General features: G+C 69.2%; 46 protein-coding genes and 1 tRNA gene (1 of these 47 running past the window's edge). 38 read left to right on the top strand and 9 right to left on the bottom strand.

The annotated features are described in order from the left end of the window. Window positions 1–67: 67 nt before the first annotated feature. From otsA to ABE505_RS13825, 4 genes are read right to left on the bottom strand one after another with little or no spacing between them, the layout of a single operon-like run. On the bottom strand, window positions 68–1438 hold the full coding sequence (gene otsA / locus ABE505_RS13810) for an alpha,alpha-trehalose-phosphate synthase (UDP-forming) (RefSeq protein ID WP_346441610.1): 1371 nt from the start codon (window positions 1436–1438) through the stop codon (window positions 68–70). Then, window positions 1435–3225, bottom strand: coding sequence for a glycoside hydrolase family 15 protein (locus ABE505_RS13815; RefSeq protein WP_346441876.1), 1791 nt, complete (start codon window positions 3223–3225; stop codon window positions 1435–1437). Before ABE505_RS13815 ends, otsA begins: the two co-directional genes overlap by 4 nt. Beyond that, complete coding sequence (gene otsB, locus ABE505_RS13820) at window positions 3225–4031, bottom strand: trehalose-phosphatase (RefSeq protein WP_346441609.1); 807 nt, start codon at window positions 4029–4031, stop codon at window positions 3225–3227. Before otsB ends, ABE505_RS13815 begins: the two co-directional genes overlap by 1 nt. Window positions 4032–4083: 52 nt before the next feature. Further along, window positions 4084–4809, bottom strand: a complete 726-nt coding sequence (locus ABE505_RS13825) for a glutathione S-transferase (RefSeq protein WP_346441608.1) — start codon at window positions 4807–4809, stop codon at window positions 4084–4086. A 193-nt stretch (window positions 4810–5002) separates the two neighbouring features. Here ABE505_RS13825 and clpB point away from each other — a divergent pair, with 193 nt between their 5' ends. After that, the gene (gene clpB, locus ABE505_RS13830) at window positions 5003–7588 is read left to right on the top strand and encodes an ATP-dependent chaperone ClpB (protein WP_346441607.1); all 2586 of its coding nucleotides are present in this window, start codon (window positions 5003–5005) and stop codon (window positions 7586–7588) included. Window positions 7589–7818: 230 nt separating this feature from the next. Then, window positions 7819–8718, top strand: coding sequence for a TIGR01777 family oxidoreductase (locus ABE505_RS13835; RefSeq protein ID WP_346441606.1), 900 nt, complete (start codon window positions 7819–7821; stop codon window positions 8716–8718). A gap of 13 nt (window positions 8719–8731) precedes the next feature. Here ABE505_RS13835 and ybaL read toward each other — a convergent pair whose 3' ends face one another. Both ybaL and ABE505_RS13845 read right to left on the bottom strand, forming a co-directional pair. After that, window positions 8732–10456 carry a YbaL family putative K(+) efflux transporter gene (ybaL, locus tag ABE505_RS13840; protein WP_346441605.1) on the bottom strand — a complete coding sequence of 575 codons (1725 nt, stop codon included), beginning with the start codon at window positions 10454–10456 and terminating at the stop codon, window positions 8732–8734. A 187-nt stretch (window positions 10457–10643) separates the two neighbouring features. After that, window positions 10644–13040: a TonB-dependent receptor gene (locus tag ABE505_RS13845; RefSeq protein ID WP_346441604.1), complete on the bottom strand. Its 2397-nt coding sequence runs from the start codon at window positions 13038–13040 to the stop codon at window positions 10644–10646. A 157-nt stretch (window positions 13041–13197) separates the two neighbouring features. Between ABE505_RS13845 and ABE505_RS13850 the strand changes: the two genes are divergently transcribed. Further along, window positions 13198–15057 carry an ABC-F family ATP-binding cassette domain-containing protein gene (locus ABE505_RS13850; RefSeq protein WP_346441603.1) on the top strand — a complete coding sequence of 620 codons (1860 nt, stop codon included), beginning with the start codon at window positions 13198–13200 and terminating at the stop codon, window positions 15055–15057. Between the two features lie 59 nt (window positions 15058–15116). After that, window positions 15117–15809 (top strand): hypothetical protein, encoded by a 693-nt coding sequence (locus ABE505_RS13855; protein ID WP_346441602.1) that lies wholly within the window; start codon window positions 15117–15119, stop codon window positions 15807–15809. A 27-nt stretch (window positions 15810–15836) separates the two neighbouring features. Here the strand turns inward: ABE505_RS13855 and ABE505_RS13860 are convergent, their stop codons facing one another. Then, a complete protein-coding gene (locus tag ABE505_RS13860) occupies window positions 15837–16724 on the bottom strand; it encodes a LysR substrate-binding domain-containing protein (protein ID WP_346441601.1) in 888 nt (295 codons plus the stop codon). 169 nt (window positions 16725–16893) lie between these two features. Here ABE505_RS13860 and bla point away from each other — a divergent pair, with 169 nt between their 5' ends. The 10 genes from bla to ABE505_RS13910 all read left to right on the top strand — a co-directional run bounded on the left by bla (window position 16894) and on the right by ABE505_RS13910 (window position 25595). Then, the gene (bla, locus tag ABE505_RS13865) at window positions 16894–17805 is read left to right on the top strand and encodes a class A beta-lactamase (protein WP_346441600.1); all 912 of its coding nucleotides are present in this window, start codon (window positions 16894–16896) and stop codon (window positions 17803–17805) included. Window positions 17806–17942: 137 nt separating this feature from the next. After that, window positions 17943–18272 (top strand): zinc ribbon domain-containing protein, encoded by a 330-nt coding sequence (locus tag ABE505_RS13870; RefSeq protein WP_346441599.1) that lies wholly within the window; start codon window positions 17943–17945, stop codon window positions 18270–18272. A 121-nt stretch (window positions 18273–18393) separates the two neighbouring features. After that, complete coding sequence (aspS, locus tag ABE505_RS13875) at window positions 18394–20154, top strand: aspartate--tRNA ligase (RefSeq protein ID WP_346441598.1); 1761 nt, start codon at window positions 18394–18396, stop codon at window positions 20152–20154. 127 nt (window positions 20155–20281) lie between these two features. Then, window positions 20282–20482 carry a periplasmic nitrate reductase, NapE protein gene (gene napE / locus ABE505_RS13880; RefSeq protein ID WP_346441597.1) on the top strand — a complete coding sequence of 67 codons (201 nt, stop codon included), beginning with the start codon at window positions 20282–20284 and terminating at the stop codon, window positions 20480–20482. A 12-nt stretch (window positions 20483–20494) separates the two neighbouring features. Further along, on the top strand, window positions 20495–21016 hold the full coding sequence (gene napF, locus ABE505_RS13885) for a ferredoxin-type protein NapF (protein ID WP_346441596.1): 522 nt from the start codon (window positions 20495–20497) through the stop codon (window positions 21014–21016). Then, the gene (locus tag ABE505_RS13890) at window positions 21009–21326 is read left to right on the top strand and encodes a chaperone NapD (protein ID WP_346441595.1); all 318 of its coding nucleotides are present in this window, start codon (window positions 21009–21011) and stop codon (window positions 21324–21326) included. The genes napF and ABE505_RS13890 overlap by 8 nt, the downstream gene beginning before the upstream one ends. Beyond that, on the top strand, window positions 21323–23821 hold the full coding sequence (napA, locus tag ABE505_RS13895) for a periplasmic nitrate reductase subunit alpha (protein ID WP_346441594.1): 2499 nt from the start codon (window positions 21323–21325) through the stop codon (window positions 23819–23821). The genes ABE505_RS13890 and napA overlap by 4 nt, the downstream gene beginning before the upstream one ends. Before the next feature lies 1 nt (window position 23822). Next, the gene (locus ABE505_RS13900) at window positions 23823–24338 is read left to right on the top strand and encodes a nitrate reductase cytochrome c-type subunit (RefSeq protein WP_346441593.1); all 516 of its coding nucleotides are present in this window, start codon (window positions 23823–23825) and stop codon (window positions 24336–24338) included. Then, window positions 24335–24973 (top strand): cytochrome c3 family protein, encoded by a 639-nt coding sequence (locus tag ABE505_RS13905; protein WP_346441592.1) that lies wholly within the window; start codon window positions 24335–24337, stop codon window positions 24971–24973. Before ABE505_RS13900 ends, ABE505_RS13905 begins: the two co-directional genes overlap by 4 nt. Before the next feature lie 64 nt (window positions 24974–25037). Then, window positions 25038–25595, top strand: a complete 558-nt coding sequence (locus ABE505_RS13910; protein WP_346441591.1) for a GNAT family N-acetyltransferase — start codon at window positions 25038–25040, stop codon at window positions 25593–25595. A 34-nt stretch (window positions 25596–25629) separates the two neighbouring features. Here the strand turns inward: ABE505_RS13910 and ABE505_RS13915 are convergent, their stop codons facing one another. After that, window positions 25630–26055, bottom strand: coding sequence for an organic hydroperoxide resistance protein (locus tag ABE505_RS13915; protein ID WP_346441590.1), 426 nt, complete (start codon window positions 26053–26055; stop codon window positions 25630–25632). Between the two features lie 115 nt (window positions 26056–26170). Here ABE505_RS13915 and ABE505_RS13920 point away from each other — a divergent pair, with 115 nt between their 5' ends. From ABE505_RS13920 to ABE505_RS14030, 23 genes are all read left to right on the top strand, one after another. Next, entirely contained in the window at window positions 26171–26983 is an 813-nt protein-coding gene (locus ABE505_RS13920; protein ID WP_346441589.1) for an AraC family transcriptional regulator, read from the top strand. Continuing rightward, window positions 26980–27603, top strand: coding sequence for an alpha/beta hydrolase (locus ABE505_RS13925; protein ID WP_346441588.1), 624 nt, complete (start codon window positions 26980–26982; stop codon window positions 27601–27603). The genes ABE505_RS13920 and ABE505_RS13925 overlap by 4 nt, the downstream gene beginning before the upstream one ends. 31 nt (window positions 27604–27634) lie before the next feature. Then, complete coding sequence (locus tag ABE505_RS13930) at window positions 27635–28366, top strand: YebC/PmpR family DNA-binding transcriptional regulator (RefSeq protein WP_346441587.1); 732 nt, start codon at window positions 27635–27637, stop codon at window positions 28364–28366. A gap of 22 nt (window positions 28367–28388) precedes the next feature. After that, window positions 28389–28910, top strand: coding sequence for a crossover junction endodeoxyribonuclease RuvC (ruvC, locus tag ABE505_RS13935; RefSeq protein ID WP_183426630.1), 522 nt, complete (start codon window positions 28389–28391; stop codon window positions 28908–28910). A 67-nt stretch (window positions 28911–28977) separates the two neighbouring features. Continuing rightward, a complete protein-coding gene (gene ruvA / locus ABE505_RS13940) occupies window positions 28978–29568 on the top strand; it encodes a Holliday junction branch migration protein RuvA (RefSeq protein ID WP_346441586.1) in 591 nt (196 codons plus the stop codon). A 100-nt stretch (window positions 29569–29668) separates the two neighbouring features. Next, complete coding sequence (locus tag ABE505_RS13945; protein ID WP_346441875.1) at window positions 29669–31531, top strand: potassium transporter Kup; 1863 nt, start codon at window positions 29669–29671, stop codon at window positions 31529–31531. Between the two features lie 103 nt (window positions 31532–31634). Beyond that, on the top strand, window positions 31635–32924 hold the full coding sequence (locus ABE505_RS13950; RefSeq protein ID WP_346441585.1) for a diguanylate cyclase: 1290 nt from the start codon (window positions 31635–31637) through the stop codon (window positions 32922–32924). A gap of 217 nt (window positions 32925–33141) precedes the next feature. Then, window positions 33142–34125, top strand: coding sequence for an LLM class flavin-dependent oxidoreductase (locus ABE505_RS13955; RefSeq protein WP_346441584.1), 984 nt, complete (start codon window positions 33142–33144; stop codon window positions 34123–34125). A gap of 41 nt (window positions 34126–34166) precedes the next feature. After that, entirely contained in the window at window positions 34167–35204 is a 1038-nt protein-coding gene (gene ruvB / locus ABE505_RS13960; protein ID WP_346441583.1) for a Holliday junction branch migration DNA helicase RuvB, read from the top strand. Window positions 35205–35249: 45 nt separating this feature from the next. Next, window positions 35250–35699, top strand: a complete 450-nt coding sequence (gene ybgC / locus ABE505_RS13965) for a tol-pal system-associated acyl-CoA thioesterase (protein ID WP_346441582.1) — start codon at window positions 35250–35252, stop codon at window positions 35697–35699. 6 nt (window positions 35700–35705) lie between these two features. Then, window positions 35706–36503, top strand: a complete 798-nt coding sequence (gene tolQ, locus ABE505_RS13970; RefSeq protein WP_346441581.1) for a protein TolQ — start codon at window positions 35706–35708, stop codon at window positions 36501–36503. Between the two features lie 51 nt (window positions 36504–36554). Continuing rightward, window positions 36555–36992, top strand: coding sequence for a protein TolR (gene tolR / locus ABE505_RS13975; RefSeq protein WP_241944079.1), 438 nt, complete (start codon window positions 36555–36557; stop codon window positions 36990–36992). After that, window positions 36993–37997 (top strand): cell envelope integrity protein TolA, encoded by a 1005-nt coding sequence (tolA, locus tag ABE505_RS13980; RefSeq protein ID WP_346441580.1) that lies wholly within the window; start codon window positions 36993–36995, stop codon window positions 37995–37997. Between the two features lie 2 nt (window positions 37998–37999). Then, the gene (locus ABE505_RS13985) at window positions 38000–38374 is read left to right on the top strand and encodes a cell envelope integrity protein TolA (protein WP_346441579.1); all 375 of its coding nucleotides are present in this window, start codon (window positions 38000–38002) and stop codon (window positions 38372–38374) included. An 82-nt stretch (window positions 38375–38456) separates the two neighbouring features. Next, window positions 38457–39779, top strand: coding sequence for a Tol-Pal system beta propeller repeat protein TolB (gene tolB / locus ABE505_RS13990; RefSeq protein WP_346441578.1), 1323 nt, complete (start codon window positions 38457–38459; stop codon window positions 39777–39779). Window positions 39780–39845: 66 nt separating this feature from the next. Beyond that, window positions 39846–40358 (top strand): peptidoglycan-associated lipoprotein Pal, encoded by a 513-nt coding sequence (pal, locus tag ABE505_RS13995; protein ID WP_346441577.1) that lies wholly within the window; start codon window positions 39846–39848, stop codon window positions 40356–40358. An 8-nt stretch (window positions 40359–40366) separates the two neighbouring features. Beyond that, entirely contained in the window at window positions 40367–41185 is an 819-nt protein-coding gene (gene ybgF, locus ABE505_RS14000; RefSeq protein ID WP_346441874.1) for a tol-pal system protein YbgF, read from the top strand. A 4-nt stretch (window positions 41186–41189) separates the two neighbouring features. After that, entirely contained in the window at window positions 41190–41870 is a 681-nt protein-coding gene (queE, locus tag ABE505_RS14005) for a 7-carboxy-7-deazaguanine synthase QueE (protein WP_346441576.1), read from the top strand. A gap of 131 nt (window positions 41871–42001) precedes the next feature. After that, window positions 42002–42682 carry a 7-cyano-7-deazaguanine synthase QueC gene (queC, locus tag ABE505_RS14010; protein ID WP_346441575.1) on the top strand — a complete coding sequence of 227 codons (681 nt, stop codon included), beginning with the start codon at window positions 42002–42004 and terminating at the stop codon, window positions 42680–42682. Window positions 42683–42894: 212 nt separating this feature from the next. Further along, window positions 42895–43068, top strand: coding sequence for a hypothetical protein (locus ABE505_RS14015; protein ID WP_346441574.1), 174 nt, complete (start codon window positions 42895–42897; stop codon window positions 43066–43068). 150 nt (window positions 43069–43218) lie between these two features. Then, window positions 43219–43294 (top strand) — tRNA-Lys (locus ABE505_RS14020). Between the two features lie 305 nt (window positions 43295–43599). Next, window positions 43600–48033, top strand: a complete 4434-nt coding sequence (locus ABE505_RS14025) for a DEAD/DEAH box helicase (protein ID WP_346441573.1) — start codon at window positions 43600–43602, stop codon at window positions 48031–48033. An 82-nt stretch (window positions 48034–48115) separates the two neighbouring features. Next, window positions 48116–48850 (top strand): response regulator transcription factor, encoded by a 735-nt coding sequence (locus tag ABE505_RS14030; protein WP_346441572.1) that lies wholly within the window; start codon window positions 48116–48118, stop codon window positions 48848–48850. A 736-nt stretch (window positions 48851–49586) separates the two neighbouring features. Here the strand turns inward: ABE505_RS14030 and ABE505_RS14035 are convergent. After that, entirely contained in the window at window positions 49587–49907 is a 321-nt protein-coding gene (locus ABE505_RS14035; RefSeq protein ID WP_346458286.1) for a hypothetical protein, read from the bottom strand. A 1-nt stretch (window position 49908) separates the two neighbouring features. On the opposite strand from ABE505_RS14035, the gene ABE505_RS14040 reads away from it, so the two are divergent. Continuing rightward, on the top strand, window positions 49909–57671 hold part of the coding region annotated (locus ABE505_RS14040) for an isopeptide-forming domain-containing fimbrial protein (RefSeq protein WP_346458287.1) (this coding region is incomplete at its 3' end). 742 nt of the annotated region lie beyond the right edge of the window; 7763 of 8505 annotated nt are visible.

Genomic DNA, 57671 nt, shown 5'->3' on the forward strand with positions numbered 1-57671 from the left:
CGGCAACGCCTGAGGGCGTCGACCAACTCGCAGGAAAAGCGACTCTGACCCCGGTTTTGGCCCCGGGTTAGCGGGTCTGTTGGAGGCGGTCGAGAAAGTCGCGGCGCCAGGCGTGGATGTCGTAGCTGGAGATGCGCTGCATCATCGATTGCCAGCGTTCGCGGCGTTCGTCCAGCGGCATCTTCAACGCGGCGGCGATCGCATCGGCGACGCCGTCGCTGTCGAAGGGGTTGATCAGCAGGGCCCCGTCGAGCTCGCGTGCGGCGCCGGCGAAGATCGACAGCACCAGCGCGCCGGGGTCCTGGGGATCCTGGGACGCGACGTATTCCTTGGCAACCAGGTTCATGCCGTCGCGCAGTGGGGTGACCAGGCCGATGCGCGCCAGGCGGTAGAAGCCGGCCAGCGTCGCATGCGGGTAGGTGCGATTGACGTAGCGCATCGGCGTCCAGTCGGGGTCGGCATGGGCGCCGTTGATGTGGCCGGCGTACTGCTCCAGTTCGCGGCGCAGGGCGCGGTAGCTGGCGACACCACCGCGCGAGACCGGGGCGATCTGCAGATAGGTCAGCTGTCCGCGCAGGTCGGTGTGCTTGTCGAGCACGCGCTCGAAGGCGCGGAAGCGCTCGGGCAGGCCCTTGGAATAGTCGAGGCGGTCCACGCCGATCGCCAGCGCGCGACCGGTGAGGCTGGCCTGCATCCGGCGCACGGCCGGGTTGCGCGAGGCGTTGGCCGCCAGCGCCGCGATCGCCGAGGCGTCGATGCCGATCGGGAAGGCGTCGGCCTGGAAGCTGCGCCCGTCATGGTCGCGCAGCGTCCCGCGCGCTGCCACGCTGCCGCCGCGGAACAGGCGGATGTAGTCCTGGAACCGCTCCAGGTCGCGTTCGGTCTGGAAGCCGACCAGGTCGTAGGCCGCCAGTGCACCGAACGTCTTCTCGTGGTGCGGCAGCCCGGCGACGATGTCGGCCGACGGAAACGGCACATGCAGGAAGAAACCGATGCGCGCGCGCACGCCGCGCCTGCGCAGTTCCTGCGCCAGCGGCAGTAGGTGATAGTCGTGGACCCAGACGATGTCCTCGTCGCGGATCTCCTTGGCCAGCTTCTCGGCGAACAGCGCATTGACGCCGCGGTAGGCGGCCTGGGTCATCGCGTTGTAGTCGACCAGGTCCAGCCGGAAATGCAGCAGCGGCCACAGCGTGCGGTTGGAGAAGCCGTTGTAGTAGCCCTCGTAGTCCTCGCGCGACAGATCGATCGTCAGGTAGTCGATGTTGTCGTGCGTGGCGCGGTGCGGTTCCCCCGAGTGTGCGCGCGCGACCTTGCCGCTCCAGCCGAACCACAGGCCGCCGGCCTCCTTGAGCGCGGCGTCGAGCGCGGTTGCCAGGCCGCCGTTCTGGTCCGAGTCCGGCAGCGCCACCCGGTTGGAGACGACGACCAGGCGGCTCATGCTGCCTCCTGCCAGGAACGCGACAGCCGCATCGCCGCCATGATCAGGCCCACATGCGAGTAGGTCTGCGGGAAGTTGCCCCAGGCCTCGCCATCCTCGAACGACATGTCCTCCGACAACAGGCCCAGGTGGTTGCGACGTGCGAGCATGGTCTCGAACAGGCTGCGCGCCTCGTGTTGGCGTCCGATCGAGGCGAGTGCGTCGATGTACCAGAACGTGCAGATCGTGAAACTGGTCTCCGGTTCACCGAAATCGTCGGGCACGACGTAGCGGAACAGGCCGTCGCCGTGGCGCAGCGTTCGCCCGATCGCATCGACGGTGGCGACAAAGCGCGGATCCTCGGGCGATACGAAGCCCAGGTCGGCGAGCAGCAGCAGCGAGGCGTCGAGGCGATCGCCGCCGAAGGCGTCGGCGAAGTGGCCGAGTTCTCCATTCCAGGCCTCGGCCAGGATGCGGGTGCGCATCGTGTCGGCGCGCTCGCGCCAGTGCGTGGCGCGCGCGTCCAGGCCGAGCTGCACCGCGATCCGCGCCAGCCGGTCGCAGGCCGCCCAGCACATCGCGCTGGAATAGGTGTGCACGTGGGCCTTGCCGCGGAATTCCCACAGGCCGGCATCGGGCTGGTCGTAGAGTTTCCAGGCCAGGTCGCCCAGCGGTTCGAGCTTGGCGAACGTCGCTGTATCGCCTGGATGCTCGAGGCGGCGGTCGAAGAACAATTGGGCCGAGGCCAGCACGACACTGCCGTAGGTATCGTGCTGGCGCTGCACATAGGCCAGGTTGCCGCGGCGCACCGGGCCCATGCCGCGGTAGCCGGCCAGCGCCGGCAATTCCTCTTCGGTCAGCTCGTGCGCGTAATCGATGCCGTAGACCGGTTGCATGTCGCCGTCGTCGCTGACCGCCAGGTTGAAGATGTAGCGGATGTACTCCTCCATCGTCCGGGTCGCGCCCAGGCGATTGAGCGTGCGTACCACGAAGGCGGCGTCGCGCAGCCAGCAGTAGCGGTAGTCCCAGTTGCGCGCAGTGCCCGGTGCCTCGGGGATCGAGGTGGTCATCGCGGCGATGATGCCGCCGCTGTCCTCGTACTGGCACAGCTTGAGGGTGATCGCGCTGCGGATCACCGCCTCCTGGAAGTCGAGCGGGATCGACAGGTAGCGCACCCACTCGCGCCAGTAGTCGGTGGTGCGATGCAGGGCGTCGCGCACGAACTCGGCGATCGGCTGAGTCAGTGTTTCGTCCGGGCCCATCACGAAGTGCAGGTCGCGATCGAGCACGAACGGCAGGCCTTCGCGCAGCAGTCGGATCGGCATGTCGGTGGTCGCGCGCAGCGCGAAGTCCCGAAGCAGGAACCGGATGTGGTTGCTGCCCCAGGTGCTCTCGGGCGTACGCGCACCCCAGTCGGCGAGCGGACGCAGCAGCACGCGGATGCGCGGGCTGCCCGAGAGCAGGCGGACCCGGCGCGTCAACATGACCGGGCGGTAGAACCGCCCGTGCTGGCGCCAGCGCGGCGCGAAGTCGAGGATCTCGATCGAAGCGCCATGGCGGTCGTAGAGCACGGTGCGCAGGATCGCGGTGTTCTCGATGTAGCGCTGCTCGCTGCGCGCGAAGTCGTCGAGCTCGATCGACCAATCGCCGTGGCCGGTTTTGGGCGAGAGCAGCGCACAGAACGCCGGATCGCCGTCGAAGGCCGGCAGGCACGACCAGACCAACCGGGCCTTCGCGTCGAACAGCGCGCCGAAGCTGCCGTTGCCGACGAGGCCCAGGTCGAGGGTGGCGGTGTCGGCTGGCGTCATCATGAGATCTCCGTAGGCAGGGCGGGAAGCGGGGCGGGCACGCCGAGCCAGCGGTGGACCTGGGCCGGGCCGGCCAGCGCGAACTGGGCGGCCGACGCGGTGCGGTCGCCGACCAGGACGCTGATGCCGCCGCGGGCGTTGACCGCGGCGAAGCCCGTCTCGTCGGTCAGGTCGTCGCCGGCGAACACCGGGCGGCGGCCGGCGAACGGCGGCTCTTCAAGGAAGGCAAGGATCGCACTGCCCTTGTCGGCGTGCTCGGGGCGCAGTTCGACGACGTGGTCGCCGGGTTGGAGCTGATAGCCGGGCAGCCGCGGCAGCATCGCCTCGGCGAAGCCGCGCAGCGCGATCTCCGCCTGCGGCGCGGCGCGCCAGTGCAGGCCGAGCGCCGCGCCTTTGTCTTCGACCACCGCGCCAGGATAGCTGCGAGCGACGACAACGGCCTCGTCGCGGATCGCCGCGAGCGCGGCGGGCGACGGCGCGCCGTGGGTGGTGCCGTCCGCGCACCGCCGCTCGACGCCGTGCAGGCCTGCGGCCGTGAACCGCTCGGGCGCGAACAAATGATCGAGCGTTGCCAGGCTGCGTCCGCTGACCAGGGCCAGCGCGCCGCCCAGCGCGGCGCGCAACGCACTCAGGCGCGCGAGCAGGGGCGGAGGTACCGAGACCGCGTCGGGTCGTTCTGCGAATGGCAACAGACAACCGTCGACGTCGAGAAACAGCGCCCAGTCGTCGGCCGGTGGCGGCGGTGGTCCGCGATGCGGGGCGGAAGATGAGGGCGAGGGGGTGGCGGCTTCCAGTGATTGGCGCATTGCAGCATGATCGCGTGTGCGGCGATAAACCGATGTGAATCCGTGTGGCGTGTCACGTGTCCAAAGGGGGAATTGCGCCGTCGAGTTCCGGGTAGTGGCGGAAGATCCCTTGCGTGTTGAACGGCACCCGGCGCTCGGAGGCCAGATAGGCGGCGATGTTCGGACGCTCGGCGATCCGGGCCTCGAGCGCGCGCAGCCGCGGCAGCGTTGGCGACAGCGACGCCATCGCCTCGGGAAAGGCGTAGTCGAGGCCGCGCAGCAGTTGGAACAGCGACAGGTCGACATAGCAATGGCGTCCAAGCACGTGCGCGCCGCCGGCCTGCCCGAGCACGGCTTCGAAGTAGCCGAGGAACTTCGGCAGGCGGTGCTGGCGCAGGTCGGCCGCCCGACGCGCAGCGGCGTCCTTCTGGTCCTCGTAGTACGCCGCGCTGGCGATCGGGTGGTGGCTGTCGTGGACCTCGGTCACCAGGTCGGCGATCGTGAGCTGCAGTTGCAGCGCCTGCAGCCGGCGCGCGGCGTCGTCGGGCACCAGGTCCAGCTGCGGCCCGAGGACATGCAGGATCGCGGCGACCTGGGCGATGACCTGGTCGTCAGCCTCCAGGAATGGGGGAGCGAACGGGCGCAGGCCGATCGCGCGGCCGGCCAGGAACGATGTCATCGCGGTGTCGCCCTGCTCACGCACCACGTCGATGTAGTCGGCGCCCGCGTCCTCCAGCGCCAGCCGTACGAACTCGCCGCGCCCCTGGATGCCGTTCCAGTAGTAGAGGCGGTACTGCATGCGGGCGGGCTCCGGGCGGGATCAGTCCGCATCCTGCCGGCCACCGCGCAAGTGCCGGGTGAGGACGCCCGATGGCTCGGCGTGCCTGCCGGGGCGCGCTCTGCGGGGGCGGGCGCTTGCAACCGCTCGCTTCGCCCGCATCTGGAGGACATCGCCGGCAGGCGCCGGCCTTCTCTCTTCGAGGACTCCCGTCATGCGGATGGACAAGCTCACGTCGCGTTTCCAGCAGGCGCTGGCCGATGCGCAGTCGCTGGCCGTGGGCCGCGACCACAACTTCATCGAGCCGGCGCACCTGCTGCTGGCGCTGCTCGATCAGCAGGGCGGCGGCACCCGGCCGCTGTTGGGCCAGGCCGGCGTCAACGTGCCGGTGCTGCGCGAGCGGCTGACCGAGGCGCTCGAGCGCATGCCCAAGGTGACCGGGCAGGCCGGCCAGTTGTCGGTCGGCAACGACCTCTCGCGCCTGCTCAACGTCACCGACAAGCTCGCCCAGCAGCGCGGGGATGCCTTCATCGCCTCCGAGCTGTTCGTGCTCGCCGCGCTCGACGATGGCGGCGACGCGGGGAAGGCGCTGAAGGCGGCCGGCGCGGACAAGGCCCGGCTCGAGGCCGCGATCGCGAAGGTCCGCGGCGGCGAGAGCGTTCAGGACGAGAACGCCGAGGACGCGCGCCAGGCGCTGGAGAAGTACACGATCGACCTGACCGCGCGCGCCGAGAGCGGCAAGCTCGACCCGGTGGTCGGTCGCGACGAGGAGATCCGGCGCACGGTGCAGGTGCTGCAGCGGCGCACGAAGAACAACCCGGTGCTGATCGGCGAGCCCGGTGTGGGCAAGACCGCGATCGTCGAAGGCCTGGCCCAGCGCATCGTCAACAATGAAGTGCCCGAAGGCCTGCGCGGCAAGCGCGTGCTTTCGCTCGACATGGGCGCACTGATCGCCGGGGCCAAGTACCGCGGCGAGTTCGAGGAGCGCCTGAAGGGCGTCCTCAGCGACCTGGCCAAGAACGAGGGCCAGATCATCCTGTTCATCGACGAACTGCACACGATGGTCGGTGCCGGCAAGGCCGACGGCGCGATGGACGCGGGCAACATGCTCAAGCCCGCGCTCGCCCGCGGCGAGCTGCACTGCATCGGCGCGACCACGCTCGACGAGTACCGCAAGTACGTCGAAAAGGACGCCGCGCTCGAGCGCCGCTTCCAGAAGGTGTTCGTCGGCGAGCCCAGCGTCGAGGACACGATCGCGATCCTGCGCGGCCTCAAGGAGCGCTACGCCGTGCATCACGGCGTGGAGATCACCGATCCGGCGATCGTGGCTGCGGCGACGCTGTCCAACCGCTACATCGCCGATCGCCAACTGCCCGACAAGGCCATCGACCTGATGGATGAGGCGGCCAGCCGCATCCGCATGGAGATCGATTCCAAGCCCGAGGAGCTCGACCGCAAGGAGCGCCGGCTGATCCAGCTCAAGATCCAGCGCGAGGCGCTGAAGAAGGAAAAGGACGCCGAGTCCCGGCAGCGCCTGTCCGACCTGGAGTCCGAGATCGGGACCCTGGAGCGCGAGTACAACGACCTGGAGGAGATCTGGAAGGCCGAGAAGGCCACCGTGCAGGGGGCGACCAAGATCAAGGAGCAGATCGAGGCCGCCAAGCTCGACCTCGAATCGGCCCAGCGCACGCAGGACTATGCGCGCATGAGTGAGATCCAGTACGGGCGCATCCCGGAGTTGGAGAAGCAGCTCAAGGCCGCCCAGGAGGCCGAAACGCACGGCTTCCAGTTGCTGCAGGACAAGGTCACCGCTGAGGAGATCGCGCAGGTCGTTGCGCGCTGGACCGGCATTCCGGTCAGCAAGATGCTCGAGGGCGAGCGCGAGAAGCTGCTGGCGATGGAGTCGCAGCTGCATGCGCGTGTGGTCGGCCAGGAAGAGGCGATCAAGGTCGTCTCCGATTCGGTGCGCCGTTCGCGGGCCGGCCTGTCCGATCCCGACCGGCCCACCGGCTCGTTCCTGTTCCTGGGCCCGACCGGCGTGGGCAAGACCGAATTGTGCAAGGCGCTGGCCGAGTTCCTGTTCGACAGCCAGGACGCGATGGTGCGCATCGACATGAGCGAGTTCATGGAGAAGCATTCGGTCGCCCGGCTGATCGGCGCGCCTCCGGGCTACGTCGGCTACGAGGAAGGCGGTTACCTGACCGAGGCGGTGCGCCGCCGGCCCTACAGCGTGATTCTGCTCGACGAGGTCGAGAAGGCACATCCCGACGTCTTCAACATCCTGCTGCAGGTGCTCGACGATGGCCGCCTGACCGATGGCCAGGGACGCACGGTGGATTTCCGCAACGCGGTGATCGTGATGACCTCCAACCTCGGCTCGCACCAGATCCAGGAACTCGCCGGCGACGACTCGGCCGAGGCCTATATGCAGATGAAGGCGGCGGTGATGGGCGTGGTGCAGGCGCATTTCCGGCCCGAATTCATCAACCGGCTCGACGACATCGTCGTGTTCCACCCGCTGCGCAAGGCGCAGATCCGCGAGATCGCGAAGATCCAGATGCGCGGGCTGGAAAAGCGCCTGGCCGAGCGCGGGCTGCGCATCGAGGTCTCGGATGCGGCCTTCGACCTGCTGGGCAACGTCGGTTTCGACCCGGTCTATGGCGCACGTCCGCTCAAGCGTGCGATCCAGCAGCAGCTCGAGAACCCGCTGGCCTCGCGCATCCTCGCCGGTGAGTTCGCCAGCGGCGACACGATCGCAGTCGACGTCGCTGGCGGCGAACTGGGCTTCGCAAAGGCCTGACCCCGCCGGAGCGCCCGCAGCCTGCACCTCTCCACCTGTCGCGTGGTCTCGGCGCGAGCGAGTACGGACACCTCCCCCGCCCGAGGGGGAGGTCGGCGCGTGCGAGCGCGCCGGGTGGGGGCACGGGCCTTCCCCGGACACCATCGTCCGATCCGTCCAAGCGCCCCTGCCTTGACGCCCGCTTCCCCGTTTCTGCGGCAGCATTCAGGCAACGCGGCAGGGGCCCTCGCATGCACATCCTGATCACCGGCGGCAGCGGTTTTCTCGGCAGCGCATTGACCCGCGCCCTGCAGCGCGACGGCGCGCGCGTGACCTGGCTCTCGCGCCGGGCGTCGACACCGGCCCCGGACGGTGTCGAGGTCCGCGATTACGCTGCATTGTGGTCGGACGACCGTTTCGATGCGGTCGTCAATCTGGCCGGCGCGGGCATCGCCGAGCGTCGCTGGAGCGCGGCGCGCAAGCAGGCGCTGCGCGACAGTCGCCTGATTCCCACGCGCGTGCTCGTCGACTGGATCGGCTCGGCGCATGTCCCGCCGAAGGTGCTGCTCAGCGGCTCGGCGGTGGGCTGGTACGGTGCCCAGGGCGATCTGCCGCTGGACGAGGACAGCGCGCCGCATGACGAGTTCCAGCATCGGCTGTGCGAGGACTGGGAAATCGCCGCCCGCGCCGCCGAGGATCGCGTGCCGGTGGTGCGGCTGCGGACCGGCGTGGTGTTGCATCCCGACGGCGGCATGTTGCAGCGGCTGCTGCCGCCGTTCCGGCTCGGCCTTGGGGCCCGGCTTGGAGACGGCCGCCAGATGCTGAGCTGGATCGCGCGGGAGGATTGGGTGTCGGCGGTTCGGGCGTTGCTGCAGGCGCATCTGCGTGGCGAGCCGCAGGCGCCGGTCGGCGTGTTCAATCTCACGGCGCCCGAGCCCGTGGACAACACCGGTTTCACGCGCGCACTGGCCGATGCCCTGCGGCGTCCGGTGCTGCTGGCGGTACCGGCCCGCGCGCTGGCGCTGGGCCTGGGCGAGATGGCCACGCTGCTGGTGGACGGGCAGCGTGTGCTGCCGGCGCGCTTGCTGGCGTCCGGCTTCGAATTCGCGTGGCCGCGCCTGGCGCCTTACCTCGACGCCGAACTGCGCTGATCCTGCGGCGCGCTCAGCCCGGCTGCGGCGCCGGCGGTGTGGCCGCGTCGCTGCCCGGGCGCACCGGGCGGAACGGCGGCGTCGACATGACCATCTCGGCCAGCGAATAGGCCAGTTCGCGCTCGGCCAGCACCGCGCCGTCTGCGCCGTGCTCGAGCAGATGGCGGACCTCGCCATCGCTGTGCGCGCGCGCCAGCACGGTGATGCCCGGATTGATGGCCTTCATGCGCTCGATCGCCTCACCGGCCTCCAGCGCCTGGGGAATCGCGAAGATCGCCAGCGCCGCGCGCTCGGGGGCGGCGTCGCGCATCACCGGTTCGGAGGCGACGTTGCCGCGCACCACCAGCAGGCCGCGGTCGCGCGCCTTGCGCACCAGGTCCGCGTCGTCTTCGATGATCACCAGCGGCACCTCGCGCTGCTGCAGCAGTTCGGCCAACTGCCGGCCGACACGCCCGTAGCCGACCAGGATCGCGTGGCCGCGCAAGTCGGCCGGAATCGCCTGGACCGGCTGCGCGGGCTCGGGCGCCGACGCCGCGGTGGCGGCTGCGCGACGCGCCTGCCAGCTGTCGAGCAGGCCGAAGATCAGCGGGTTGGCCATGATCGAGATCAGCGCGCCGGCGAGCACCAGCGAGCGGCCATCGGGCGGCAGGATGTCCAGCGCCACGCCCAACCCGGCGATGATGAAGGCGAACTCGCCGATCTGCGCCAGACTGGCGGAGATCGTCAGGGCCGTACTGGTCGGGTGCTTGAACGCGCGCACGATCAGGAACGCGGCCGCCGACTTGCCGAAGATGATGATCAGCGCCGTCGCCAGCACCTGCCAGGGGTGCACCAGCAGGATGCGCGGGTCGAACAGCATGCCGACCGAGACGAAGAACAGCACCGCAAACGCGTCGCGCAGCGGCAGGGAGTCGTTCGCGGCCTTGTGGCTGAGTTCCGACTCGTTGAGCAGCATGCCGGCGAAGAACGCGCCGAGCGCGAACGACACACTGAAGATCGCCGCCGAGCCGAAGGCCACGCCCAGCGCGATCGCGAGCACCGACAGCGTGAACAGCTCGCGCGAGCCGGTGCCGGCGATGCGCTCCAGGACCCATGGGATCACCCGACGTCCGACCAGCAGCATTACCGCGACGAACATCGCGACCTTGAGCAGCGTCCAACCCACGCTCAACAGCACCGAGCCGACCGTGGTCTCCTCGCCGCCGGTGCTGTGCATCACGTCGGCCAGCACCGGCATCAGCACCAGTGCGATCACGCAGGCCAGGTCCTCGACGATCAGCCAGCCGACCGCGATCTTGCCGCGCGTGGTGTCGAGCAGCCGGCGTTCCTCCATCGCCCGCAGCAGCACCACGGTGCTGGCGGTCGCCAGCGCGAAACCGAACACGATGCCCTGGACGGTCGGCCAGCCCATCAGCGCCGCCAGCCCCCAGCCCAGCAGGGTGGCCACGGTGATCTGGGTCAACGCGCCCGGGATCGCGATCGACTTCACGTCGAGCAGGTCCTTGAGCGAGAAGTGCAGGCCGACGCCGAACATCAGCAGCATCACGCCGATCTCGGCCAACTGGTCGGCCAGCGCCTGATCGGCGACGAAGCCGGGCGTGAACGGCCCGACGAGGATGCCTGCGACCAGATAGCCCACCAACGGCGAGAGCCGGAGCCGGTTGGCGAGCGCGCCGAACACGAAGGCCATGCCCAGGCCGACGGCGACGATGTTGATCAGGTCGGTGTTGTGCGGCATCGGCGAAGTGTGGGGGACAAGTATTGCAGTGTCGCCGACGCATCCGTATCCAGGCAACCCGCGCCCGCAGGCATGCGGGCGTGGCGAGGCGTGCCGTCACGGTCTCGACGGCAGACATCGGTGCGCCGTTGCCCACACGACGACGGCGCGCTGGAGGCCCGGCGCCACGCAGGCGCCGGGCGGGGCATCACCAGGTGTAGGCGATCTTGGCGTAGCCGAATGCGCCGCCGAAACCGAACGGCGACAGGTTGCTGTACGGGAACTGCCCGTTGGTCGAGTTGCCGAAGATGTTCTCGTCGGGGTACTCGTTGAGCACGTTGTCGGCGCCCAGCGTCAGGGCCCAGTTCTCGCCGGGCTTGTAGGTCGCCGACACGTCGACCAGCCACTTGGCCCCGTACTTCTGGTCCAGCGCCGGGTTGTTGGGCGTGGTGCGCACGCTGCCGTAGCGCGTGGTCGACAGCGAGAAGCCCCAGTCGGCGGCGTTCCAGGTCCCGGCCAGCAGCAGCTTGTTGCGCGGGAAGCCCTGCTCGATGCGGCCGGCCTCGACGCGGTCGATGCGCTCCAGGTCCACACCGATCGCCTCGAGCGCCGCCGGGTTGTCGGCGATCCGGGTGATCTCGGTCTTGGAATGGTTGTAGCCGGCGGTCAGGTCGAGGCTGCCGGCCGCCAGGTCCCAGCGGTAGGTCCCGACGACGTCAACGCCGCGGGTGCGGGTGTCGATGGCGTTGGTGAAGTAGCGGCCACCGTTGACGCCGAAGATGCCCTGCGATTCAAGCAGCGCCCGCACCGCATTGCCGGTCAGGTTCGACGACAGCGCGATGCGGTCGTCGACGTCGATCTGGTAGGCATCGACCGTGACATAGAGATTGTCGACCGGCTGCAGCACCAGGCCCAGGCTGTACGACAGCGATTCCTCGGGCTTGAGCGGCTCGGCGCCGAAGGCCTGCGCGACCGCGCTGCTGGCCGGGAATGTGCGGATCTCGAACGGCGTGGTGATGCCCGGCAGGAACACCGTGCTCACGGTCTGGAAGTACTGCTGGGCCAGCGACGGTGCGCGGAAGCCGCTCGACACCGTGCCGCGCAGCGCGACCGCATCAGTGAACGCGTAGCGCGCCGACAGCTTGCCAGACAACTGGCTGCCGAAATCGTCGTAGTCCTCCCAGCGCGCGGCCAAGCCGGCGGAGAATTTCTCGGTCAGATCGGCCTCCAGATTCGCGTAGACCGCGTGGCTGTCGCGGTCGTAGGCCCCGGCGATGCCGGGCGCGAAGCCGCCGAAGCCTTGCGCGCCGGCCGCCGCGCCGGGTACGCCCGCGCCCGCATCGATGTACGAGCCCGGCTCGCCCGGCGACTGGTTCCACTTCTCGTTGCGGCCCTCGGCACCGAAGGCCAGGGTCACCGGATAGGCCAGGCCCCAGTCGAACTGCCGGCTGATGTCGAAATTGACGATGTTCTGCGTGGTCTCCAGCGCGCCGTCGTAGAACGAGGTCGGCGAATCGGGCCCCAGGCTCGCGTTGAGCGTGTTGCGGGTATAGAACTCCAGCCGGTTGTAGCCGTAGTTGTAGCTCAGGTCCCAGTTCCATTCGTTGGCGGTGTGGCCCTTGAGGCCGGCGACGATCGAGCGGTCCTTGGAGATGTTGTTGATTTCCGGCAGGAAACCGTCGGGATGGATACTGCGGATGTTCTGGGTCGGGTTGGTCGGGGCGCGGAAGAACGCGAACGAGGTGACATCGCGGTTGCTGGCGGTCCCGAAGCCGTAGAGGCTGATCGCATCGGTCAGGGCGATGTCGGTGTTGAAGCCGACGGCGCCGAAGTCGACGTTGGGCTCGCCGATCACGAATGCCTTCTGCCCGAGCGCGGGCTGGGTCGGCCCGGGTGTGCCGGCGAATGGGCGGGCGCGATTGGTCGCCTCCTGCTGGCCGACCTGGGCCGACAGGTGCAGGAAACCGCGCTCGCCCAGCGCCAGGCCGGTGTCGCCGGCGATCTGGTGCTGGGTGCCGTCGCCGGCCGAGTACTGGCCCAGGTTCACCGCCAGGCTGCCGCCCTGCGAGGCGCCCTTGAGCACAATGTTGACCACACCGGCGATCGCGTCCGAGCCGTACTGGGCCGAGGCACCGTCGCGCAGCACCTCCACGCGCTCGATCGCAGAGACCGGGATCGTGTTGAGGTCGACCGGCGCCGAGCCACGGCCGATCGTGCCGTTGAGATTGAGCAGCGAGGAGGCGTGGCGGCGCTTGCCGTTGACCAGCACCAGCACCTGGTCGGGCGAGAGGCCGCGCAACTGCGCCGGGCGGATCGCCGAGGAGCCGTCCACCAGCGCCGGCCGCGGGAAGTTCAGCGACGGCAGCGCGCGTGCCAGTGCGGTCGCCAATTCGGTGGTGCCGGTGGCCTGCAGCGACTCGGCAGTGATGATGTCGATCGGCGACTGCGATTCGGCGACCGTGCGGTCGCTGACCCGGGTGCCGGTGACGATCAGCGTGTCGAGGGTGGAGGTGCGTGTCTGGGCGTCGACGTCCTGCGCGAGCGCGACGGGAGCGGCGGGCAGCAATGCGGCGAGCAGGGCAAGGGTGAGGCGATGGCGGGGCATGACGGACCTCGGGCGTGGGGGGGGGCGGTGTTAATGCCGATTTAACAGGCGCGTTTCACGGGCGTCAATGCGGCCAGGAATAGGTTTCGATTGTTCCCTTTTTGGGACGATCGCGGGCGTCGGCGGGCCGAGGCCCCGGCTCCTGTAAAATCGGCGGATGATCTCTTTCAAGAATTTCGCCCTGCGGCGCGGCGAACGCCTGCTGCTGTCCGACGTCGACCTCACTCTGCATTCGGGCTGGCGCGCCGGTGTGGTCGGCCGCAATGGCGCCGGCAAGTCGTCGCTGTTCGCGGCCGTGCGCGGCGAAGTGGAAGCCGACCGCGGCGACCTCGACCTGCCCAACCGGCTTCGCGTGGCGAGCATCGCCCAGGAACTGCCGTCGCTGCCCGACCCGGCGATCGAGTTCGTGCTGGGCGGCGATGCTGCGGTCGCCAGCGTGCTCAAGGCCGAGGCCGAGGCGATGGCCGCCGAGGACTGGGAGGCCGTGGCCGAGGCGCATGTGCGCATGGCCGAGCTCGGTGCCTACGACGCCTCGGCGCGCGCCGGCAAGCTGTTGCACGGCCTGGGCTTCCCGGCCGAGACCCACCAGCGTGCGGTCGCCACGTTCTCCGGCGGCTGGCGCGTGCGCCTGAACCTGGCGCGCGCGCTGATGACGCCCAGCGACCTGCTGCTGCTCGACGAGCCGACCAACCACCTCGACCTCGATGCGGTGCTGTGGCTGGAGCAGTGGTTGCTCAAGTACCCGGGCACACTGCTGCTGATCAGCCACGACCGCGAGTTTCTCGATAACGTCTGCACCCACACCCTGCACCTGCATGGCGGCGGCGCGAAGCTCTACACCGGCAACTTCACCGCGTTCGAGCGCCAGCGCGCCGAGCAGTTGCGCCTGCAGCAGATCACCCACGAAAAGACCCAGGCCGAGCGCGCGCACCTGCAGAAGTTCATCGATCGCTTCAAGGCCAGTGCCGCGAAGGCCAAGCAGGCGCAGTCGCGGGTCAAGCGCCTGGCCAAGCTCGCCGACACCGAAGCGGTGCGCGCCGAGCGCGAGGTGCGGATCGACTTCCCGCAGCCGCTGAAGCTGCCGCATGCGCTGCTGCGCATCAACGACGGCGTCTGCGGGTATCGGTCGGCCGACGGGCAGGTGGTGATTCTGGACAAGGTGGGGTTCGGCCTGGAGGCCGGCGACCGCATCGGCCTGCTGGGCCCCAACGGCGCCGGCAAATCCACCCTGGTCAAGTCGCTGGTCGGCGACCTGCCGCTGCTGGCCGGCGAGCGCTACGCGCATCCGGACCTGCGCATCGGCTACTTCGCCCAGCATACGGTCGAATCCTTGGTCGCCGGCACGTCGCCGATCGACCACCTGCGCGAACTCTCGCCCAATGTCGCCACCCAGGCCTTCCGCGACTTCCTGGGCAAATGGAGCTTTCCTGGCGACCGCGCGTTCGAGAGCATCGACGGCTTCTCGGGCGGCGAGCGCGCGCGACTGGCGCTGGCACTGATCGCCTGGCTGCAGCCCAACGTGCTGTTGCTCGACGAGCCGACCAACCATCTCGATCTGGAGATGCGCGAGGCGCTGGCCGAGGCGCTGAGCGACTTTCCCGGCGCGATCGTGCTGGTCTCGCACGATCGCCACCTCATCGGCCTGGTCAGCGACATCTATTGGCGCGTCGCCGATGGCAAGGTCGTGCCCTTCGATGGCGACCTCGACGAATACGCGGCGTGGCTGCGCGCGCGCGGCAATGCCGGCGAGCTGCGCACCCCGGCCGCCACGCCCGTCGCCGAGGCACCGCCGGCCTCGCCGGCGCCGCGTCCCAAGGTCAATCCGCATCGGCTGCAGAAGGTGGAGACGCGGGTCTCCGACCTTGCGGCAGAACTGGCCCGGATCGACGCGACGCTGGCCGACCCGGCCACCTATGCCGACGGCCCGCGCGTGGCCGAGCTGGGCCAGCGCCAGGCCGCGCTGCGCGACGAGCTGGAGACGGCCGAGGCCGAGCTGCTGGCCCTCTACGACGCTTGATCGGCAACCCGGGCAACCCCGGGTTGCCGTTGCGCGGCATGGGCGGGTAGGGTTGCGCGATGAACCGACTCCTGATTCCGACCGCCCTGGCCGCCGCCCTCGTGCTCGGCGCCTGCGGCAACACCGAACCGGCCGCCGACACCCGTCCGCCGCCGGCCAATCCGACCGCCGACGCCGCCGCTGCGGCCGCCGCCGAAGCTGCCGCGCGCGAGCACGTGCCCGCCGACGCGTTCCTGGCGGCGATCGCGCGCCACTGCGGCGAGGCCTTCGCTGGCCGTATCGTCGCCAACGAGCCGGCGCCGGCCGCCGACGCCGCGCCCGATCCGTTCGAGGGCAAAGAGCTGGTGATGCATGTGCGCGGCTGCAGCGACAAGACGCACGAACTGCGGATTCCTTTCCATGTCGGCGACGACCATTCGCGCACCTGGATCCTGACCCGCACCGAGCACGGCCTGCGGCTCAAGCACGACCATCGCAAGCCCGATGGCAGCGAGGACCCGGTGACGATGTACGGCGGCGAGACCCAGAATGCCGGCACCGACCAGCGCCAGGAATTCCCGGTCGATGCCGAGTCGATCGCGCTGTTCGAGAAGGAAGGCCTGAACGACTCGGTCACCAACACCTGGGCGATGGAAATCCATCCCGGCGAGCGTTTCGTCTACGAACTCACCCGCCCAGGCGGGCGCAAGTTCCAGGTCGAGTTCGACCTGACCAAGACCGTCGCGGCCCCGCCGACGCCCTGGGGTTACTGACCGCCGGCACACCGCGATAGCGGCGGGTCAGGGCGCAGGCGCTGGCGCGAGCGCCCGCTGTGCCTGCAGCCAGGCGCGGAACTGGCGCAGCGGCGCCGGTTCCGGCCGTGAGCGCAGCTGGGTCAGCCAATAGCGGCCCAGCGCGATACCGGTGTCGAAGGGCTGGACCAGCCGGCCTTCGCGCAGTTCGCGTTCGAACATCGCCAGCGGTAGCAGCGCCACACCGGCGCCGGCCGCTGCGGCACTGGCGAGCGCCAGCGACGAATCGAAGACCGGCCCGCGCGCGTCCAGCGTGCCGGCGCCGGCCGCCTGCAGCCAGCGCGGCCACTCGTCGCCGCGGTAGGAGCGCAGCAGCGTCATGCGATCCAGGTCGCGCGGGCTCGCCAGCCGGCGTGCCAATGCAGGCGCGCAGACCGGCGCAAACAGTGTGTCGACGATCGGCGTGCAGGCCTGGCCCTGCCAGTCGCCGTCGCCAAAGCGCACCGCGGCATCCAGGCCTTCGCTGGCCAGGTCGATGCGGTTGTTGTGGGTCTGCAGGCGCAGTTCGAGTTCCGGATGCGCGGCCTCGAACGCCGGCAACCGCGGCAGCAGCCAACCGGTGGCGAAAGTGCCGACGACCCCCAGGCTCAGAACCTGGCGCTCGGCGGTGCCGCCGGCACGCTGGACCGCGGTGGCGATGCGGTCGAAGGCGTCGTTGAGGACCGGGTACAGCGCGCTCGCCTCGTCGGTCAGCGCGACGCCGCGCGGCAGGCGATGGAACAGGCGCACCCCCAGGCGATCTTCCAGGCTGCGGATCTGGTGGCTGAGAGCGGCCTGGCTGACGCACAGCTCGAGCGCGGCGCGGGTGAAGTTCTGATGGCGCGCTGCGGCCTCGAAAGCGCGCAACGCGTTGAGTGGCAGCGGCGGACGCGACATGGCGGCAGGGGTGAGCGGGATCGATCGATGATCGCATTCCGGGCGCTGATTGGGGCAAATCGCCATTCCGCCATCGATATGGCTCATGGCTGCCCCCGATTCTTCGCGCTGGTGGCCGCCGCCGCGCGGGCACGAGAATCGGCGCTCACCCAATCTCGGAGGTTGCCCGATGGCATCGCGACGCGCGCTGTTGAAACTTGCTGGCCTGTCCGCCCTGTCGCTGCCGATGGCCGCATTGCCGGCCCAGGCGCGCGCCGCGGGGGCGGGCACGAGACCCGACGCGATCGCCGCGGCGCCGGACCTGGCCGCGCTCGAAGCGGCCAGCGGTGGCCGGCTCGGCGTGGCGCTGCTGCGCGACGGCGCCTGGGATGTGCAGTTCGGGCACCGGGTCGACGAGCGCTTTCCGATGGCCAGCACCTTCAAGGCCCTGCTGGCCTCGGCGGTGCTCGCACGGGCCGATCGCGGCACGCTGTCGCTGGACCAGCGGCTCACGGTGCGTGAGGCCGACATGCTTGAGCATGCGCCGGTGACCGGCCGGCATGTCGGGCGCGACCTCACCGTGCGCGACCTGTGCCAGGCCACGATGATCTGGAGCGACAACCCGGCGGCGAACTTGCTGCTGCCGCTGGTCGATGGCCCGGTCGGGCTCACCGCATTCCTGCGCGCCGCCGGCGATGCGGTGACGGTCTGCGCCCGCAACGAGCCGCTCGCCAACGTGTTCGCGGTCGGCGATCCGCGCGACACCACCAGCCCGCAGGCGATGGCCGGCAATCTGCAGCGGTTCGTGCTCGGCGACGTGCTGTCACCGGCTTCGCGTCTGCAGTTGACCGACTGGCTGATCGGCAACCGCACGGGCGATGCACGCATCCGCGCCGCCGCCCCCGCAGGTTGGCGGGTCGGCGACAAGACCGGAGGCGCGAGCGGCATCAGCAACGACATCGGCGTGCTGTGGCCCGCCGATGGCGGGCGGCCGTGGCTGCTGGCCTGCTATCTGCAGGGCTCGGCGCTCGACGGCGCGGCCCGCGATGCCGTGGTCCGTCGCGCCAGCGAGTTGGCTCTTGCCTACGCGCGCGGTGCGTAGCGTCGCGCGCGAACGAGGTAACCGACAGGCGCGGCGTCGGGCAGCGGCGCGAACGCGCCACGGTCGCATGCGGCGGACTTGATCCGGTCGCCGGCGCCCCCATGTCCACGCCCAGTCAAGGTTGCCTTCTTTCCATCATGCCGATCTACGCATTCCGCTGCGCCGACTGCGGCCACAGCTTCGACCGCCTGCAGAAGCTCTCCGATCCCGATCCCGAGACCTGTCCGGCCTGCGGCGCTGCGGCCGTCAAGCGTCAGCTCACCGCGCCTGCGTTCCGCCTGGCGGGCAGCGGGTGGTACGAGACCGACTTCAAGAAGGACGGCGACAAGAAGCGCAACCTGGCCGAAGGCGGCGAGTCGGCCAAGCCCGCGGGCGAGGCCGCCGCGAGCCCGGCGCCGGCGGCCAAGTCGGAAGCGCCCAAGGTAGAGGCCAAGCCGGCCGCCAAGCCCGCCGCCGCGGCCGACTGAGGCCGCGCGGCCGGCGCCGCTGCGAACGCAGGCGCGCGCGCACTGCCGCGCACGCCTTACACTATCGGGTTCCGCCCGCCGGGCGGCCCGTATCCCGTGTCTTTCCGCGTTCGGAGTGTCCATGCGTACCCATTTCTGCGGCCTCGTCGACGAGGCGCTGATCGACCAGACCGTCACCCTGTGCGGCTGGGCCGATGTCGCCCGCAACCTCGGCGGCGTCTGCTTCATCGATCTGCGCGATCACGAGGGGATCGTCCAGGTCGTCGCCGAGCCGTCGGACGAGCCGGGCAACGCGGACGTGCTGGCCCGGGCCGAGCAGGTGGGTTACGAGGACTGCCTGCGCATCACTGGTGTCGTCCGCCGCCGGCACTCGGTCAATCCGAAGATCCGGACCGGCCAGGTCGAGATCGTCGCGCAGACCATCGAGGTGTTGAACAAGGCCGAGCCGCTGCCGTTCCATCATCACGAGAACCCCGGCGAAGACACGCGACTCAAGTACCGCTACCTGGATCTGCGTCATCCGCAGATGCAGCGCCGCATGCGCACGCGCACCAAGCTGGTCAGCGCGCTGCGCCATTGGCTCGACGCGCGCGGCTTCCAGGACATCGAGACCCCGATCCTGACCAAGGCGACGCCCGAAGGCGCACGCGACTTCCTGGTGCCCGCACGCATGCATCCGGGCGAGTTCTATGCGCTGCCGCAGTCGCCGCAGTTGTTCAAGCAGATCCTGATGATGTCCGGCTTCGACCGCTACTATCAGGTGGCGCGCTGCTTCCGCGACGAGGCGCTGCGCGCCGATCGCCAACTGGAGTTCACCCAGCTCGACATGGAGTTCGCGTGGGTGTCCGAGCGCGACGTGCAGGACACGGTCGAGGCGATGATCCGCGATGTGTTCCGTGAGGTCGCCGGCGTCGAGCTCGACGCACAGTTCCCGCGCCTGACCTGGGCCGAGGCCATGCGCCGCTACGGCTCCGACAAGCCGGACCTGCGCATCGCACTGGAACTGGTCGACGTCGCCGACCTGGTCAAGGACTGCGGCTTTGCGGTGTTCGCCGGCCCGGCCAACGAGGCCAACGGCCGTGTCTGCGCGCTGCGCATCCCCGGCGGCGCGTCGCTGAGCCGCAAGCAGATCGACGAGTACGCCGCGCATGCGGGCAAGTACGGCGCCAAGGGCCTGGCGTACATCAAGATCGCCGAGTCCGGCGAAATCAGCTCGCCGATCCAGAAGTTCTTCGATGAGGCCGCGTTCGCCGGGCTGGTGTCGCATGTCGGTGCCGGCAACGGCGATCTGGTGTTCTTCGGCGCGGGCAAGTACACGACCGTCAGCGACTTCATGGGCGCGGTCCGGCTCAAGGCCGGCAAGGACTTCGACCTGGTGGCCGAGGGCTGGAAGCCGCTGTGGGTGACCGATTTCCCGATGTTCGAATGGGACGACGAGGCGCAGCGCTACGTCGCCTTGCATCATCCCTTCACCGCGCCTGCGGTCGATGATGAGGCCGACCTGCGGACCAATGCGGCGACCGCGGTCTCGCGCGGCTACGACATGGTGCTCAACGGCAACGAGGTCGGTGGCGGTTCGATCCGTATCCATCGCGCGTCGATGCAGTCGGCGGTGTTCGACCTGCTCGGCATCGGCGCCGAAGAGGCGCAGGCCAAGTTCGGCTTCCTGCTCGATGCCTTGAAGTACGGCGCACCGCCGCACGGCGGCATCGCGTTCGGCATCGATCGCCTCGCGGCGCTGATGGCCGGGACCGAGTCGATCCGCGATGTCATTGCGTTCCCCAAGACCACCGGCGCGCAGTGTCTGATGACCGATGCGCCCTCGCCGATCGCCGACGCGCAATTGGCCGAGGTCCATATCCAGGTCCGCGCGCCACGCTGAAAGACTGCGTGCGGTGCATCGCTGTGCGACGCAGGTCGCGCAGTGGCCCGGTATTGACCCAGATCAAGACCTCTGTCGCCAAGGTTGGGTAACCTTCGGGCGCGACTTCTTCTTCGACAGGACTGCCATGACGCCCGAATCGCAGGAGGCTGCCCGCTTGGCCACACCCGCACAGCCGGCCGATCCGCGCCGGGCCAAGCGCAAGGAGTTGCTGCTGTTCCTGTTCATCACCGTGGTGATGTTCCCGATACTGTCGGTGCTGATCGTTGCCAGCTACGGGTTCTCCGTGTGGTTCTGGCAGATGTTCACCGGCCCGCCGACGTACTAGTTCGCCGTCGTCATGGTAGCCGCCGCCACCAGACCGCCCGATCCGCGCCGACGCGCGCTGCTGCGCGGTCGTCTGCACGACCCAGATCCCTTGCGCCCGCCGTGGGCATTGGACGAGCGCGCGTTCGTCGATGCCTGCACGGGCTGCGGTGCCTGCGTCGCGGCCTGTCCCGAGCGCGTGCTGGTGATCGGCGAGGGGCGCCTGCCGGTGTTCGATCCGGGCCTGGGCGAATGCACGTTCTGCACCGAGTGCGCCTCCGCCTGCCAGGCCCACGCGTTCCGCCCGGTCGCAGACGTGGCCTGGACGCTGCAGGCGCGCATCGCCGACACCTGCCTCGCGCTGCACGGGATCGTGTGTTCGAGCTGCCGCGACGCCTGCGGCGAATCGGCGATCCGTTTTCCGGTGGCCTCGCGTGTGCCCACGCCGGTCGTGGCCACGGACCGCTGCACTGGCTGCGGCGCCTGCGTCGCCGGTTGCCCATCGGCTGCGATCTCGCTGCGGCCCGTCACCCCTGAGGAAGCCGCCCATGTCTGATCCCCGCCACGAGTGGCATGTCGCCAGCCTGGTCGTCCGCCACCGTCCCCAGGCGCGTGCTGCGCTGGCGGCCGCGGTCGCGACCACCGACGGCCTCGAACTCGCGATGCAGGAAGACACCTGCAGCGTGCTGCTGCAGGAAAGCGACGGCACCGCGGGCCTCATGGCGAGCATCGACGTGCTGCAGTCGGTGGCCGGCGTGGTGGCCGTCAACCTCGTCTATCACCACGCCGAGCCGACGTCTGCGATCGATCGCGACTTCGCGCCGGCCGACCACCGTACACAAGACACGACAGGAGCAACGGCATGACCAGCCGCCGCGAGTTCATCCGCAATACCGCCATCGCCAGCGCCGCAGCCGCGGCAGGCATGCCGGTGCCCGCCCATCTGGCCGAGGCGATGACCGAGGGCGACGGCCAGCTCAAGTGGAGCAAGGCGCCGTGCCGCTACTGCGGCACCGGGTGCGGCATCAACGTCGCGGTGCGCGATGGCCGGGTCGTCGCCACCCACGGCGACGTCCATGCCGAGGTCAACCGCGGCCTGAACTGCGTCAAGGGCTACTTCCTGTCGAAGGTGCTCTACGGCGCCGATCGCCTGACCACGCCGATGCTGCGCAAGCGCAATGGCGTGTTCGCCAAGGACGGCGATTTCACCCCGGTGAGCTGGGACGAGGCCTTCGACGTCATGGCCGAGAAGTTCCGCGCCGTGCTCAAGGCCAAGGGCGGCGACGGCATCGGTATGTTCGGTTCGGGCCAGTGGACGGTGTGGGAGGGCTACGCGGCCAACAAACTGATGAAGGCCGGTTTCCGCAGCAACCACATCGATCCGAACGCGCGCCACTGCATGGCCTCGGCGGTGACCGGCTTCATGCGCACCTTCGGCATGGACGAGCCGATGGGGTGCTACGACGACATCGAGGCCGCCGACGCGTTCGTGCTGTGGGGCTCGAACATGGCCGAGATGCACCCGATCCTGTGGACGCGCGTCACCGACCGCCGGCTCACGCATCCGCACGTCAAGGTCGCCGTGCTGTCGACCTACGAGCATCGCAGTTTCGAGCTGGCCGACATTCCGATGGTGTTCAAGCCGCAGACCGACCTGGTCATCCTGAACTTCATCGCCAACCACATCATCAAGACCGGTCGGGTCAACCGCGACTTCGTCGACAGGCACACGACCTTCAAGCGCGGCAACGACGACATCGGCTACGGCCTGCGGCCCGAGCACCCGCTGGAGGTCGCGGCCAAGAACGCGCAGGACCCCAACGGCGGCACGCCGATCGACTTCCAGGCCTTCGCCGACTTCGTCGCGCCGTACACGCTCGAGCGCACGATCGAAATGACCGGCGTGGAGCGCGCGTGGCTCGAGCAACTGGCCGAGCTGTACGCCGATCCGAAGATCAAGGTCATGTCGTTCTGGACCATGGGCTTCAACCAGCACACGCGCGGCACCTGGGCCAACAACATGGTCTACAACATCCACCTGCTGACCGGGAAGATCGCCACGCCGGGCAACAGCCCGTTCTCGCTGACCGGCCAACCGTCGGCCTGCGGCACCGCGCGCGAGGTCGGCACCTTCAGCCACCGCCTGCCGGCCGACATGGTGGTCACCAACCCTGAGCATCGTCACCACGCCGAGGCGATCTGGAAGATTCCGCACGGGATCATCAAGGACAAGGTCGGCTACCACGCGGTCGAGCAGAACCGCGCACTGCGCGACGGCAAGCTCAATGCGTATTGGGTGCAGGTCAACAACAACATGCAGGCCGGCGCGAACATGCTCGAAGAGGGCTACCCTGGCTACCGCAATCCCGACAATTTCATCGTCGTCTCCGACGCCTACCCGACGGTGACCTGTCAGGCGGCCGACCTGATCCTGCCCACCGCGATGTGGGTGGAGAAGGAGGGCGCCTACGGCAACGCCGAACGCCGCACGCACTTCTGGCATCAGTTGGTGCAAGCGCCGGGCGAAGCACGCTCGGACCTGTGGCAGCTGATGGAGTTCTCCAAACGCTTCACCACCGACGAGTGCTGGCCCGAGGAGATCCTGGCAGCGAACCCGCAGTTCCGCGGCAAGACGCTGTTCGACGTGCTCTACCGCAACGGCAAAGTGGACGCCTTCGGGGTCGAGGAGATCGAAGCGGGCTACGCCAATGCCGAGGCCGATGCGTTCGGCTTCTACGTGCAGAAGGGCCTGTTCGAGGAGTACGCCGAGTTCGGTCGCGGCCACGCGCACGACCTGGCGCCGTTCGACATGTATCACCGTGAGCGCGGCCTGCGCTGGCCGGTGGTCGACGGCAAGGAGACGCGCTGGCGCTACCGCGAGGGCGCTGATCCGTACGTCAAGCCGGGCACGGGCTTCCAGTTCTACGGCAACAAGGACGGCCGTGCGGTGATCTGGGCGCTGCCCTACGAGCCGCCGGCCGAGTCGCCCGACGACGAGTACGACCTGTGGTTGGTGACCGGGCGCGTGCTCGAGCACTGGCACTCGGGTTCGATGACCATGCGCATTCCCGAGCTGTACCGCGCTTTCCCGTCGGCAGTGGTGTTCATGCATCCCGACGACGCCCGCGCGCGCGGTCTCAAGCGCGGCGACGAAGTCTCGGTGTCGTCGCGGCGCGGTGCGATGCGCACGCGCGTGGAGACCCGCGGCCGCAACCGGATGCCGCGCGGGGTGATCTTCGTGCCGTGGTTCGATGCCGCCCAGCTGATCAACAAGGTCACGCTCGATGCGACCGATCCGATCTCCAAGCAGACCGATTTCAAGAAATGCGCGGCCAAGGTCGCCGCGGTGGGAGTGGCCTGACATGCGCAAGATCCTCGCCATCGTGTTGATGCTCGTGCTGGCCGCGTGCGGCGATCGCGCACCCAAGCCCGAGATCGTGCCGCCGGCGCCCGAGGTCGGCGCGCGCGGCAATCCGGTCCAGGACATCGATCCGTTGCGACGCAACGTGCCGATTACCGCTGAGATCACGCCGCTGCCGATGGCGCGGGTCGAGAACTTCGATCGTCGCCGCGGCCGCGCCTACCCGATGCAGCCGCCGACCGTGCCCCACAGCATCGAGGGCTACCAGGTCGACAAGAACGCCAACCGTTGCATGCTGTGCCACGCGCGCAGCAATGCCGCGCAGTTCCAGGCGCCGGAGATCAGCGTGACCCACTACATGGATCGCGACGACCAGTTCCTGGCGCAGGTGTCCTCGCGGCGCTACTTCTGCCTGCAGTGCCACGTCGTGCAGACCGACGCGCTGCCGCTGGTCGCCAACGGCTTCCGTGATATCGACAGCGTGCTGCGGTCCGAGCGCGAGGAGACCTTGCAATGAAGGCGTTCGGGCGGCTCCAGGCCACGGTCCGGTCGTTCTGGAAGACGCTGCGCTCGCCGGCAGTCCACCTGAGCCTGGGCTTTTTGACGCTGGGTGGGTTCATCGCCGGGGTGATCTTCTGGGGCGGCTTCAATACCGCGCTGGAGGTCACCAACACCGAAGCGTTCTGCACCGGCTGCCACGAGATGCGCGACAACGTCTTCGAGGAGCTCAAGACCACCATCCACTACAACAACCGCTCGGGCGTGCGGGCGACCTGTCCCGATTGTCACGTGCCGCACAACTGGACCCACAAGATCGGACGCAAGATGCAGGCCTCCAAGGAGGTCTGGGGCAAGATCTTCGGCACGATCAATACGCGCGAGAAGTTCCTGGACATGCGCCTGACGCTGGCCGAGCACGAGTGGGCGCGGCTGAAGGCCAACGATTCGCTCGAGTGCCGCAACTGTCATGACTACGACTCGATGGACCTCACCCGCCAGGCGAGCCGGGCGGCGCAGATCCATCGCACGTACCTTGCGACCGGGCAGGCGACCTGCATCGACTGCCACAAGGGCATCGCGCACCGGTTGCCCGACATGACCGGCGTGCAGCAGGGCGTGCGGGCGGTGCCGGCGGCCCACACCGCGCACTGAAGGCGCGCAACATCGCGCCGGCCACCGCTGGAGGCCGGCGCGGCGTTGCTGCGACAATGGCGCGATGACTGTCGAACCCACCGCCGAACCGCCGCTGCCGCCGGGCTTCGTACTGCGCCGCGGTGTCGAAGCCGATGCGGCGCGGCTGTCCGCCCTCGCTGCGCGGACGTTCACCGAGACCTTCGGGCATCTGTATCCGCGCCATGATTTGCAGGCCTTCCTCGACGAGGCCTACGCCGTCGAGCGCCAGCGCATCGTGCTGACCCATCCCGACTACGCAGTCTGGCTGCTCGAGCGCAACGGCGAGGCCGTCGGTCATGCCGCCGCCGGCCCCTGCGGCCTGCCGCACGCCGAGGTCGCACCGGGCGATGGCGAGCTCAAGCGGCTGTATCTCGTCCGTGGCCTGCAGGGGGCCGCGCTCGGCACCCGCATGATGCAGGTCGCGATGGACTGGCTGCTGCGCGAGGGCCCGCGCACGCTGTGGGTCGGCGTGTGGTCGGAGAACCTCGGCGCGCAGCGCTTCTATGGCCGCTATGGTTTCGGCAAGGTCGGCGAGTACCTGTTTCCGGTCGGCGCGACGCAGGATCTGGAGTTCATCCTGCGTCGGCCCGTGCAGCGCTGAGCCAGGCGCCTGGGATGGCGCCCGGCTGCTGCCCTCAGGCCACGACCAGGGTCACATCGATGTTGCCGCGGGTCGCGTTCGAGTAGGGGCAGACCGCATGCGCGGCCTCGACCAGCGGCTGCAACTGCTCGCGCGGCACGCCGGGGGCGCGGATCGTCAACGTGGCCTGGATGCCGAAGCCAGCCGGAATCGGGCCGATGCCGACTTCACCGGTGATCGTGGTATCGGCAGGCAGCGTGACCTTCTGCTTGCCGGCGACCAGCTTGAGTGCGCCCAGGAAGCAGGCGGCATAGCCGGCGGCGAACAGTTGTTCGGGATTGGTGCCCGGGCCGCCGGCGCCGCCCAGTTCGCGCGGCGTGGACAGGGCGATGTCGAGGGCGCCGTCGTTGGAGGCGGCGCGGCCTTCGCGTCCACCGGTGGCGGTGGCAGTCGCGGTGTAAAGCACGGTGTCGAGGGACATGCGAAAGGTCTCCGGGTGGCAGCCGGCGGAATGCCGCTGCGGTATCGACACTGTGCGCGGTTCGCTGATACGTTTGGGCATGCCAAGTCCAGGAAACTTGGCCTGGAGTCCTGCAATGGTGGATCGGCTGGCCGTGCTGCTGGATCGGTTCCGGATCACCGCCGATGTCGACGCCGGCCCTGGCGAGGTTGGCAGCCACGACGACGGCGCGCTGTGGCTCGTGGCGGCCGGTGCGTTGCGCTTGGCTGCGCAGTCGCAGCCGATGGCCGGCCCCGGCCTCCTGCTCGTCCCCCAGCGCATCCTGGCCGACGAGGTCATCACCGAACCCGGAGCGCGCGTGCTCGCCGCGCGGCTGCGCTTGGAGGGCGGCGCCGACAATCCGCTGGTGCGGGCCTTGCCCGCCGTGCTGTGGCTGCCCGCCGACGCGGTGCCGGGCTCGGCCGGGCTGTTCGCGCTGGTGTTCGAGGAGGCCTTCGACGGCCGCTGCGGGCGCACGGTGCTGCTCGATCGGCTGATCGAGGCGCTGCTGGTCCAGGTGCTGCGCCAGCAGTTGGAATCGGGCGGCCTGCGCGGCGGACTGCTGGCGGGCATGGCGCACCCGCGGCTACGGCGCGCACTGGTCGCGCTGCACCAGGCGCCGGCGCGCGGCTGGACGCTGGCATCGATGGCACAGGCTGCGGGGATGTCGCGCAGTGCCTTCGCGCAGAGCTTCCGAGAGGCGCTCGGGCAGACCCCGGGCCAGTACCTGCAGGATTGGCGGATCGCGCTTGCGCAGCGGGCGCTGCGGCGCGGCCGGCCGCTGAAGGTGATCGCCGACGAAGTCGGCTACGGCAGCGAGGCGGCGCTGTCGCGGGCGTTCAAGGCCCGCAGCGGGCTGTCGCCGCGGGCCTGGCGGCAGGCGACGGGTCTGCTGGACATGGCCGCATGAGCAACGGGCCTCAACGTGTCGTGCTGCTGCACGGCATCTGGATGGTCGGTCTGACGATGCGGCGCTTTGCACGCCGCCTGGCGGCGGCGGGGTTCGCGCCGGAGATCTTCGGTTACCCCAGCGTCACCGGTGGGCCGCAGGCCGCGGTCGATGGCCTGCTCGCGCAGGTGCGTCGCGGCGGGCCAGCGCATCTGGTCGGGCACAGCCTCGGCGGCCTGGTGGCGCTGCAGGCGCTGGCGCAGGCGCCGGACCTGCCGGTCGGGCGCGTGGTCTGCTTGGGCTCGCCGGTGTGCGGCAGCGGCGCCGCTGCCGCGCTGTCGCGGTGGCCGATCTCGCGGCTGTACTTCGGCCGCAGCGCCGACATCCTGCTCACCGGCTGCGCCCGGTGGCCGCCGCAGGTCGCGGTCGGGATGGTCGCCGGCCGGGTCCCGCGCGGGCTGGGGGCGTTGTTCGCGCGCTTCGATGGCCCACACGACGGCACCGTGGCGGTGGCCGAGACGCGCGCGCCGGGGTTGACCGACCACGTGGTCGTCCACGCCAGCCACAGCGGCCTGCTGTTCTCCTCCCCGGCGGTGTCCCAGACCGCTGCGTTCCTGCGCGTAGGCCGCTTCGCGCGCTAAAATCGCGCCTTCGACGCTGAAAAGAACGACCATGGGACGAGGACCTTCGATCGAGGCCCGCAAGAATGCGACCGACGCCAAGCGCGGCAAGATCTTCACCAAGATCATCCGCGAGATCGGCGTCGCCGCACGTGCCGGCGGCGGCGATCCGGCCAACAATCCGCGCCTGCGCGTCGCCATCGACAAGGGCATGGCGCAGAACATGTCCAAGGACGTGGTCGAGCGCGCGATCAAGAAGGCGACCGGCGAACTGGAAGGGGTCGAGTACGAGGAGATCCGCTACGAGGGGTACGCGCCGGGCGGCGTGGCGGTCATCGTCGACGCCTTGACCGACAACAAGGTCCGCACCGTGGCCGACGTGCGTCATGCCTTCGGCAAGTGCGGCGGCAACCTCGGTACCGATGGCTCGGTGGCCTTCATGTTCAAGCGCCTGGGCGTGCTCAGCTACGACGCCGGCGCCGACGAGGAACGGATCACCGAGGTCGCGATCGAGGCCGGCGCGGACGATGTGGTCGTCTATCCCGAGGACGGCGCGATCGACGTGATCACCGCGCCCGAGGATTTCGCTGCGGTGCGCGAGGCGATGGCCGCCGCCGGCCTCGCCCCCGAGCACGCCGAGCTGACGTTCCGCGCCGACAACGACGTCGCGGTCGATGCCGAGACCGCGCAGCAGGTCCGCAAGCTGCTCGACCTGCTCGAGGACCTCGACGACGTCCAGGACGTGTACTCGAACGTGGATCAAGCGTCGCTGGACGGCGCCTGACGGCGCCGGTGATCCGTCGCCGATGACCCGCATTCTTGGCATCGATCCCGGCTCGCAGCGCACGGGGGTGGGCATCATCGACGTCGATGCGGCCGGCCGCGTCACGCATGTGCATCACGCGCCGCTGTCGCTGCTGTCGGCCGGCGATTTCCCGGCACGGCTGCGCCGCCTGCTGGTCGGGCTGGGCGAACTGGTCGAGCTCCACCGGCCCGACGAGGTGGCGATCGAACGGGTGTTCATGTCGCGCAATCCCGACTCGGCGCTCAAGCTCGGTCAGGCGCGCGGGGCGGCGATCGGCGCGGTGGTGCTGCGCGACCTGCCGGTCCACGAGTATGCGGCCAGCGAGATCAAGCTCGCGGTCGTCGGTCGTGGCAGCGCCGAGAAGGGCCAGGTCCAGCACATGGTCGGCCTGATGCTCGGGCTGACCGGCAAGTTGCAGGCCGACGCTGCCGATGCGCTGGCGGTGGCGATCACCCATGCCCACGTCCGTGCGACGGCCGGCCGACTGGGGCTCGACGCGCGTCAGGCCTGGAGCAGGAAATGAGCGACATCGCGGCCTTGTCCGCCCCCCTCCCCATGTTTCATGACCGGCCCGCGGCCGGAGGCGCTCCATGATCGGAAGACTGCGCGGCAAACTCGTGCACAAGGCTCCCCCCTGGCTGGTCGTCGATGTGGGCGGGGTGGGATATGAGTTGGAAGCCCCGATGAGCACGTTCTACGACCTGCCCGAGGTCGGGCGCGAGGTCGCGCTGTTCACGCACTACGCGCACAAGGAGGACACCGTCTCGCTGTACGGCTTCCTGCACGAGTCCGAGCGCCGGCTGTTCCGCGATGTGCAGAAGGTCAGCGGGATCGGCGCCAAGATCGCGCTCGCTGTGCTGTCGGGAGTCAGCGTCGATGCGTTCGCGCAACTGGTCCAGGCCGGCGACGTCACGGCGCTGACCCGGATTCCGGGGATCGGCAAGAAGACCGCCGAGCGGATCGTGGTCGAACTGCGCGATCGGGTCGCCGACCTGGGCGGCGCGGGTGGGGCGGTGGCCGGGCGTACCGGGCCTGCCGATCCGTTATCGGAGGCGACCGTCGCCCTGCAGCAATTGGGGTACAAACCGGCCGAGGCGGCGAAGATGGCGAAGGCCGCGGCGCGTGATGGCGATGCGGCCGAAATCATCATCCGCAAAGCGCTACAGTCCGCGCTTCGCTGACCCACCGCCCGTCAGGGGCCCCCACGTCATGACCCAGTCCACGCGCCAGGCGGCGCCCGATCCGCGCAGTCCGCCCGGCCACCCGCAGACCCATGGCCAGATCGGCCTGGCGGGGCTGGTCGCCGGGGCGATCGGCGTCGTGTTCGGCGACATCGGCACCAGTCCGCTGTACACCCTGCGCGAGGCGTTCTCGTCGCATTACGGTTTGGTGGCCGATCACGACACCGTGCTCGGCGTGCTGTCGATGATCTTCTGGTCGCTGACGATCGTGGTGACCTACAAGTACGTCACCATCATTCTGCGCGCCGACAACGACGGCGAGGGCGGCATCATGGCGCTGATGGCGCTGGCCCAGCGCTGCCTGGCCAAGGGCGGGAAGTCTGCGTATCTGGTCGGCATTCTCGGCGTCTTCGGCGCGTCGCTGTTCTTCAGCGACGGCGTCATCACACCGGCGATTTCGGTGCTGTCGGCGGTCGAAGGCCTGGAGGTCGTGGCGCCGGGCCTGCATGCGTGGATCATTCCGATCACCGTGCTCGTGCTCGGCATCCTGTTTGCGACCCAGCGGTTCGGCACCACGAAGGTGGGGCGGGTGTTCGGCCCGATCATGGTGCTGTGGTTCGCCTCGCTCGCGATGCTGGGCGTGCTCAACATCCTGCACGCGCCCGAGGTGCTGCATGCGCTCAATCCGTGGTGGGCGGGGCGGTTCTTTGTCGAGCACAGTTGGGGCGGGGTGTTCATTCTCGGTGCGGTGGTGCTTGCGGTGACCGGCGGCGAGGCGATCTATACCGATATGGGCCACTTCGGTGCGCGCCCGATCCGCTATGCCTGGTACTTCTTCGTGCTGCCGGCGCTGATGCTCAATTACCTGGGGCAGGGCGCGCTGGTGCTCGAGGACCCGGCAGCGATCCGCAACCCGTTCTACGTCGGCGTGCCCGAGTGGGCACGCTGGCCGATGATCGTGCTGGCCACCGCGGCGACGGTGATCGCGTCGCAGGCGGTGATCACCGGCGGCTTCTCGGTCGCTCGGCAGGCGATGCAGTTGGGCTACATCCCGCGCATGCATGTGCGCCACACCTCCAGCGACACTATCGGCCAGATCTACATCCCCGGGGTGAACTGGGCGATGGCGGTGGTGGTGATCGCGCTGGTGCTCACGTTCCAGACCTCCTCGGCGCTGGCGGCGGCCTACGGCATCTCGGTCTCGCTGACGATGCTCATCGATACGTTGCTGCTGATCGTGGTCGCGCGGGCACTGTGGCCGCGCTGGCGGCGCTGGGTGCTGCCCTCGTGCGCGGTGTTCATCCTGATCGATGTCGCCTTCGTCATCGCCAACGGTGCCAAGGTGCTGCAGGGCGCCTGGTTTCCGCTGGTGCTGGGCATCACGCTGTTCACGCTGCTCAGGACCTGGCGGCGCGGCCGTCAGCTGCTGCGCGACGAGATCCAGAAGGAGGGCATTCGCCTGGATACCTTCCTGCCGGGCCTGATGCTCGCCCCGCCGGTCCGGGTGCCGGGCACCGCGGTGTTCCTGACCGCCGACCGCGGCGTCGTGCCGCAGGCGCTGATGCACAACCTCAAGCACAACAAGGTGCTGCACGAGCGCAACGTGTTCCTGACCGTCGAAACGCTCGCCGTGCCGTATGCGGCGCCTGCGCGCCGATTGCGGATCGATCCGGTCGGCGACGATTTCCATCGCATCACCCTGCGCTTCGGCTTCATGGAGACGCCGGACGTGCCGATGGCGCTGATGCGCTGTGGGGACGTGGAGGACGGCATCGTGATCGACCCGATGGACACCACCTACTTCACCAGCCGCGAGACCGTGGTGGCGACGCCGCGGCGGGGCATGCCGGTCTGGCGCGACAAGCTGTTCGCGCTGATGCATCGCAACGCGGCGCCGGCCACGGGCTTCTTCCGCATCCCCGGCAACCGCCTCGTCGAGCTCGGATCGCAGGTGCATATCTAGCCGGACAGCACGCACCCGCCGGGCGGGTGCGACGCAGTGTCGCGTTCAAGCGCGCCCGCCGTCGGCCGATAACGTCGGCGAGTACCGTCGGACGCCGAACCGCATGCACGCGCTCCTGCCCAGGATCCCGACCTCGCCCCTGCCGCAGCGCGTGCTGCTGGTGGAGAACTCGCGTGCCTACACCCAGGCCGTCGCCGGCACCATCGAGAGCCGGCTCGAACTGCCGGTGACCGTGGCCGGATCGCTGGCCGAGGCCGAGCGGGCGCTCGACGCCCACAACGACTGGTTCCTGGTGTTGACCGGGTTGGTGCTGGCCGACGGCGATCGCGACTCGGTGGTCGATTTCTTCCTGGCCCGTGGCCTGGCCACGGTCGTCGTCAGCGGTGTCTACGACCGCGAACTGCGCGACCGGTTGCTGCGCCGGCAGGTGATCGACTTCGTGCTCAAGAGCACGCCCGGCAGTCTGGATTACATCGTCTGGCTGGTGCAGCGGCTCGAGCGCAATCGGCGGATCTCGGCACTGGTGGTCGACGATTCGGCCTCGGCGCGCGAGCGCACCGCCTGGTTGCTGGAGATGTTCGGCTATCGGGTGGTGCAGGCCGCCGAGGGCGATGCCGCGCTGCGTGCGCTCGAAGCCGACCCGACGATCCGCCTGGCCTTGATCGACGAGGAGATGCCGGGCATGCAGGGCGTGGAAGTGACGCGGCGCCTGCGCGCGCTGCGCGCCCGCGATCGGGTCGCGGTGATCGGCGTGTCGGGCTGCGAGGATGCCGACCTGGTCGCCCGTTTCCTCAAGAACGGCGCCAACGATTTCCTGCGCAAGCCCTATTCGCGCGAGGAGTTCTTCTGCCGTGTCTCGCAGAACGTCGATCAGCTCGAGCTCATCGGCAGCCTGCAGGACTTGGCGACGCGCGATTTCCTGACCGGCCTGCCCAACCGGCGCTGCTTTCTCGAGCGCACCGAGCAGCAGCTGCCCGCCCTGCAGGACGGCGGGACATCGGTGGCGATGGCGATCCTCGATGTCGACCACTTCAAGCACATCAACGACAGCTGGGGGCACGAGACCGGCGACCATGCGCTGCGAGCGCTGGCGAACGCCCTGTCGGCGCATGCTCGCCCGCAGGACCTGATCGCGCGCTTTGGCGGCGAGGAGTTCTGCCTGCTGGTGCCCGGGCTCGATACCGAGGCGCTGGCCGCGTACTTCGAGCGCCTGCGCGGCTGCGTCGAGAACCTGCGGGTGCCGGTGCGCGGCGGCGATCTGCGGATGACCGTCAGCATCGGCGTGTGCGCCGCGTCCGTCGGCGATGACCTGCACCGGCTGCTGGCCGAAGCCGATCGCCGGCTTTACCTGGCCAAGGCCGGCGGCCGCAACCGCGTGGTGATGGACGGCTGACCGCTCGGAGCACGAAGTAAGCGCGAGGCGTATCCGACCGCCACGGCGTCGATCGACGCGTCCATCGGCGCCCGAGAAGACCTGCGATGCGGCTCGGACGAAAGCGCGGCGTCCAGCACGCCGTTACGGCAACCGCAAGGCAGCGTTCCACCCGCCGGCCATGGAGTTCGACGGCTCGGGCCCCATGTCCCTGAGCATGCCCCCTCCAGGCCCCCCGATGATTCCGTACTCTGTCCTCGACCTCGCGCCCGTCACCGAAGGCTCGACGCCCGCCGACTCGTTCGCCCGCTCGCTCGACCTCGCCCGCCACGCCGAGGCCCTGGGCTACCGCCGCTACTGGCTGGCCGAGCATCACAACATGCCCGGCATCGCGAGCGCCGCGACGGCCGTGCTGATCGGCCACATCGCCGGCGGCACCTCGACGATCCGGGTCGGCGCCGGCGGCGTGATGCTGCCCAACCACGCGCCGCTGCAGGTCGCCGAGCAGTTCGGCACGCTCGCATCGCTGTATCCCGGACGTATCGACCTCGGCTTGGGCCGCGCCCCCGGCACCGACCAGGCGACCACCCAGGCCCTGCGCCGCTACTACGCGGGCGCGGACGCCTTCCCGTCCGACGTCATGGAACTGCTGCGCTACTTTGAGCCGGCCAGGCCGGGTCAGCCCGTGCAGGCCGTCCCCGGTGCCGGACTGGATGTGCCGGTCTGGATCCTCGGCTCGAGCCTGTTCGGCGCGCAGCTGGCCGCCTCGCTGGGCCTGCCCTATGCATTCGCCTCGCACTTCGCACCGGCCGCGATGACCGAGGCGCTTGCGCTCTATCACCGGGACTTCCGCCCATCCCAGCGGCTGCAGCAGCCGCATGCGATGCTCGCACTCAACGTCGTCGCGGCCGACACCCGCGCCGAGGCGCAGCGGCTGTTCACCACCCAGCAACAGAGTTTCGTGCGCCTGCGCCGCGGGATGCCGGGGTTGATCCCGCCGCCGATCGACGACATCGACGCGATCTGGAATCCGGCGGAGAAGGCCATGGTCGCCCAGGCCCTGGCGTGCTCGGTGGTCGGCGACCCGACCGATGTGCGCGAGGGTATCGCCGACTTCGTTGCCCGGCACCGCCCGGACGAGCTGATGCTCACCGCCAACATCTTCGATCACGACGCCCGCCGTCACAGCTTCGCACTGGCCGCCGAGGCCATGCGCCGCTGACCCCGGTTCTGGTTCGGGGGGTGGCGTGCGATCATGCCGGGATGACCCAGGACCGCATCATCGCCGCCGACGCCACCCACGAGGACGACGCCGTCGAGGCGAGCATCCGGCCGCAGCGGCTGGACGACTACCTCGGCCAGCAGCCGGTCCGCGAGCAGTTGTCGATCTACATCGAGGCCGCCCGGCAGCGCCGCGAGGCGCTGGACCACGTGCTGGTGTTCGGGCCGCCTGGCCTGGGCAAGACCACGCTCAGTCATGTGATCGCCAACGAACTGGGCGTGGCGCTGCGCGTGACTTCGGGCCCGGTGATCGAGAAGGCCGGCGACCTGGCTGCGCTGCTGACCAACCTGCAGCCGCACGATGTGCTCTTCATCGACGAGATCCATCGCCTGTCGCCGGTCGTGGAGGAAGTCCTGTACCCGGCGATGGAGGACTTCCAGCTCGACATCATGATCGGCGAGGGCCCGGCCGCGCGCTCGATCAAGATCGACCTGCCGCCGTTCACGCTGATTGGCGCGACGACCCGCGCCGGTCTGCTGACCGCACCGTTGCGCGATCGCTTCGGCATCGTCCAGCGCCTCGAGTTCTACAGCACCGAGGAGCTGACCCGCATCGTCCGGCGCTCGGCACAGATCCTGGGGATGGCGTGCGAACCGGAAGGTGCGGCGGAGATCGCGCGGCGCGCGCGCGGCACCCCGCGCATCGCCAACCGTCTGCTGCGGCGGGTGCGCGACTATGCCCAGGTCCGCGCCGGCGGCCGCATCGACCACGCCGTCGCGCACGCCGCGATGCAGATGCTCAAGGTCGACCCGGAGGGGTTCGACGAGCTCGACCGGCGCCTGCTGCAGCTGATCATCGAGAACTTCGATGGCGGCCCGGTCGGCGTCGAGTCGATGGCCGCCGCGCTCAGCGAAGAACGCGGCACGCTCGAGGACGTGATCGAACCGTATCTGATCCAGCAGGGCTTTCTGGTGCGCACCGCGCGCGGTCGCATGGCCACGCGCAAGGCCTACCTGCACCTGGGGCTGCGCCCGAAGGCGCCCGAACTGGGAAATGGAGACTCAGGGGCATTGTTCTGATGGCCCCACGATCCGCTCGACACCACCGACCGTGAGCCACACCCCATGACTTCCCGATCTCCCACCTCCGGTGCCGGTTCACCGGTATTCAGTTGGCCGACACGCGTCTACTGGGAAGATACCGACGCTGGCGGGGTCGTCTATCACGCGCAGTACGTCGCCTTCATGGAGCGCGCACGCAGCGAGTGGTTACGTGCCCACGGTCATGGTCAGACCTCGTTGCAGGATGACCACGGCACGATGTTCGCGGTGCGCGCGATGCGGATCGATTTCCGCAGTCCTGCGCGCCTGGACGATGCGCTGGAGGTCGAAGTGGTGCTGCGTCAGTGTCGACGCGCGAGCGCGGTGTTCGTCCAGCGGATCTGTCGCGAGGGCGTGCTGCTGGTCGATGCCGAGGTACGCGTGGCCGCGCTGTCGGCGGCGGATTTCCGTCCGCGTGCGTTGCCCGAAGCGCTGTATACCCAACTCAAGTCACTCGAAACGTCAGCGGAGTAATCCTGGATGAGCCCAATGCCCGTGCTGTTGCAGTCCGCCGCCCAGGTGCAGGCCCTGCCCGAGGAGGCCACCGCCGGCGCCACCGAGCTGGCGAACACCGGTGCGGCCGCTGCCGCGACTGCGCCGCTGCCCAACGATCTGAGCATCCTCGACCTGATCCTGCACGCCTCGATACCGGTGCAGTTGGTGATGCTGCTGCTGTTACTGGCGTCGATCTCCTCGTGGGTCATCATCTTCCGCAAGAAGCGCATGCTCGACCGCGCAGAAAAAGAGGCCGACCGCTTCGAGGAGCGTTTCTGGTCGGGCGCCGAGATCGGCAAGCTCTACAGTTCGGCGACCGAGCGCAGCCGTGAGATCGAGGGGCTGGAGGCGATCTTCGAGGCCGGCTACCGCGAGTACTCCCGCCAGCGCCAGCGTCGCGGCATCGACAGCCGCACCCAGCTCGAGGGCGCGCAGCGCGGCATGCGTGTGGCCGGTGCCCGCGAGCTCGACGGCCTGGAACGCAATCTCGAGTTCCTCGCCAACGTCGGCTCGATCGCGCCGTACGTCGGTCTGCTGGGCACGGTGTGGGGGATCATGATCTCGTTCCACGGCCTGGCCAGCGTCAAGGAGGCCACCATCGCCACCGTCGCGCCGGGCATCTCCGAGGCGCTGATCGCGACCGCGATGGGCCTGTTCGCGGCGATCCCGGCGGTGTGGGCCTACAACCGCTTCGCGACCAAGGTCGAGCGCATCGCCACGCGCTATGAGGCCTTCTCCGACGAGTTCTCCTCGATCCTCGAACGTCAGACCGGCGCCGACTGACCCCAGCCGCGCCGGGCGGTCGCTGGACCGTCCACGAACCCGGACCCCGCCATGTCGTCGATCTCCCTTCGCCGTGCCAAGCGGCGCAAGCTCAAGAACGAAATCAACGTCGTGCCCTACATCGACGTGATGCTGGTGCTGCTGATCATCTTCATGGTCACCACGCCGCTGATGAACCTGGGCACCGACATCAACCTGCCCGATTCGCGCGCCAAGTCGCTCGGTACGCCGAAGGACCCAGTGGTCGTCAGCGTCTATCCCGACGGCCAGCTGGCGCTGATGGTCGAGCAGCAGAACACCTCGGTCACGCGCGAGGACCTGGTCGCACGCTTGCGCGGTATCCACACGCAGAACCCGGAGGCCACGATCCTGGTCAACGGCGATGGCGCCGCCAGCTACCAGCGCATCATGAATGCCATCGACCTCATCAACGAGGCCGGCATCTCCAAGGTCAGTCTGATCAGCCGCCCGCAGGAGGGCGCAAACTGAATGCGTGAATCGCGCACCGACGACGCGATCGCAGTCGGGCTGGCGATCCTGGTCCACGTGCTGCTGTTCGGGCTGATCCTGCTCGGCGCACTGTGGAGCGCGTCGTCGCGCCCGACCTCAGCCGCCGGTTCTCCGGTTTCGGCGGACGTCATCGACCCCAATGCGTTGAGCGCGGCCGACCGACGCGCGCTTGCCAGCCGCCCCGAGCCGGTCGCCGAGCCCGTGCCCGAACCTGCACCGGAGCCGGTGCCAGCGCCCACGCCCGAGCCCGTCGTCGAGCCCCTGCCCGAGCCGGAACCCGAGCCGGTTGCCGCGCCGCCGCAGCCGCTGCCCGAGCCGCGTCCCGAGGATGCGGTCGAGCGTCGCCAGCCGACGCCCCAGGAGGTCGTGCCCAAGCCCGACACCGTCTCCCAGGATGCCGTGCGTCGTGAGGCGCAGGCTGCCGAGGCGCGCGAGCGGGAGCAGGAGGAAAAGCGCCGGCAGGCGCAGATCGAGCTGGCCGAGCAGCAGAAGCAGCAGGAGGCCGAGGAGAAACGCCGGCTTGCCCGCCAGGAACTGGAGAAGCTGCGCGCCGAACGCGAGAAGGCCCAGCGCGAAGCGCGCCTGGCCGAGCAGCGGCTCAAGCAGATCGCCGACCGCGAGGCGCGCCAGGCGGCCGAGCGCGCCGCGGCGTCCGCCGCGGCGTCGGCGGCGAGTCCGCCGCCCGGCCGTCCCGACGGCGACAGCGGCCTGGCCGCCAAGTACGCGGCGGCGATCCAGGAAGCGGTGCGCCGCAACTGGCGTCGGCCCGACAACGTGCAGTTGGGTCAACGCTGCCGCCTGTACATCACCCAGTTGCCGGGCGGCGAGGTGATCAACGTTGAATTCGACCCGTCGTGCCCGTACGACGCCCAGGGCCGGCGTTCGGTCGAGGCCGCGGTGCGCGCCGCCGAGCCGCTGCCTTACGCCGGCTTCGAATCGGTCTTCAACCGCAGGCTCAACTTCAACTTCACCGCGCAGGATTGACGATGCCAGGTCCGGTCTCGACTGCCAGGGCGGCGTTCGCAGTGAGCGTGCTGGCGGTGTGCGGCCTGACCACACCCGTGGCTGGCCGCGCCGACGACGGGCTCGAGGCCCGGTATCGGATGGCCTTGCATCAGGCCGTGCAGAGCCAGTGGCGCAAACCCGACATCGTCGGGGACGTGCGGTGCCGGGTGCTGGTCCGGCAGTTGCCTGGCGGCGATGTCGTGTCGGTCGAGCCGGTGCGCGAGTGCGGGTTCGACGCCAAGGCCCGGCAATCCCTGCTTGAGGCGGTGTACCGGGCCTCCCCGCTGCCGTATTCGGGCTTCGAGCGGGTGTTCGAGCGTCAACTCGTCATCACCTTCACCAGCGGCGCGCCATGATTGCGCCCGGATTCATCCTGTTGCGCCGCGCAGCGGCCAAGCTGCGCGGGTCTCTTTTCCCATTCTCATGTCCGGTAGGCCGATGAAACCCATCCTGATCCGTTGTCTGATCGCCCTGTTCGCGCTCGCACTGCCGATGATGGCCAGCGCGCAACAGCAGGGGCTGGAGATCGATATCACCGGCGGCAGCGCGCAGGCGATGCCGATCGCGGTCGTCCCGATGCCCTACCAGGGCAGCGGCACTGCACCCGATACCGACGTGGCCGCGGTGATCCGCGCCGACCTCGACCGCTCCGGTCAGTTCCGCACGCTGCCCGACCGCGACATCGTCGAGCGCCCGACCCGTGGCAGCGAGGTCCAGTACCCGACGTGGCGCGCGCTGCGCCAGGACTTCCTGGTCGTGGGCCGGGTCGTCGACGCCGGCGGCGGTGGCTACCGCGTCGAGTACGAGCTGTTCGACGTCGCCAAGCAGGAGCGCATGCTCGGCCTGGCGATGACCGCACGCGCCAATGCGATGCGCGACGTCGCCCACCAGATGGCCGACGCGATCTACGAGAAGATCACCGGCGTGCGCGGTGCGTTCTGGACCCGGATCGCCTACGTGACCCAGACTGGGCTGGGGCAGAACGCCCGTTATGCGCTGGTCGTCGCCGATTCCGACGGCCACAACCCGCAGACTGTGGTGCGCTCCAACGAGCCGCTGCTCTCGCCGGCATGGAGCCCGGACGGCCGCCGCATCGCCTACGTGAGCTTCGAACGTGGCAACTCGGCGATCTACATCCAGGACATCTCCACCGGCGGCCGCGAACTGGTCTCCAGCTTCCGTGGCATCAACGGCGCCCCGGCGTTCTCCCCCGACGGCCGTCGCTTGGCGCTGTCGCTCTCGCGCAGCGGCAATCCCGAGATCTACGTCATGGACCTGGGCAGCAAGGCGCTGACCCAGGTGACCAATCACTTCGCGATCGACACCTCGCCGGTCTGGGCGCCCGATGGCGCCAGCCTGTACTTCATCTCCGACCGGGGCGGGCGGCCGCAGGTCTACCAAGCGCCGGCGAGCGGCGGCAACGCCACCCGGGTGACGTTCGAGGGCAGCTACAACGCCGACCCGTCGGTCTCCTTCGATGGCAAGAAAATCGTCGTGGCGCAAGGGTCGGGCAACGTGTACCGTATTGCACTGCTGGATCGCAGCCTGGGGTCGCCCCGCTGGTCCACGCTGTCGCCCGGATCGCTCGACGAATCGCCGAGTTTCGCTCCGAACGCCGGCATGGTCCTGTACGCGGCGCGCGAGGGACGTAGGGGTGTGCTGTATGCGGTCTCTTCGGATGGCCGGGTACGCCAGCGCCTCGTCCTCGCCGATGGTGATGTGCGCGAACCGGCATGGGGTCCGTTCCGGGAACAGCGCTGACGCTGCCTGCACGTCCTTCACAACAATACTCACTGCCCTGATTCGACATAACCAAGGATCGACGAGATGAAGACGACCACCCGTGTGATGCTGGCAGCGCTGCTCTGCACCGCCGCCGTCGCGTGTTCCAAGAAGGTGAAGGAAGAAGCGCCGGTCGCGACCGGTCCGTCCACCGGCACGGTCGCGCCGACCCCGTCGACCGCGGGTGCCTACACGCCGGCCGACCTGGACAGCGACGCCTGCCTGCGCCAGCGCGTGGTGTACTTCGATCTGGATCAGGACTCGCTGCGTCCGGAGTTCCAGGCCATCGTCAGCTGCCACGCCAAGTACTTGCGCGACCGCAGCTCGGCGCGCATCTCGCTTGAAGGCCACGCCGACGAGCGCGGTAGCCGCGAGTACAACCAGGGCCTGGGCGAGCGCCGTGGCAATGGTGTGTCCTCGGCACTGCAGGCCAACGGTGGCTCGGCTGCCCAGCTGGCCGTCGTGAGCTACGGCGAAGAGCGTCCGGTGTGCACCGAGTCGAACGAGGATTGCTGGGCCCGCAATCGTCGCGTCGAGATCATCTACACCGCCCGCTGATGCGCTCGATGCGTCACTGGCTGGTGCTCCCAGTTGCGTTCGCGGCGACCCTCGTGGTCGCCGCGCCCGCGTCCGCGCAGCGCGCGAGCCTGGCCGACCGCGTTGCCGCGCTGGAAGCCCGCTCGGGAGACACCAGCGCGAACATGGACCTGCTCAACCAGGTCAACCAGCTGCGGCAGGAACTGGTCGCCCTGCGCTCGCAGGTCGAGGAGCTGCAGCAGCAGAACGAACAGCTCAAGAACAGCAACCGCAGCCAGTACCTGGACATCGACGGCCGGCTCAACCGGCTCGAAGGCGCCGGAGGCGGTGCCGGCGGTGCCGGTGGCATGGAACTGCCCGAACTCGGGCGTGGGGCCGTCGGTGCCGCGCCGACCCCATCCCAGGACGGCGCCGGCACGCAGCCGTCGGACGCGCCGCCGGCGACGGCGCAGGCACCGGCCGATGAGCGTGGTGCCTACGAGCAGGCGTTCGCCGCGCTGCGCAATGGCGACTACGCCGAATCGGCGACGTTGTTCCAGGCCTTCCTGGCCCAGCACCCGCAGGGCAGCTACGCGCCCAATGCGCTGTACTGGCTGGGCGAGAGCTACTACGTGACCCAGAACTACGCCTTGGCCGAGGAACAGTTCCGCGCGCTGCTGCAGCGCTATCCGACCAGCGACAAGGCGCCCGGCGCCCTGCTCAAGGTCGGTCTGTCGCAGTACGGCCTGAAGAACCTCGAAGCGGCCGAAGCGACGTTGGCCGAGGTCGGCAAGCAGTATCCGGGCAGCGATGCCGCCCGCACGGCAGCCGACCGGCTGCGCGCGATCCAGCTCTCGCGCTTGCGCTGATCCCATGACCGCCGTCGCGCCCGATGCGGTCGCCGCATCCGCGGCCGACCGGCTCAAGCTCACCGAGATCTTCCTGTCGCTGCAGGGCGAGGCCCGCGACGCAGGCTGGCCCACGGTGTTCGTGCGCCTGACCGGCTGCCCGCTGCGCTGCGGCTATTGCGACACCGCCTACGCCTTCCACGGTGGTCAGTGGTGGACGATCGACGCGATCCTCGACGAGGTCGCCCGCCAGGGCGTGCGCCATGTCTGCGTGACCGGCGGCGAGCCGCTGGCGCAGAAGCGTTGCATCGGCCTGCTCAAGCGCCTGTGCGATGCCGGCTACCAGGTCTCGCTCGAAACTTCGGGCGCGCTCGATGTGTCCGACGTCGACCCGCGCGTAAGCCGCGTTGTCGACATCAAGACGCCGGGCTCCGGCGAGGCCCACCGCAACCTGTGGGACAACCTGGCGTTGCTGACCGCGCACGACCAGATCAAGTGCGTGATCTGCTCGCGCACCGACTACGAATGGGCCCGCGATCTCGTCCTCGAACGCGGCCTGCACCAGCGCTGCGATGTGCTGTTTTCCCCAAGCAAGGGCGAAATCTCCGCGCGCGACCTCGCCGACTGGATCGTGGCCGATCGCCTGCCGGTCAAGTTCCAGATGCAGTTGCACAAGCTGCTGTGGAACGACGAGCCGGGGCGATGATCGCGCGATACGCGACGCGGTTCCACGGCCGGCGGTGACGCGCGGGCGACTGCGTTCCGTGCGAGGACCCGGCGCGTGGCGCTGTGGCTGCTAGGCTTCTCGATTCCTCGATTCCCCTCGTTTGCTCCCCCATGAAGAACGCCGTTGTCCTGTTGTCCGGAGGCATGGATTCCGCCGCCGTCGTCGCCATCGCCCGCGAGCAGGGCTTCGCGGTCCACGCGCTGAGCGTGCGTTACGGACAACGTCACACCTCCGAGCTCGACGCGGCCGCGCGCGTGGCGACTGCGCTGGGCGCGGTGGCCCATAAGACCGTCGACGTCGACCTGCGCGCGTTTGGCGGCTCGGCGCTGACCGACGACATCGAAGTTCCCGAGGCCGGCAGCGTGGGCATCCCGGTCACCTACGTGCCGGCCCGCAACACGATCATGCTGTCGCTGGCGCTGGGCTGGGCAGAAGTGATCGGCGCGGCCGACCTGTTCTGCGGCGTCAACGCGGTCGACTACTCGGGCTACCCGGACTGCCGGCCGGAGTTCGTCGCCGCGTTCGAACGGCTGGCCAACCTGGCGACCAAGGCAGGCGTCGAGGGGGCCGGCATCCGCGTTCACGCGCCGCTGCAGCACATGAGCAAGGCGGACATCGTCCGCGAAGGCCTGCGCCTGGGCGTGGACTTCGGGCTGACCGTCTCGTGCTACCGCGCCGATGCACAGGGCCACGCCTGCGGCCATTGCGACGCCTGCCGGCTGCGCGCCGATGGCTTCGCCTCCGCGGGCGCGCCCGATCCGACGCACTACGTGCCGACCATCGCCGGCTGAGCCGGCATCGTTCGCGGGCGCCGGCTGGCCGGTCGGTGGCGCCTATTGCCCGCCGATCGCATGCGGACATCGCCCATATACGCGTGTGTCGCGCTCGCCCTGCGTGATATCGGGTGCACACCTGCGCGATCGCGCGCTCCAGGCGGCGCCGCGACGTGCCTGTCACGGCGCGTGCGTACCGTGGGCGTGGACTCCACACGCGGACACCACCGATGCCCCTGACCGACGACCAGTTGCGGATCCTGCGCGATATCGACGCCACCACGCCGATCACCGAGGCCGAGACCGACTGGGCCGTGCGTGCCGGCTATGCCGTCTTGGCCGAGGACGGGGACATCGACTTGACCGAGCAGGGGCGCGCGCTCGTCGGGGGCCCGCAGGCCTAACGGCGTGACTGGCCGCGCGCCGCTGCAGACGGCGGCCCCTGTCCGGTACAATGCGCCTCCGGCCTGTGCCGGTGCCGCCCAAGGGCGGCAGGCGTCCTCCGCCTCACTGGTGGCCAGGATGCGCTGACCGGGCGCATGCCGCCCGTCGATGGGTCGTTAGCTCAGTCGGTAGAGCATCGGACTTTTAATCCGCTGGTCGATGGTTCGAATCCATCACGACCCACCATTCCATCGACGGGAGCGCCAACACCGCAGGCGGCCGGATGTGCGCCGGCGATCCGCGCTTGCGCAATCCTGTGAGTCGATCCTGAAGGCGCTGCCTGGAATGGACGATGCGTAGCGTGCGCCTCAGCAACGCAATCGGAAGCGTGGTGCGCGGCGCGGATCAAGCAGGCTTTGGGCGCTGCATCGTGCAGGCGTGTGGTAGCCGCTGAACGCGGCGCGCAGCGCTGTTGAAGCCTGCATCCGGCGGTCGCATATCCGTAGCACTCTCGCGGGTGCAGCTCGCGCTGACTGGCGACGCCTTCGTCCATGCCCCTCGACACCCTCCATCCCGCCGTCGCGCAGTGGTTCGGCGACACGTTCGCGGTGCCGACGCCGGCGCAGGTCGCGGCGTGGCCGGCGATCGCGGCCGGGCACGATGTGCTGGTGTCGGCGCCGACGGGGTCGGGCAAGACGCTGACGGCATTCCTGGTCGCGATCGACGGGCTGGTACGCGAGGGCCTCGAGGCCGGCGGGACGCTGCCGGACACGACGCGGGTGGTCTATGTGTCGCCGCTCAAGGCGCTGTCGAACGACGTGCGCATCAACCTGGAGGCGCCGCTGGCCGGCATCGCTGCGGCGCTGACGGCGATGGGGCTGCCGGACGTCGGGATCCGCACGGCGGTACGCACCGGCGATACGCCGCAGGCCGAGCGTGCGCGGATGCGCCGGCGGCCGCCGCACATCCTGGTGACCACACCCGAGTCGCTGTACGTGTTGCTGGGCTCGGTGTCGGGGCGGGCGATGCTCGGGGACGTGCGCAGCGTGATCGTCGACGAGATCCATGCGGTGGCCGGCGACAAGCGCGGCAGCCATCTGACCTTGACGCTGGAACGGCTGCAGGCGCTGTGCGGCCGGCGGCTGCAGCGGGTCGGGTTGTCGGCGACGCAGACGCCGATCGGCACGGTGGCCCGGTTCCTGGTCGGTGAGCGCGGTGGGGACATCGCAGCAACTGCGCAGGCCCAGCCTAACTCGTCCCCGCATGCGGGGGAGGGCGAGGGCGCTGCCGGCACAGCGACGAGGGACAACAACGGCTGCACCATCGTCGAGGTCGGGCTGGACCGCTCGCGCGACCTGGCGCTCGAACTGCCGCCCACGCCACTGTCGGCGGTGCTGTCGAACGACCAGGCGATGCAGCTCTATCAGCGCATCGCAGAACTGACGCAGGCGCACCGGACCACGCTGGTGTTCGTCAATACGCGGCGCATGGCCGAGCGGGCGGCGCGTCACCTGGGTGAGCTGCTGGGCCGCGAGCGTGTGGCCGCGCACCACGGCAGCCTGGCGCGCGAAGCCAGGCTCGACGCCGAGCAGCGGCTCAAGCATGGCGAATTGACGGTGCTGGTAGCCACCGCGTCGCTGGAGCTGGGCATCGATATCGGCGATGTCGACCTGGTGTGCCAGATCGGCTCGCCGCGCTCGATTGCTGCGTTCCTGCAGCGTGCGGGCCGCTCACGGCATCAGGTCGGCGGTGTGCCGAAGGCGCGGCTGCTGGCGACCACGCGCGACGAACTGGTCGAGTGCGCGGCCTTGCTCGACTGCGTGCGCCGCGGCGAACTCGACGCAGTGCGTATCCCGCCGGCGCCGCTCGACGTGCTGGCGCAGCAGATCGTCGCCGAAACCGCGATGCAGGATTGGGACGAGGACGCGCTGTTCGCGCTGGTGCGTCGGGCGTGGCCGTATCGGGACCTGGCGCGCGTGGACTTCGATGCGGTCGTGCGCATGCTGGCCGAGGGCTTCGTTGGCCGCCACGGGCCGCGCGCCGGCCACGTCCATCGCGACGCGGTGCATCGCCGGCTGCGGGGGCGCAAGGGGGCACGCATGGTCGCGACGATGTCCGGCGGCACGATTCCCGACACCGGCGACTACACGGTGCTGCTCGAACCCGAGTCGCAGTCGATCGGCACCGTCATCGAGGATTTCGCGGTCGAGAGCTTGACCGGTGACGTGTTCCAGCTGGGCAATGCCAGCTACCGGATTTTGCGGGTGGAGGCGGGGCGGCTGCGCGTGGAGGATGCGCAGGGCCTGCCGCCGAACATCCCGTTCTGGATCGGCGAGGCGCCCAGGCGTACGGACGCGTTGTCGGCGGGCGTGGCGCGGCTGCGTGCGCAGGTCGAGGCCCTGCTCGATGCACCGGGCGCGGGATCCGGCCATCTGCGTGCCCACGCCTGGCTGCAGGACGAGGCGGGCGTGTCGGTCGAGGCAGCCACGCAACTGGTCAATTATCTGGGCCGTGCACGCGATGCGCTCGGGGCGCTGCCGACGCAGTCGTGCCTGGTGCTCGAGCGCTTCTTCGACGCCACTGGCGGCACCCAACTGGTGCTGCATGCGCCGTTCGGCAGCCGCATCAACCGCGCATGGGGCCTGGCACTGCGCAAGCGCTTCTGCCGCAAGTTCAATTTCGAACTGCAGGCGGCAGCGACTGAGGATGCGATCGTGCTGTCGCTCTCGACCAGCCACAGCTTCCCGCTGGCCGAAGTCATGGACTATCTGCGCGCGGCGACTGCGCGCGAGGTGCTGGTGCAGGCCCTGCTCGACGCGCCGTTGTTTGGCGTGCGCTGGCGCTGGAATGCGACCACCGCGCTCGCGCTGCCGCGCTTTACCGGCGGCCGCAAGGTCGCGCCGCAACTGCAGCGGATGAAGAGCGAGGACTTGCTCGCGGCAGTGTTCCCCGACCAGGTCGCGTGCCTGGAGAACATCGTCGGCGAGCGCGAGATTCCCGACCACCCGCTGGTCGCGCAGACGCTGTACGACTGCCTGGAGGTCGCAATGGACGCGTCCGGCTGGCTGGCCGTGCTCCGCGGTGTCGAGGCGGGCCGGATCGAGGTGCTCGCGCGGGAGTTGACCGCGCCGTCGCCGCTGGCCGCCGAGGCGATCAACGCGCGCCCCTATGCCTTTCTCGATGATGCGCCCCTCGAGGAACGCCGGACCCAGGCGGTGCAGCAGCGCGATTGGTGCGATCCGGCCGCGACGGACGACCTCGGGCGGCTCGACCCCGCGGCGATCGCGCGGGTGCGCGACGAGGCGTGGCCGGACGCGGTGACGCCGGACGAAATGCACGATGCGCTGATGATGCTCGGTGCCATCGCCGAGGATGAGGCGGCGGCCGTCGCGCATTGGCCAGCGCTGCTTGCCGCACTGGCCGGCGATGCGCGCGCAACGCGCGTGCCCGTGGGCGGCGAGGCTGCGGTCTGGGTTGCGGTCGAGCGACTGCCGCTGCTACGCGCGTTGCATCCTGACGCCGCGGTCCAGCCTGACGTCACGGTGCCGGTGGAGTACGCGGTGGCGTGGACGCGCGAGGCCGCGCTGCTGGAACTGGTCCGCGCCCGTCTGGGTGGGCTCGGGCCGGTGACGGCCGAGGCATTGGCCGCACCGCTCGGCCTGGCCGCGTCAGCGGTGTTGCCGACGCTGCACGCCCTCGAGCACGAGGGCACCGTCATGCAGGGCTGGTTCTGCGGCGACGCCGCCGGGCCGCTCGAGTGGTGCGAGCGCGGGCTCTTGGCCCGCATCCATCGCGAGACGCTGGGTCGCCTGCGTCGCGAGATCGAGCCGGTGCCGGTGGCTGACTACGTGCGCTTTCTGTGCGACTGGCAACGCGTGTCGCGGAGCGGGCGCGTGCGCGGTGCCGAGGCCTTACCCGGCGTGCTGGCGCAGCTCGAAGGCTACGAAGCGCCCGCGGCGGCATGGGAGGCGGATCTGTTGCCGGCACGGGTGCCGGACTTCTCGCCCGGTTGGCTCGATGCGCTGTGCAGCACTGGGCGTTTGGCATGGCTGCGTCTGCGGCCGCGTGCCGGCGAAGGGAGCGGCGGCCACCTGCGCCAGATCCCGATCGCGCTGCTGCCGCGGCCGGATGTCCCGCGCTGGATGCGCCTGGCGCCGGCGCCGGGTGAGGCGGCGGCGTTGTCTTCGCGCGCGCGTCGGGTCGACGAGGTGCTGGCGCGGGATGGCGCGTCGTTCTTCGACGACCTGCAGGCGCACACGCGCCTGCTGCAGACCGAGTTGGAGGACGGGCTGTCTGAACTGGTCGCCGCCGGGCGTGCGCACTGCGACAGTTTCGCGGGACTGCGCGCGTTGCTGGTGCCACCCTCGCGTCGGCCGGCCACTGGCGGGCGACGGCGTGGGAGGCCGTTGGTCGGCATCGCCGATGCCGGGCGCTGGAGCCAGCCCAGGCGCGGCGAAGACGGCCCCGACGCCGACGATCTGGAGCACATCGCGCGCGTGCTGCTGCGGCGTTACGGCGTGGTCTGCAGGCGGATCCTCGATCGTGAACCCGACTGGCTGCCGCCGTGGCGCGAGCTGGTGCGGGTCTATCGCCGGCTCGAAGCCCGTGGCGAGATCCGCGGCGGCCGTTTCGTGGCCGGGCTGTCGGGCGAGCAGTACGCGCTGCCCGAAGCCGTGGGGCTGTTGCGCGCGGTCCGCGCGCGACCTGCGGATGGTGAACTGATTTGCGTGGGCGCGTCCGACCCGTTGAATCTCGCCGGGACGCTGCTGCCCGGCGAGCGGGTGCCCCGGCAGCCGGGCGCGCGACTGGTTCTGCGCGATGGGCGCGTGGTCGCCAGCCGGGTGGCGGATCGCTGCAGTGTCGACGATGCGCTCTCGGCCGAAGAGGCGGCCGCGGCAAAGGCGCTGCTCCAGCGTTCCGGGGCAGTGCCGCGTCACGGACACGGCCGGTATGGCGCGGCTGCGCCTAGTGATCGCGCTGGGTGACGGCGTCGGGATTAGCGCTCAGCGGGGGTTTGCTATCGTTGTCGAATGACCCGCGGGGAGAGGCGCCCGCTTCGAAAATGGGATGCATGGCGTGAACGGGGCGGCGGTAGAGCGTGTCAGTGTCGCGGTGGTCGAGGACGACGACGAACTGCGTGACGAGATTCTGGTACCCCTGCTGCGTGCGGCCGGGTTCGAGGCGACCGGCATGCCCGGCGCGCTGGCGCTGTACCGCGATCTGGTGGCCGGCCGCTATGACCTGGTGCTGCTCGATGTTGGCCTGCCGGACGAGGACGGCTTCGCGATCGCCCGCCATCTGCGCGAGGCTGCGCCCACGATCGGGCTGGTGATGCTGACCGGGTACGTGTCCAACGGCGATCGGCTGCGTGGTCTGGAAGCCGGCGTCGATGCGTATCTGACCAAGCCGGTCGAGGCCAGCGCGTTGATCGCCACGCTACGCAATCTCGCGCGTCGCATCGTGGCCTCCGATGGCGGCCAAAGCAGCGAGCTGGGCGAGGAGCTCGACAGCGAAGCGGGTTGGCGGCTCGACGAGCGCGGGTGGAACATCCTGTTGCCCGATGGTCGTGCGGTCGAACTCACGCTCGCCGAACAACAAGTCATGCGCCGGCTTGCCGGCTCGCCGGGACAGCCGGTCCGTCGCGAGGATCTGATCGCCGGACTCGTGGACGATGTGCACGAGTTCGATCCGCACCGGCTGGAGATGTTGGTCTACAGGCTCCGGCGAAAGTGCCAGGACAGTACCGGGGTGGCGCTGCCACTGCGCTCGGTCCGCGGCGTGGGTTACGTGTTGACCTGGTGATGGTGGCGCTGGCGGTCTGACGCGAGGGCGTGCCTGGCGTGGGCCAGCCGATGTCGGCATTTTCGGCCGCGGGACACTGGATCGTTCCTGGCGTCCGAACCGGGGCGAGGGGCGGGCTCGGCAATCCCCAATGCGATCGAGCGCGCGCAGCCTCGATGCGCACGAATTGCAAGAGACACTCGAACGACAGAGCGTCGGCAGTGAGTCTGCGCCGGCGCCGGCCCGATGCCGCCCGCAGCGGCTGTGCTTCTCTGCGTGCAGTCTCTCGGGATCACAGCATCGGGCGCGAGGGCCTACGAGCCGCAGCGCCCTACCGCATCGGCCGTACACAAGGCGAAGCTGCCATCTTCCTGCTGCCAGGGACGGGTCGACTCCGATGTCGGCGGGGCCTAAAACGCATTTGCCGCGCTCGAAGCGTCGCCGCCTTGTTTTGAGTTGAGGGCGGAATCGCATGCCGCCTGGATCTCAACATGGGCCTGTGGCGGTAACGCCGAACACAGATCGCTCTTTTACTTGGTACTGCGTTGGGTCGGCAGCGCGCACGAACTGGGTAAATAGGCCGACTTTCCCGTTTCAGCAAGTCGGTCATCGCGTGCTGAATGCGGGTTATTTATCTCACCGTTTCTCTCATTCGCTAACATATAGAGAGATATAAAATCTGTGATTGACGTCCGATTTTTGCACACATAAGATGCCGTCCCGCTCGACGATGGTTCTTTTTCGTGCGGGTGGCATCTCACGCGATGGGGAAGTTTCTTTCTGAACGACGAGCTCGATCGAGCTCGTTGTCGCGCGGCTGGATGTCATTCAAGGAAATGCGGGTCCGTCGATCTCGGGCCATGGCAGGTTTTTCGGGGGATTGCGGGATGCTGTTGAACAACATCCGGGCGGCCGCAGCGGCCGCGGGCGGTACGGTATTGGCCTGTCTTCTGGGATTGGCGGGAGCGTCTCCGGCGTTCGCCCAGTCGACGTCCGTGACCAACGTCGCGACCGTCACCGCGCCTCCGGGTACGAACGACATCGATCTCGCCAACAACACCGCGAGCGCGACGGTCACCGTGGCGCGTCCGGTCGTTGAGGTCGTCAAGAGCGCCGACCCCGTCGCCGGCTCTACGGTGACCGCAGGGCAGGTCATCACGTACACGTTAAGCGTGCGTGTGGCGGAAGCCGCCACCCTGTCCGACGTCGTGTTGAACGACACGCTCAGCGCGGGCCTGATCTTCGGCGCGGTGACCAGCGCCGGTGACTTCGTCGAGGGCGGTAGCGGCAACGCCCGCACCTTCACTCTGCCGGCCGGGACGGCGCCGGGCGACTACAACGTCGTCTACACCGCCACCGTCGGCGCGGATGCGCAGACGTCGGTCGGGAATGCGGTGGTCGCCACGGGCGGTGGCGATCCGGACAATCCGGATGCCCCGTCGCCGACTTGCACGAGCTGCACCACCGAACATCCGTTGGCCTCGGTCGTGACGGTGACGAAGGCCTCCGACCCGGCGTCGGGTAGCCAGGTGTCGCCTGGTGACACGTTGACCTACACGGTGAGCGCAACGGTTGCCAGTGCGGCGACCACCGAAGTGCTGACGCTGGCCGACACGCTCGGCACGGGTCTGACCTTTGGCGCCGTCACCGACGCGGGTGCGTTTGTCTGCACCGGTGCGCTGACCTGCACGCTGCCTGCGGGCACTTTGCCGGGCACCTACACGCTGACCTACACCGCAACCGTCAATGCGGATGCGACGGGCAGCGTCGGCAACGTCGTCGTAGCCAGTAACCCGGCTGGCGGCAACGATCCCGATCCGGTCTGCACGACCTGCGAGACCGAGCATCCGGTTGTCGCGACCTCGATCACGGTGGCCAAGACCTCCAACCCGGCGTCCGGCAGCGAGGTGTCGCCTGGCGACACGCTGACCTACACGCTGACGGCGACGGTCGCGAACTCGGCCACCACTGAAGTGCTGACGCTGAGCGATACGCTCGGGGCGGGTCTGACGTTCGGTTCGGTGACCGATGCGGGTGCGTTCGCCTGCACCGGCACGCTCACCTGCACGCTGCCGGCGGGCACCTTGCCGGGCACCTACACGCTGACCTATACCGCAACCGTCAATGCGGATGCGACGGGCAGCGTCGGCAACGTCGTCGTAGCCAGCAACCCGGCTGGCGGCAACGATCCCGATCCGGTCTGCACGACCTGCGAGACCGAGCATCCGGTCGTTGCGACGTCGATCACGGTGAGCAAGAGCTCCAACCCCGCCTCGGGTAGCGAAGTCGCACCTGGCGACACGCTGACCTATACGCTGACGGCGACGGTCGCCAATTCGGCGACGACTGAGGTTCTCACGCTGAGCGATACGCTCGGCACGGGCCTAACCTTTGGGTCGGTCACCGATGCCGGCGCGTTCGCCTGCACCGGTGCACTGACCTGCACGCTGCCTGCCGGCACGCTGCCGGGTGTCTACACGCTGACCTACACCGCGACTGTCAATGCGGATGCGACCGGAAGCGTCGGTAACGTCGTCGTAGCCAGTAACCCGGCTGGCGGCAACGATCCCGAGCCGGTCTGCACCTCCTGCGAGACCGAGCATCCGGTCGTTGCGACCTCGATCACCGTGGCGAAGACCTCGAATCCGGCGACAGGTAGCGAAGTGTCGCCCGGCGACACGCTGACCTACACGCTGACCGCGACGGTCGCCAACTCGGCGACGACCGAGGTACTGACGCTTGCCGATACGCTGGGCGCAGGCCTGACCTTCGGGTCCGTCACCGATGCGGGTGCATTCGCCTGCACCGGTGCGCTGACCTGCACGCTGCCGGCGGGCACGCTGCCGGGCACGTACTCGCTGACCTACACCGCGACCGTCAATGCGGATGCGACCGGTGCGGTGGGCAACGTTGTCGTGGCCAGTAACCCGGCTGGTGGCAACGATCCTGATCCGGTGTGCACCACCTGCGAGACCGAACATCCGGTCGTCGCGACGTCGATCACGGTGAGCAAGACCTCGAACCCCGCATCGGGCAGCGAGGTGTCGCCTGGCGACACGTTGACCTACACGCTGACGGCGACGGTCGCGAACTCGGCGACGACCGAAGTGCTGACGCTTGCCGACACGCTGGGCGCAGGCCTGACCTTTGGGTCGGTGACGGATGCGGGCGCGTTCGCCTGCACCGGTGCGCTCACCTGCACGCTGCCGGCCGGTACCTTGCCGGGCATCTATACGCTGACCTACACGGCCACGGTGGACGCCGCCGCGACGGGCAGCGTCGGTAACGTCGTCGTGGCCAGTAACCCGGCCGGTGGCAACGATCCCGATCCGGTGTGCACGACCTGCGAAACCGAGCATCCGGTCGTTGCGACGTCGATCACCGTGGCCAAGACCTCGAACCCGGCCTCGGGCAGTGAGGTGTCGCCTGGTGACACGCTGACCTACACGCTGACCGCGACGGTCGCCAACTCGGCGACGACCGAGGTACTGACGCTTGCCGATACGCTGGGCGCAGGTCTGACCTTTGGTGCGGTCACCGATGCCGGCGCGTTCGCCTGCACTGGTGCACTGACCTGCACGCTGCCTGCCGGCACGCTGCCGGGTGTGTACACGCTGACCTACACCGCGACCGTCAACGCGGATGCGACCGGAAGCGTCGGTAACGTCGTCGTAGCCAGTAACCCGCCCGGCGGCAACGACCCCGAGCCCGTGTGCACGACCTGCGAGACCGAGCATCCGGTCGTCGCCACGTCGATCACGGTGAGCAAGAGCTCCAACCCGGCTTCTGGTAGTGAGGTGTCGCCTGGCGACACGCTGACCTACACGCTGACCGCGACGATCGCCAACTCGGCGACGACCGAAGTGCTGACGCTCGCCGACACACTCGGTGCAGGTTTGACCTTCGGTGCCGTCACCGATGCGGGTGCATTCGCCTGCACCGGCGCACTGACCTGCACGCTGCCTGCCGGCACGCTGCCGGGCACCTACACGCTGACCTATACGGCCACGGTGGACGCCGCGGCAACGGGTAGCGTCGGTAACGTCGTCGTGGCGACCACGCCGCCGGGCGGTAACGACCCCGATCCGGTGTGCACGACCTGCGAGACCGAACATCCGGTCGTTGCGACGTCGATCACGGTGACCAAGACCTCGAGCCCGGCCTCGGGGAGCGAAGTCGCACCTGGCGACACGCTGACCTACACGCTGACGGCGACGGTCGCGAACTCGGCGACGACCGAAGTGCTGACGCTTGCCGACACACTCGGTGCAGGTTTGACCTTTGGTGCCGTCACGGACGCGGGTGCGTTTGCTTGCACGGGCGCGCTGGCCTGCACGTTGCCTGCGGGCACGCTGCCGGGTACTTACACGCTGACCTACACCGCGACCGTCAATGCGGATGCGACGGGCAGCGTCGGTAACGTCGTCGTGGCCAGTAACCCGGCTGGCGGCAACGATCCCGATCCGGTGTGCACGACCTGCGAGACCGAGCATCCGGTCGTTGCGACGTCGATCACGGTAAGCAAAAGCTCCAACCCGGCTTCTGGTAGTGAGGTGTCGCCGGGCGACACGCTGACCTACACGCTGACGGCGACGGTCGCGAACTCGGCCACCACTGAAGTGCTGACGCTGAGCGATACGCTCGGGGCGGGTCTGACGTTCGGTTCGGTGACCGATGCGGGTGCGTTCGCCTGCACCGGCACGCTCACCTGCACGCTGCCGGCGGGCACCTTGCCGGGCACCTACACGCTGACCTACACCGCAACCGTCAATGCGGATGCGACCGGCAGCGTCGGCAACGTCGTGGTGGCGAGCACGCCCCCAGGTGGTAACGACCCTGAGCCGATCTGCACCACGTGCGAGACCGAACACCCGGTCGTCGCGACGTCGATCACGGTGAGCAAGACCTCGAACCCGGCGTCGGGTAGCGAGGTGTCGCCTGGCGACACGCTGACCTACACGCTGACCGCGACGGTGGCGAACTCGGCGACGACCGAAGTACTGACGCTGGCCGACACGCTGGGCGCAGGCCTGACCTTCGGGTCCGTGACCGATGCGGGCGCGTTCGCCTGCACCGGTGCGCTGACCTGCACGCTGCCGGCGGGCACCTTGCCGGGTGTCTACACGCTGACCTACACCGCGACTGTCAATGCGGATGCGACCGGAAGCGTCGGTAACGTTGTCGTAGCCAGTAACCCGGCTGGCGGCAACGATCCCGATCCGGTGTGCACCACCTGCGAGACCGAGCATCCGGTTGTCGCGACCTCGATCACGGTGAGCAAGGCCTCCAACCCGGCCTCGGGGAGCGAGGTGTCGCCTGGTGACACGCTGACCTACACGCTGACGGCGACGGTCGCCAATTCGGCGACGACCGAAGTGCTGACGCTTGCCGATACCCTTGGCGCAGGTCTGACCTTTGGTGCGGTCACCGATGCCGGCGCATTCGCCTGCACCGGTGCGCTGACCTGCACGCTGCCGGCGGGCACGCTGCCGGGCACGTACTCGCTGACCTACACCGCGACTGTCAATGCGGATGCGACGGGCACGCTGGGTAACGTTGTGGTGGCGACCACGCCGCCCGGCGGCAACGACCCCGATCCGGTGTGCACCACCTGCGAGACCGAACATCCGGTCGTTGCGACGTCGATCACGGTGAGCAAGGCCTCGAACCCGGCCTCGGGGAGCGAGGTGTCGCCTGGTGACACGCTGACCTACACGCTGACGGCGACGGTTGCGAACTCGGCCACGACCGAAGTGTTGACGCTCGCCGATACGCTGGGCGCAGGCCTGACGTTCGGTTCGGTGACCGATGCGGGTGCCTTCGCTTGCACGGGCGCGCTGACCTGCACGCTGCCTGCCGGCACGCTGCCGGGTACTTACACGCTGACCTACACGGCCACGGTGGACGCCGCCGCGACGGGCAGCGTCGGCAACGTTGTCGTGGCCAGTAACCCGGCCGGTGGCAACGATCCCGATCCGGTGTGCACGACCTGCGAGACTGAACATCCGGTTGTCGCGACGTCGATCACGGTGACCAAGGCCTCCAATCCGGCCTCCGGTAGTGAGGTGTCGCCTGGCGACACGCTGACCTACACGCTGACGGCGATGGTTGCGAATTCGGCGACGACCGAAGTGCTGACGCTCGCCGACACCCTTGGCGCAGGTCTGACCTTTGGCGCCGTCACCGATGCGGGTGCATTCGCCTGCACCGGCGCACTGACCTGCACGCTGCCGGCGGGCACGCTGCCGGGCACCTACACGCTGACCTACACCGCGACTGTCAATGCGGATGCGACGGGCAGCGTCGGTAACGTCGTCGTGGCCAGTAATCCGGCTGGCGGCAACGATCCCGATCCGGTGTGCACGACCTGCGAGACCGAACATCCTGTCGTCGCGACCTCGATCACCGTGAGCAAGAGCTCGAACCCGACCTCGGGTAGTGAGGTGTCGCCTGGCGACACATTGACCTACACGCTGACGGCGACGGTCGCGAACTCGGCGACGACCGAAGTGCTGACGCTCGCCGATACGCTCGGCACGGGTCTAACCTTTGGCGCCGTCACCGATGCGGGTGCATTCGCCTGCACCGGCGCACTGACCTGCACGCTGCCTGCCGGCACGCTGCCGGGCACCTACACGCTGACCTACACCGCAACCGTCAATGCGGATGCGACCGGCACGCTGGGCAACGTCGTGGTCGCGAGCACGACGCCCGGCGGCAATGACCCCGAGCCGGTGTGCACCACGTGCGAAACCGAGCATCCGGTGGTCGCGACGTCGATCACGGTGGCCAAGGCCTCCAACCCGGCCTCGGGCAGCGAGGTGTCGCCTGGCGACACGCTGACCTACACGCTGACCGCGACGGTCGCGAACTCGGCCACGACCGAAGTGTTGACGCTCGCCGATACGCTGGGCGCAGGCCTGACGTTCGGTTCGGTGACCGATGCGGGCGCATTCGCCTGCACCGGCGCACTGACCTGCACGCTGCCGGCGGGCACGCTGCCGGGCACGTACTCGCTGACCTACACCGCGACCGTCAATGCGGATGCGACCGGAAGCGTCGGTAACGTCGTCGTGGCCAGTAACCCGGCTGGCGGCAACGATCCCGATCCGGTCTGCACGACCTGCGAGACCGAACATCCGGTCGTCGCCACGTCGATCACGGTGAGCAAGACCTCCAACCCGGCGTCGGGTAGCGAGGTGTCGCCTGGCGACACATTGACCTACACGCTGACGGCGACGGTCGCGAACTCGGCCACCACTGAAGTGCTGACGCTGAGCGATACGCTCGGGGCGGGTCTGACGTTCGGTTCGGTGACCGATGCGGGTGCGTTCGCCTGCACCGGCACGCTCACCTGCACGTTGCCGGCGGGCACGCTGCCGGGTACCTACACGCTGACCTACACCGCGACTGTCAATGCGGATGCGACCGGAAGCGTCGGTAACGTCGTCGTAGCCAGTAACCCGGCTGGCGGCAACGATCCCGAGCCGGTCTGCACCTCCTGTGAGACCGAGCATCCGGTCGTTGCGACGTCGATCACGGTGAGCAAGACCTCGAACCCGGCGTCGGGTAGCGAAGTGTCCCCTGGCGACACGCTGACCTACACGCTGACGGCGACGGTCGCGAATTCGGCGACGACCGAAGTGCTGACGCTGGCCGACACGCTGAGCGCAGGTCTGACCTTTGGTGCGGTCACCGATGCGGGTGCATTCGCCTGCACCGGTGCACTGACCTGCACGCTGCCTGCGGGCACCTTGCCGGGTGTCTACACGCTGACCTACACCGCGACCGTCAATGCGGACGCGACCGGCACGTTGGGCAACGTCGTGGTCGCGAGCACGCCGCCCGGCGGCAATGACCCCGATCCGGTCTGCACGACCTGCGAGACCGAGCATCCGGTTGTTGTGACGTCGATCACGGTGTCCAAGACCTCCAACCCGGCCTCGGGCAGCGAAGTGTCCCCTGGCGACACGCTGACCTACACGCTGACGGCGACGGTCGCGAACTCGGCGACGACCGAAGTACTGACGCTGGCCGACACGCTGGGCGCAGGCCTGACCTTCGGGTCCGTGACCGATGCGGGCGCGTTCGCCTGCACCGGTGCGCTGACCTGCACGCTGCCGGCGGGCACCTTGCCGGGTGTCTACACGCTGACCTACACCGCGACTGTCAATGCGGATGCGACCGGAAGCGTCGGTAACGTTGTCGTAGCCAGTAACCCGGCTGGCGGCAACGATCCCGATCCGGTGTGCACGACCTGCGAGACCGAGCATCCGGTCGTCGCGACGTCGATCACGGTGGCCAAGACCTCCAACCCGGCCTCGGGCAGCGAAGTGTCCCCTGGCGACACGCTGACCTACACGCTGACGGCGACGGTCGCGAACTCGGCGACGACCGAAGTGCTGACCCTGGCCGACACGCTAGGCACCGGCCTGACCTTCGGTGCCGTCACCGACGCGGGCGCGTTTGCCTGCACCGGTGCACTGACCTGCACGCTGCCTGCCGGCACGCTGCCGGGTGTCTACACGCTGACCTACACCGCGACCGTCAATGCGGATGCGACGGGCAGCGTTGGCAACGTTGTCGTGGCCAGTAACCCGGCTGGTGGCAACGATCCCGATCCGGTGTGCACGACCTGCGAAACCGAGCATCCGGTCGTTGCGACCTCGATCACCGTGGCCAAGACCTCGAACCCGGCGTCCGGCAGCGAGGTGTCGCCTGGCGACACGCTGACCTACACGCTGACGGCGACGGTTGCGAATTCGGCCACGACCGAAGTGCTGACGCTCGCCGACACACTGGGCACCGGCCTGACCTTTGGGTCGGTGACGGATGCGGGCGC

The organism is Luteimonas sp. TWI382 (genome assembly GCF_039674545.1).
GTDB lineage: Bacteria > Pseudomonadota > Gammaproteobacteria > Xanthomonadales > Xanthomonadaceae > Luteimonas.

Coding starts and splice junctions, on each gene's coding strand:
- otsA (WP_346441610.1), bottom strand. CDS start 1,438: ATGAGCCGCCTGGTCGTCGTCTCCAACCGGGTGGCGCTGCCGGACTCG.
- ABE505_RS13815 (WP_346441876.1), bottom strand. CDS start 3,225: ATGACGCCAGCCGACACCGCCACCCTCGACCTGGGCCTCGTCGGCAAC.
- otsB (WP_346441609.1), bottom strand. CDS start 4,031: ATGCGCCAATCACTGGAAGCCGCCACCCCCTCGCCCTCATCTTCCGCC.
- ABE505_RS13825 (WP_346441608.1), bottom strand. CDS start 4,809: ATGCAGTACCGCCTCTACTACTGGAACGGCATCCAGGGGCGCGGCGAG.
- clpB (WP_346441607.1), top strand. CDS start 5,003: ATGCGGATGGACAAGCTCACGTCGCGTTTCCAGCAGGCGCTGGCCGAT.
- ABE505_RS13835 (WP_346441606.1), top strand. CDS start 7,819: ATGCACATCCTGATCACCGGCGGCAGCGGTTTTCTCGGCAGCGCATTG.
- ybaL (WP_346441605.1), bottom strand. CDS start 10,456: ATGCCGCACAACACCGACCTGATCAACATCGTCGCCGTCGGCCTGGGC.
- ABE505_RS13845 (WP_346441604.1), bottom strand. CDS start 13,040: ATGCCCCGCCATCGCCTCACCCTTGCCCTGCTCGCCGCATTGCTGCCC.
- ABE505_RS13850 (WP_346441603.1), top strand. CDS start 13,198: ATGATCTCTTTCAAGAATTTCGCCCTGCGGCGCGGCGAACGCCTGCTG.
- ABE505_RS13855 (WP_346441602.1), top strand. CDS start 15,117: ATGAACCGACTCCTGATTCCGACCGCCCTGGCCGCCGCCCTCGTGCTC.
- ABE505_RS13860 (WP_346441601.1), bottom strand. CDS start 16,724: ATGTCGCGTCCGCCGCTGCCACTCAACGCGTTGCGCGCTTTCGAGGCC.
- bla (WP_346441600.1), top strand. CDS start 16,894: ATGGCATCGCGACGCGCGCTGTTGAAACTTGCTGGCCTGTCCGCCCTG.
- ABE505_RS13870 (WP_346441599.1), top strand. CDS start 17,943: ATGCCGATCTACGCATTCCGCTGCGCCGACTGCGGCCACAGCTTCGAC.
- aspS (WP_346441598.1), top strand. CDS start 18,394: ATGCGTACCCATTTCTGCGGCCTCGTCGACGAGGCGCTGATCGACCAG.
- napE (WP_346441597.1), top strand. CDS start 20,282: ATGACGCCCGAATCGCAGGAGGCTGCCCGCTTGGCCACACCCGCACAG.
- napF (WP_346441596.1), top strand. CDS start 20,495: ATGGTAGCCGCCGCCACCAGACCGCCCGATCCGCGCCGACGCGCGCTG.
- ABE505_RS13890 (WP_346441595.1), top strand. CDS start 21,009: ATGTCTGATCCCCGCCACGAGTGGCATGTCGCCAGCCTGGTCGTCCGC.
- napA (WP_346441594.1), top strand. CDS start 21,323: ATGACCAGCCGCCGCGAGTTCATCCGCAATACCGCCATCGCCAGCGCC.
- ABE505_RS13900 (WP_346441593.1), top strand. CDS start 23,823: ATGCGCAAGATCCTCGCCATCGTGTTGATGCTCGTGCTGGCCGCGTGC.
- ABE505_RS13905 (WP_346441592.1), top strand. CDS start 24,335: ATGAAGGCGTTCGGGCGGCTCCAGGCCACGGTCCGGTCGTTCTGGAAG.
- ABE505_RS13910 (WP_346441591.1), top strand. CDS start 25,038: ATGACTGTCGAACCCACCGCCGAACCGCCGCTGCCGCCGGGCTTCGTA.
- ABE505_RS13915 (WP_346441590.1), bottom strand. CDS start 26,055: ATGTCCCTCGACACCGTGCTTTACACCGCGACTGCCACCGCCACCGGT.
- ABE505_RS13920 (WP_346441589.1), top strand. CDS start 26,171: ATGGTGGATCGGCTGGCCGTGCTGCTGGATCGGTTCCGGATCACCGCC.
- ABE505_RS13925 (WP_346441588.1), top strand. CDS start 26,980: ATGAGCAACGGGCCTCAACGTGTCGTGCTGCTGCACGGCATCTGGATG.
- ABE505_RS13930 (WP_346441587.1), top strand. CDS start 27,635: ATGGGACGAGGACCTTCGATCGAGGCCCGCAAGAATGCGACCGACGCC.
- ruvC (WP_183426630.1), top strand. CDS start 28,389: ATGACCCGCATTCTTGGCATCGATCCCGGCTCGCAGCGCACGGGGGTG.
- ruvA (WP_346441586.1), top strand. CDS start 28,978: ATGATCGGAAGACTGCGCGGCAAACTCGTGCACAAGGCTCCCCCCTGG.
- ABE505_RS13950 (WP_346441585.1), top strand. CDS start 31,635: ATGCACGCGCTCCTGCCCAGGATCCCGACCTCGCCCCTGCCGCAGCGC.
- ABE505_RS13955 (WP_346441584.1), top strand. CDS start 33,142: ATGATTCCGTACTCTGTCCTCGACCTCGCGCCCGTCACCGAAGGCTCG.
- ruvB (WP_346441583.1), top strand. CDS start 34,167: ATGACCCAGGACCGCATCATCGCCGCCGACGCCACCCACGAGGACGAC.
- ybgC (WP_346441582.1), top strand. CDS start 35,250: ATGACTTCCCGATCTCCCACCTCCGGTGCCGGTTCACCGGTATTCAGT.
- tolQ (WP_346441581.1), top strand. CDS start 35,706: ATGAGCCCAATGCCCGTGCTGTTGCAGTCCGCCGCCCAGGTGCAGGCC.
- tolR (WP_241944079.1), top strand. CDS start 36,555: ATGTCGTCGATCTCCCTTCGCCGTGCCAAGCGGCGCAAGCTCAAGAAC.
- tolA (WP_346441580.1), top strand. CDS start 36,993: ATGCGTGAATCGCGCACCGACGACGCGATCGCAGTCGGGCTGGCGATC.
- ABE505_RS13985 (WP_346441579.1), top strand. CDS start 38,000: ATGCCAGGTCCGGTCTCGACTGCCAGGGCGGCGTTCGCAGTGAGCGTG.
- tolB (WP_346441578.1), top strand. CDS start 38,457: ATGAAACCCATCCTGATCCGTTGTCTGATCGCCCTGTTCGCGCTCGCA.
- pal (WP_346441577.1), top strand. CDS start 39,846: ATGAAGACGACCACCCGTGTGATGCTGGCAGCGCTGCTCTGCACCGCC.
- ybgF (WP_346441874.1), top strand. CDS start 40,367: ATGCGTCACTGGCTGGTGCTCCCAGTTGCGTTCGCGGCGACCCTCGTG.
- queE (WP_346441576.1), top strand. CDS start 41,190: ATGACCGCCGTCGCGCCCGATGCGGTCGCCGCATCCGCGGCCGACCGG.
- queC (WP_346441575.1), top strand. CDS start 42,002: ATGAAGAACGCCGTTGTCCTGTTGTCCGGAGGCATGGATTCCGCCGCC.
- ABE505_RS14015 (WP_346441574.1), top strand. CDS start 42,895: ATGCCCCTGACCGACGACCAGTTGCGGATCCTGCGCGATATCGACGCC.
- ABE505_RS14025 (WP_346441573.1), top strand. CDS start 43,600: ATGCCCCTCGACACCCTCCATCCCGCCGTCGCGCAGTGGTTCGGCGAC.
- ABE505_RS14030 (WP_346441572.1), top strand. CDS start 48,116: ATGCATGGCGTGAACGGGGCGGCGGTAGAGCGTGTCAGTGTCGCGGTG.